The following is a 57,671-nucleotide window of genomic DNA, read 5'->3' as shown; positions in this document are numbered from 1 at the left end:
AGAAGCAATCGAACCCATCCCGCCGAGCAACGCCGCGCGGGTGGGGAGTAATCGATTCACACGAGCAGCCACCGCCCTGACTTGTTCCTCCATCGACTCAATGGGACCACACTTTTGACGGCTACCAGGGCACGGGCACTTGGGCGGGGTATTTACTGGCTATTTGTGTGATCGGCCACCACGACCCATTTTCCATCAATCTGCCGCAGCACCAGCAGAAAATACCCTTGTAAATCTCCCGCCGCCGGCCGGGCCAGGTGCCAGTGCCCCACCACCTGCGCGGCGCCGGGGGCCAGCAGCGTCACCCGCAAGCCGCTGAAGTCCAACCGGCCCATGGCGGCGGCATCCGGATAGTTTTTCTGATAATTGGCCAGGGTGGCTTGCCAGCCGTAGGTGGGCCCCCGGCGGCCGATGAACACCAGCGAATCCGACTGCCAGTAGCCTTGCATAAACCCGGGAATGTCGCCCCGGTTCCAGGCGGCGGTTTGCGTAGTGAGTACGCTCCGAATGGCGGCCGCGGTTTCGTCCGGGCGGCCCGCTGGCCCGGGGCGGCGCAGTGCAACGCACGCGGGCAGGGCCAGGCCAGCCAGTACCATCCACCCCTTAGAATGCCGGTGAGCCATGGCTATTTGCTAATAAGCGTGTTCACGTAGGTTACCCCGCCCAAGCGGCGCATGTTTTGCAGCACCCGCTGCTGCTTGGCCCGCGCTACCGGCCCCGGGTTGGAGGCCCGGAACCGTAGCGGATTGGGCAGCACCCCGGCCAACAGCGCAGCCTCAGCTGAGCTCACCTGGCTGGCCGATTTGCCGAAGTAGCGCTGGCTGGCGGCCTCGACGCCAAAGGTGCAGTCGCCCATTTCGGCCACGCTCAGGTACATTTCCATGATGCGCCGCTTGTTCCACATAAACTCAATCAGTACCGTAAAATACGCTTCGGCCGCCTTGCGTACATAGCTCCGGCCCTGCCACAAAAACACGTTTTTAGCTACTTGCTGCGAGATGGTGCTGCCCCCCACGATGTGGGTGCCGTCGCCGTTCCAGTTGCGCTTGGCCGCTCGGGTCAGGGCGTCGAAGTCGAAGCCGTGGTGGATGAGGAAGCGTTGGTCTTCGGCTGCCACCAGGGCCAGGGGCACGGATGGCGCCACTTCGTCGATCGTGCGGAATTGGTAACGGATGTGGCGCGGGGCGGGCTGAATGCCATAGTAGCCGCGCCCCACGGGGGGGTGGGCGCGGCGGTCCAGCATCAGCCAGGTGGCCGGGGGCGACACCCAACGGTAAATCAGGACCCACGCCACCGACGCTAACACCAGGGCCGCCACCACTTGCAGCAGCAGCCGGGCGCTTTTTTTAAGGAGAACGGAAAGAGTGGGGAAGCGCGCGGAAATAGCCATTGCGGCAAAAATAGCGCGCCCCGTACGTTTTCGCCTTTCCCTCCTACCTTTCCGTCCGGCTCCCACCCGATGCCGCCAAATCCAACGGGGTACTCAACTTGTTGGGCCTTCGGTTACCTTCCCTTTTACTTGTTCTGTTGCCATGTCCCGCTTGTTACCGCTGTTTCCGCTGAATCTGGTCGTTTTCCCCGGCGAAAAGCTTAACCTGCACATCTTTGAGCCCCGCTACCGCCAGCTGGTGCGCGAGTGCATCGAGCAAGACAGCACTTTCGGCATTCCCCCCTACCTCGACAATTCCCTGAGCGAGCTGGGCACCGAAATGCGCTTGCTGAGCGTGGAGCAAACCTATGCGAGCGGCGAGCTGGACATTCGCACCAAGGCCGTGGGCGTGTTCCGCATCAACAAATTCTACCGCCAGGCGCCCGGCAAGCTCTACGCGGGGGGCCAAGTCGAAGACGTAGTGCAGGACAACGAGGCCGACCCCCTGCTGCGCGAAATCATCACCCAGCAGGTTCGCCAACTGTACGAAGCCCTCGGCCTGCGCAAGCTCCTCCTGGAGTTGGACCCGGAATACAGCATCTTCGACGTCGGCCACCACATCGGCTTCAGTACCGAGCAGGAGTACCAGCTGCTGGCCACCACCAGCGAGCAGGAACGCCAGGAAATCGTGCGCGACCACCTCGATACCATTCTGCCCGTGGTGCTCGAAACCGAGCGCCTCAAAGAGCGGGTACGGCTGAATGGTCATTTCAAAAACCTGACCCCACCTAACTTCTGACCACGGATTCGCTCGGATTTTTCGGATTACACGGATTTTGGACCACGGATTCGCCCGGATTTTTCGGATTACACGGATTTTGTAGACAATTCATCAGGGTTTGGCTTTGCACCTAAACCAACACAGAACTCAAAACAAAAGAAAAGCCACCTGATTAAGAGGCCTTTCCTTTTGCGTTGATATTAGCTAATTAGGACGACCGGCTGGATTATTCGCGCCTATCACAAAATCCGTGTAATCCGAAAAATCCGAGCGAATCCGTGGTCCTTATTTCCTCAGCCCGGCGGGTACGCCCTGCGGAAACTGGGCGGCAATTTCTTGCTGCAAATAGCTGATTCGGTTGCCGGGGTCGGGGTGGGTACTCAAAAACTCGGGCGTGGCGCTGCGGCCACCTTGTTGCGCCAGCATTTGCATTACCTGAATCATGGTGCGCGGGTCGTAGCCGGCTTGAGGGGTGAAGTCCACGGCCAGTTTATCGGCCTCCAACTCGTCTTCGCGGCCAAAACGTAGGCCAATAACCTTGGCAATGGCGGCGGCTACCGCCGCTTTGGCGGCCGACCTACCGGGGCTGTCGGGGTCGTACGAGGCAATGGTTGCCGCGCCGGCCAGGCCCTGGGTTAGGTTTGCTTTCGCCACTTGCGCCGCCGAGTGCCGGCCCACCACGTGCCCGACTTCGTGGGCCAGCACCCCGGCCAGTTGGGCCTCGGAAGTCAGCTTTTTCAGCAGGCCCTGGGTGATGAACACCTGCCCGCCCGGTAGCGCGAACGCATTGATGGTCTGGTCGTCGGCCAGCAAATGAAACTGAAATTTGTAGGGAGTCTGGCCCGCCTTGGTGCTGGCAATAATCTTCTGGCCCACCTCCCGCACGGCGGCGGCGGCCCGGGCGTCGGGGCTCTCCCCGCCGTACTGGGCCGCCATTGCCGGCGCGGCTTGCAGGCCCAAGGCTATTTCCTGGTCGGCGCTCATGTTCACGTGCTGGGTTTCGCCAGTCACCTCGTTCTTGGAAGTGTTGAAATAGTAGCCAAAAAGAGATACTGCGGCCACGATAAGGGCAATAATGAAGCGGAGATTAAGACGCATAGACAGGAAAGTAGTTAAGGAGGAAACCAGGGTAGCCACGGCTCGGCACCACGGAACCTCATGGATGAGCATTTAACGCACCCCCCTGGCCCGGGTTATTCTGCCCCCTGACACCCCTAGAGCAGGCCCAGGTAAGTTTCCACTGCCGTGTTCAGGTTGAGCCAGCGCGAGCGGTAGCCTGCTCCGGCCGGGCCGTGCAGGTACAGCACACTGCCTCCTTTAATCGTTTGCACAATGGCCGTCGTCTCGGCCACGGGCAGGGCCGGGCAGCCCTGGCTGCGCCCTAGCCGGCCGTGCGCGCGCACAAAATCCTCACACACGTAGTCGGCCCCGTGCACCACCACGGCCCGGCTTTCGGCGTTGGTGTTAAAGCCAGGGTCGAGGCCCACGAGCTTCAGCGAGAGGCCGTGTTTGCCCGTGTAGGTGGTGGGCGCGGTCCGATAAAACCCCAGGCTGCTCATCTCGGAGCCGCCCTTGTTGGAAAAGGCCAGTGGCACGTCGGCTCCACTGGCCTTGCCATGGGCCACCAACGTGTGAAACAGCACCTTGGCCTTATCCACGTCAATAACCCACAGGCGCTTCTGATGGCTTGGGCGGCTGAAATCAATCAGCGTAAGAATGGGCGGGGCAGCGCCGGGCTTAGCTGCTGAGCGGAGGTTGTAGTACCCAACCAGCCCTTCCCGGAACACAGCGAGCGGCAGGCCCGCCGCGTCCAGAGCCAGCTTGCCATACAACTCGGCGGCTCGTTGCTCAAAAGCCGTTTGGTAGTACGCCCGGCGAGCAGGCATCGGCAGGGCAGCTAGCGCTGCGGGCAGGGTTTGAGCCGCGAGTTGCCTCGTCGGACCTAGCAGCCCGAGCCACATTGCCAGTAAAAGAACCTTGTGAGGCAGCTTTAACATAGAGCCCATGCACTTTGTAAACTATTTAGAGCACCTTATACAAACCACGTACTACGCAATCAGCTCCAATTTAGTGCTTAGTTTCGCCGGTTGCTTGCTTTTAACGTCTTCGTACTTTGTTTTCTCTGCTAAAAAGAGCCCGGTTTCTCACGAGCGCCATCAGCCTGCAGTTGGGGCTGCTGACCACCAGTTGGTTTTTAGGAAGCTGTGGCCATGGGTTGTCCGAGCTTCCCGGATTTGATGCTGCGGCTTGGCGCTCCGACCCCTACGCGTGCCATGACCGCCGCCGGGCCGCGGTGCCTGCCCTGATCAAAAGCAAGGAGCAGTTGTATGAGGCCCGGGCCAACGACGTGACGGCCCTGCTCGGCCCCCCCGATGAAGAAGAGCTGCGCGCGGGCACCGAGAAAGTATACTACTACTACCTCGAGCCCGGCTCCCAGTGCGCGGCCCAGCACGCGCGCTCACAGGCACCGTGCCTGAGCCTGCGCTTTGGCCCCCTGGGTACCGTTACCGAAGTCTTAACCGATCCGCTCACTCCTACCCGAAACGCTGAAAAGGCCCGCTAAAAGATTAGCGGGCCTTTTCAGCGTTTCGGTTCAGCGCTCCTTAGCCCACTCCGGGGCTAGTGGAGGCGATAGTCGGGGTAGGCCGCCCATGGGCCTGCTGAAGCTGGCTCAATTGCGAGGGGGTGAGAATCCGACTGCAATCCAGCTCGTACTGCGCTTCGAGCTCGCTGGTCTTGGCCGCGCGCAGGGCTTCATCGTTTTTATATTCCTGGTTGATGCTGTTCAACTGGGCCAGCTTGGTGCGGTTCAGGGGCAGCAAGTGCAGGAACTGTCCCTCATTGAGGTGCAGACGACTGGTCATTTCCCGGGTTACCGTGAGGGCGTCGTTACCTGGGCTGGGGTTCGTCACCGCTTGCTCCGGTAAGCGGCCGGGCGTTTGAGCATGGGCGCCGAAAGCCCCCAGCGACAGTAAAAAAATCAATGCGGAAGTTGGTAGCTTAATCATATGAATGATAGATTGGTATTAGGGATAGACAACTATTTATTTTTTATAACTAACGACTTAACGTCTCCGGTGGATTTAGTTCTACCTTAAATTCTTTTGTTAAATTTTTATTGGAGCTGTTTGGTCATGAAAAAAGACAGCCTCTTGTGAGGCTGTCTTTTTTGTTTTTTTGTCGGGGGCAATAGCTAATCCAGGCTGGCGATGGGCTGATGATCAGGGCTTTTGAAATACTGCATGGCTACCAGGGTGACGATCACGCCCCACATTGAGCCGAGCAGGATGATGCCCAGGCCACCAATGAGCACGCCCAGGTCGGCCCCAAATAAATCGCGGGCTTGAATGCGTTGGGCGCTGCCTACGTCTCCGCCGCTCAGCCCGCCCAGCAACCAGAAGAAGCCGGCCAGCAGCACCGAGGCCGTCAGCGCCGTAATAATACCGGTGCCAAAACCTTGCAGATAGGACATTCGGTTGCCCTGGCTGCGTTTGAAACGCATAATGGCCATCACTACGCCCACGGTCAGAAACACGAGGTCGAGCGTGCCGGCCTCAATTTTGTCGAGGAAGCCCGCCAGGGCGGCCAAGCCGGTGTAGAGAATTAAAACCACGGCCGTGTAGACGCCCATGCGCAAGCCGTTGCTTTCGGAGGTTAGTTGCGTAGCAGCCATCATCGGTAAATTAGAAATGGAAAAAGACCAGTCGGGTCGGGACTCAGGCTTTTTATACTGTCTCTGCCGGTTAGAAGTTATGCTAACGGGCTTTTTCGTGCGATTACGCGCCATTAGCCGGCTATTCGCGCCGAAACGGGGGCACTAATTCGCTAGCTGGCCGGTTATTTTCATCTCGGTTGCCTCCTACTTTCTCAACGTAGATTCTGGCCCGGGTCTTGTTGCGTAATTTTGCGAACTGCTGCGCTCAGGCGGGCGGTTTTTGTGTGCTACTATTTTCTGACTGAATGATTTCCACCACCAATGTGAGCCTGCGCTACGGCAAGCGCATCCTGTTTGAAGACGTTACCGCTAAGTTCTTGCCCGGCAACTGCTATGGTCTGATCGGGGCCAACGGCGCGGGCAAATCTACCTTTCTAAAAATTCTTTCCGGCGAGCTGGAGCCCAATACCGGCTCGGTGGAAATGCCCGCCGGCCAGCGCCTGGCCGTGCTCAAGCAGAACCAGTTTGCTTACGACGACCAGCTCGTGCTGCAAACCGTGATTCAGGGCCACCAGCGGCTGTACGCGGTGATGCAGGAAAAGGACGCCCTTTACGCCAAACCCGACTTTAGCGACGCCGACGGCGAGCGCGCCGCCGAGCTCGAAGGCGAGTTCGCCGACCTCGAAGGCTGGAACGCCGAGTACGAAGCGGCCGAGCTGCTCTCCGGCCTCGGCATCACCGAAGACAAGCACCACGCCCTGATGGCCGACCTCGGCGCCAGCGAGAAAGTACGCGTGCTGCTGGCTCAGGCCCTGTTCGGCAACCCCGACGTGCTGCTGCTCGACGAGCCGACCAACAACCTCGACGCGGAGAGCGTGCTGTGGCTCGAAAACTTCCTCGACTCTTTCCAGAACACGGTTATCGTGGTGAGCCACGACCGCCACTTCCTCGACGCCGTGTGCAACTACATGGCCGACCTGGACTTTGGCAAGATCACCATGTACCCGGGCAACTATACCTTCTGGTACGAAAGCAGCCAACTGGCCCTGCGCCAACGCCAGGACGCTAACAAGAAAACCGAAGACCGCCGCAAGGAGCTGGAGGAATTCGTGCGCCGCTTCTCGGCCAACGCCAGCAAGAGCAAGCAGGCTACTTCGCGCCAGAAGCTGCTGCAAAAGCTCACCCTCGAAGATATTAAACCCAGCTCGCGCCGCTACCCCTACATCGCTTTCAAGTCGGAGCGGGAACCCGGCAACCAACTGCTGAGCATCGAAAACCTGAGCGCCACGGTCGACGGTCAGACGGTGTTCAAAAACGTCACGTTCACCCTCGACAAGAAGGACAAGGTGGCCATTGTCGGCCGCGACGACCGGGCTGCTTCCCTGCTCTTCGACATCCTGTTTGGGGAAGCGAAGCCGGCCACCGGCGAGTACAAGTGGGGCACTACCATCACCCCCAGCTACTTCCCCAAGGAAAATAATAATTACTTCCAATCCGGCGAGTTGAACCTGGTCGACTGGCTCCGACAGTACTCGGTCGAGAAGGACGAGAGCTTTGTGCGCGGCTGGCTGGGCCGGATGCTGTTTTCGGGCGAGGAATCCCAGAAGAAGTCCAACGTACTGAGCGGCGGGGAGAAAGTGCGCTGCATGCTCTCTAAAATGATGCTCGAAGGCGGCAACGTACTGGTGCTCGACGACCCCACCAACCACCTGGACCTGGAAAGCATCACCGCCCTGAACAACGCCTTGCGCGACTACACCGGCTCGCTGCTCTTCGCCTCGCACGACTTACAGTTCATCGACACCGTAGCTAATCGCATCATCGAGCTGACCCCGGACGGCATTATCGACCGCCGCATGAACTACGAAGAATACCTGGCCGATGAAACCCTGAAGTCTCAGCGCCAGAAGATGTACAAAATGGCCTAACGCCGCGTTTCACGGGGAATCAACAGGGGAGAAATTTTGCTGCTCCCGATTCGTTAGCTCCTCGTTTTTTCTCCCCACCCCTCCTCTTCACATTATGAAACAACGTTTGCTTCCGTTGCTGCTCCTCGCGGGCGTTGCTTGCTGGCCCGCCCACCGTGCCCAGGCGCAGGACAAGCCCGTACTCAACTCCGCGCCTCCCGGACCGCCACCGACTCAGCCGCGCCCGACAACGCCTCAGCCCGCCCCCGCGCCTGCGTCGGCTCCCACCTCCGACCCGGCGCCCACGACGGCCCCGACCCCTCCTGCCGTACCAACGCCCGACGCTCCTTCCGGATTGAATTTCCCGAACCGGACGCTGCCCAAACTCGGTGCTGATGACGACCAGGCTTATAAGAAGAAGTTCATTTACACCAACTTTGGCCTGGGGTTCTCCTCTTACAACGACGTAAGCCAGTTCAACGTGAGCGCGGCTCCGGCCTTGGGTTTTCGGCTAACCAAAAACCTAGCACTTGGTCCTGGTATTTCTTATGCCTACAGTAGCTACTCGGTTCCGAAAGGATACGCCCTGACTGCCAATGGGGACCGTAGCATTTCGACCAGCAGCGTCGGGTTCAAAGCCTTTGCCCAATACATTGTGTACAAAGAATTCTTTGTCCATGCGGAGTACGAAGTAACCAGTGCGCAGCTGCTGAGCGACGACGGCCGTTTCTATTCGAAAGTTACCCGCACCGTTACAACTCCCCTCGCCGGGCTTGGCTACCGCTCCTATATCAGCGAAGATGCCGCGTTCGACATCGTGGGGCTCTACAATTTCGACAACACCATTTATTCGCTCTACCCGGGCTTTGTGCTGCGCTTTAGCTTTCTGTTCAACATCGGTAAGTAATTGCCCCCGGTTTAGAAGGCCTAAAAAAGCCGCGCTGAGCACTCAGTGCGGCTTTTTTAGGCCTTCTGCTTTATCCGAAGACGGAGTTATACCGCGCTCCGGCCGCTAATTACGCGGAGGAGAATGGCAATGATGGCAATTACGAGCAGGGTATGAATAATACCACCCGTGTAAAAGCTACCAAAGTAGCTTACTGCCCAGATAATGATGAGGATGACGGCGATAATATAAAGGAGGTTACCCATGGCTTGAGAATAGAAAAGTGAAAGAAAATGACGAGGTTATGCTGCTTTGTACGCGGGCTATATCAAAAGGATATATTTCACCGAAAAATAATTTTGTCGGGGCGCACAAAAAGGCCGGGTGTTGGTAGCATCGTAGCTTTGCTACACCGCACTACCTTCTCTTTTTCTTAGCAACTCTCCCACCATTTTTTTCGCTGGTTTTATGAACGTCGCCGTTATTGGCTCTGGTACCATGGGCAATGGCATTGCTCACGTTTTTGCACAACACGGCTTTGCCGTGGCTCTCATCGACATCAACCAACCGGCGCTGGACCGGGCACTGGGCACCATCACCAAAAACCTGGACCGCCAAGTGGCCAAAGCGACCCTGAGCGAGGAAGCCAAGGCCGCTACCCTGAGCCGCCTGCGCACCTTCACCTCGCTCGAGGCCGGCGTGGCCGGAGCGGGCCTCGTGGTAGAAGCCGCCACCGAGAACGTGGACCTGAAGCTGCAAATCTTCCGCGACCTGGACCAGTACGCCCCCGCCGAGGCAATTCTGGCGTCGAATACCTCGTCGATTTCCATCACCAAAATCGCGGCCGTCACCAAGCGTCCGCAGCAGGTGATTGGCATGCACTTCATGAACCCCGTGCCGGTCATGAAGCTAGTTGAAGTCATTCGGGGCTATGCCACTTCCGACGCCGTTACCCAGCAGGTGATGGACTTGTCGCGGCAACTGGGCAAAATCCCCACCGAGGTAAACGACTATCCCGGCTTCGTGGCCAACCGTATTCTGATGCCCATGATTAACGAGGCCATCATCACGCTGTTCGAGGGCGTGGCCGGCGTGGAAGAAATCGACACGGTGATGAAGCTGGGCATGGCCCACCCCATGGGCCCCCTGCAGCTGGCCGACTTCATTGGCCTGGACGTGTGCCTGGCTATCCTGCGAGTGTTGCACGAAGGCCTCGGCAACCCCAAATACGCTCCTTGCCCGCTGCTGGTAAACATGGTAATGGCCGGCCGCCTCGGGGCCAAATCAGGTGAGGGCTTCTACCAGTACACCGCTGGCTCGAAGGACCTGGTCGTGGCCGCCCGGTTCCGGCAATAGGGTCTTTGGTGCTGAAACCGCATACGGTATCCGCCAGCACCGTCTACTCGCAAAAGCCCCGGCGCTGTATTGTTCCGGGGCTTTTTGCGCCCGGTGGTTCAGGAGAGTGCCCTTCAGGAGCCTTACTGCTCCGCCGAGGGCAGATTACATTGGCTCGGCTTACGGGGGTGCGGAACGAAATAACCTGCGCCTCCTCTGCGATGTTACGGGTTACTATTGTCGTTTATTTAGAATTTCCCTATCATGGAACAAGCAACATTCGGAGCCGGGTGCTTTTGGTGCGTCGAGGCCGTTTTTCAGAACCTCAAAGGAGTGGAAAAAGTAGTGTCGGGTTACGCCGGCGGCCGCATCAGAAATCCAACCTACAAAGAGGTGTGCAGCGGGCTGACCGGCCACGCCGAAGTCATCACCATCACCTTCGACCCAGCCGTTATCAGCTATAAGGAGCTGCTGGAAATCTTCTGGAAAACCCACGACCCCACCACCCTCAACCGCCAGGGCAACGACACCGGCACCCAGTACCGCTCGGTGATTTATTACCACAGCGACGAGCAAAAGCAGCTCGCCGAAGCCTACAAGCAGCAGCTCAACGATGGCCACGCCTTCCCTAACCCCGTGGTAACGGAAATTACGGCCGCGCCCGAGTTTTTCCCGGCTGAAGACTATCACCAGAACTACTTCAACCTGCACGGCCACGAGCCCTATTGCCAGTTTGTGGCGCGGCCTAAAGTAGATAAGGTCAAAGCCTTATTCGGGGAAAAGCTCAAAGCTTGATCATTGCTCATCAACAAAAAAGAGGCCCGCTGGCATTCAGCGGGCCTCTTTTTTGCCGATGAACAACGTTGGCACGTAACAAGTTAGCTTCATCCCCCGGTTGCTATTCGGGGTCGTTCTGGTTGGGGCCTCACCCCCCAGCCCTACCGGGTACGACCCCGAATCTGCTTGATGCGCAGAGTCCGTTGGAGAAGGGGAGCCAGCCGAGGAAAGCCGCGCCGCAGCGCTGGGGTGAGTCGGCTAAATTGCTACTCCGTGCTCGCGCAGGGCGTCGTTCAGGCTCGTTTTTAAATCCGTGCTGGCCTTGCGCTGGCCGATAATCAGCGCGCAGGGCACCTGGTATTCGCCGGCCGGGAACCGCTTGGGAATGGAGCCGGGAATGACCACCGAGCGCGGCGGCACGTAGCCCCGGTATTCTTTCGGCTCGGGGCCGGTCACGTCGATGATTTTGGTGCTGCCGGTGATGGTAACGCCGGCGCCAATCACGGCTTCCTGGCCCACCCGGCAGCCTTCGACCAGGATGCTGCGCGAGCCGATAAAGGCCCCGTCTTCGATGATGACCGGGGCCGCCTGCACAGGCTCCAGCACCCCACCCAGGCCCACCCCGCCGCTCAGGTGTACTCCTTTGCCTACTTGAGCGCAGGAGCCGACCGTAGCCCACGTGTCCACCATGGTGCCTTCGCCCACGTAGGCGCCAATGTTGACGTAGCTCGGCATGAGAATGACGCCAGGCGCCAGGAAGGCGCCGTAACGGGCCGTGGCGGGCGGCACCACGCGCACCTGCTGGCCGGCGTAGTCGGTTTTCAGGCGCATCTTGTCGTGGTACTCGAAGGGGCCTACCGATTCGGTTTGCATCTGCTGCAGAGGGAAATAGAGGATGACGGCCTTTTTCACCCAGTCGTGTACCTGCCAGTCCTGGCCGGCGGCGGTGGGCTCCGCGACGCGCAGCCGGCCTTTATCCAACTCTTCAATCACGTGGGCAATGGCCGCTTTGGTATCGGCGTTTTGGAGCAGGGCGCGGTCGGCCCAGGCTTGCTCGATCAGAATTTGAAAATCAGGCATACGGGAGGAAATGTTGCTGGAGAAAATGCCGCCGGGAAACTTCCCAGCCGCGGGGAAGCGACAAAACTAGCATCTTTGACTCGTGCTTGGCTCCGGTTCTTCCCAGTTGGTGGTATTGCTGGCTTCCGTTTTGAAACCGGTTGACGATACCCGCATGCGGGGCAAGTTTGCTCACACCCTCATCAGCCGGCCCCATACCCGGGTTCACGTGGCCGGGCGCGGGCGGCCGGGCCCCACTGGTCCAGCTCCAATGGCAGCGCCGGGGGTTTATCAGCACGGCATTTTTCAGGGTACCCGGCTCAGTTGGGGCCGCTTGGCCGCGCAGTGGCGGTACTGGCGGCTGCTCCGGCGAGTAGCGCCCGCGGTGGTGATCGTGCACGCCCCGGAGCTGCTACCCCTCACCTTGTTATGGCGGGCGCTGGGCCGGCGACGAACGTTCCTGTACGACATCCGCGAAAACTATGCGCTCAACGTGGCCACCCAACGCGTGTACTCGGGCCTCACCCGCCGCGGGCTGGCCGCGGGCCTGCGGTGGGTGGAAAGCCTGGCCGCCCGACGCGCGGCCGGTGTGCTCCTGGCCGAGCAGAGCTACGCCGATGAGCTGCCCTTCTTGCAAAAAGTCCCGGCCGGCCGGGTTGTAGTCCTCGAAAACAAGTACCAGCCGGCTCCCGGCGAAGCGCTGCCAGCCCGGCCGCCGGGCCCGCTCCTTCCCGAGGTGCCCCTGCGGCTGCTCTATTCTGGCACCATCTCGGAGCTCAACGGCGTGTGGGAAGCCATCGCCCTGACCGCCGCATTGCGCCGGGCCTGGCCGGGGGGCGCGCAGCTGACCATCATCGGCTTTTGCCAGCAGCCGACGCTCCTGGGGCAGCTGCGGGAAGCGGTCAGCCAGCACCCGGCGTGGCTGACGCTGATTGGCGGTTCCGAGCCCGTGCCCCACGCTCGGATAGTGGCCGAGATCAGGCGCAGCCACCTCGGCTTATTGCCGTACCGGCCCCACCCCAGCACGGAACGCTGCCGGCCCACGAAGCTGTTCGAATACTTAGCGCATGGGCTGCCCATCATTGCCTCCCCCAACGCGCTCTGGCAGTCGCTGCTCGACACCCACGGGGCGGGCCTGTCGCTTGACTTCGCGGCCCCCGTTGATGGGGCCGCGCTCGCGGCCCGGCTGGCGAGGGGTAACTTCTACCCCGCTGGGATGCCAACCGATGTTGTGTGGGCAGAAGAAAGCAAAAAATTGTGGCTTTTGCTGGATTCTCTCTTTTAACGTGCCACCTTTGCCCCCATTTTGCGCGTAACGCTCAGCTTTGGCCCCCTGGGCAGCGTTGCTAGCTCTTACCTCACTCCGCATCCTCACTTTACTTTCCATCGTTCATGGCAACTTTACGTCATTCTTTCATTGCCGGAGTCGGCCACTACGTCCCCAGCCGGGTAGTTAAGAACGTCGAGCTGGAGTCGATGATGAACACGTCCGATGCCTGGATTCAGGAGCGGACCGGCATTCAGGAGCGGCGCTGGTTTGAAGAAGGCAAGGACACCACGGCCAACATGGGGGCCCATGCCGCCCGCAAAGCCCTGGCAATGGCGGGCGTCGGCCCGGACGATGTGCAACTGATTGTCTTCGCCACCCTCTCGCCCGACTATTTCTTTCCCGGCTCGGGCGTGCTGCTGCAACGCGAGTTGGGCATGACCAATAACGCACCGGCGCTGGACGTCCGCAATCAGTGCTCGGGCTTTATCTATGGCCTGTCGGTGGCCGACCAGTTTGTGCGCACCGGCATGTACGACACCGTGCTGGTGGTGGGCTCAGAAATCCATTCCTCCGGCCTCGACAAGTCGCCTGAGGGCCGGGGCGTGTCGGTCATCTTCGGCGACGGCGCCGGGGCCGTGGTGCTGCGGCCCAGCCCCGGCGAGGGTCAGGGCATCCTGAGCACGCACCTGCACGCCCAGGGCGAATTTGCCGAGGAGCTCATCGTGAAAGAGCCCGGCTCGAACCGCGATAACCGCGTGCAGCACATCCTCGAGAGCCGGGCCGACCTCTACCCTTACATGAACGGCCAGAACGTGTTTAAACACGCCGTGGTGCGCTTCCCCCAGGTAATTAAAGAGGCCCTCGACCAGAACGGCTACCAGCCCACCGACATCGACCTGCTCATTCCGCACCAGGCCAACCTGCGCATCACCCAGTACGTGCAGCAGAAAATGGGGCTGTCCGACGATAAGGTCTTCAGCAACATCCAACGCTACGGCAACACCACCGCCGCCTCCGTGCCCATTGCCTTGAGCGAGGCCGTGCAGGAAGGGCGAATCAAGCGGGGCAACCTGGTATGCCTGGCCGCCTTCGGCAGCGGCTTTACCTGGGCCTCGGCGCTGTTGAAATTTTAAGCGCTACTCTTCTACCGCTGGATGGGTATTTTTGCAAGGATGAAGCGGTGGCTCCCTCTGCCTGCCGAATGCACTTTCAGCTGGCTTGGCCGGTCTCCAGGGAGTGAGCCCTTGGCTAATGGAGCAGGCTCCCGTTTGGTTTAAGCAGCGCTGGCGGGCCACGGACTAGTACAACACGGCCTTTCGCACCTCGTTTTGCAAAGCTGAATAGCTCACCAATACCTTGCCGCGCCATTGTAGAACTCCTGCCCTGAGCAAGTTTAGAGCACGTCATCCAGGTGCTTCTGCAGACTCGAAGTTGCCCCAACTTGGTTAGCATGACTCATTCCGCACTCGACATTCAACCGCCCAAACTACCCAGCCATACGGAGGAGAACTACCTCAAGGCCATCTACAAGCTGGCTGAGGCGGAGCCCGAAACCGTGGGGGTAAGCACTAACCGCATTGCCGCGGCCCTGGACACCCGCGCGGCCTCGGTGACCGACATGCTGCGCCGCCTGGCCGAGAAAGGCCTCCTGGCTTACGAGCGGTACCGCGGCGTGCAGCTCACCGTCGAAGGCCAGCGGCTGGCGCTGCTTACCATCCGCAAGCACCGGCTGTGGGAAGTGTTTCTGGTGCAGCAGCTCGGGTTCAACTGGGATGAAGTGCACGAGGTGGCCGAGCAACTGGAACACGTGCAGTCACCCCTGCTCATGCGCCGGCTCGACGCCTTCCTGGGCCACCCCGCCCTCGACCCGCACGGCGACCCGATTCCGGCCGAGGACGGGGCCATGCGCCGGCCCGCTCACCGCCTCCTGGCCGACTTGGGCGTAGGCGAGTGCGGCACCCTGGCCGCGGTGAAAAATACCTCGGCGCCCTTTCTGCAATACCTGGATAAGGTAGGGCTTCAGCTTGGCGCCCTGGTTGAAGTAGTGGATAAGGTTGGGTTCGATAATTCCTTTGAAATCAGAATTAATAGTCAGCGGCTAGCGTTGATATCCGCTGAGGTCAGCTGCAATTTATTCGTGACAGCGTGAGCCCTTACTGGTGCCGGCACGGTTGTCATAAGCAGCAGATTAAATACGAATCCAGGCAAGTCCTAAACCTAAGCCAACCGTGGTCCCAACCCTTTTTTCCGACACCATCGTCGCCTTGTCGACCCCACCGGGGGCCGGGGCTCTGGCGGTTATTCGCCTGTCGGGGCCGGCCGCTATGGGCATTACCGCGGCGGTTTTTTCGAAGCGGGGCCTGCCCGAGGCCGCGGGGCACACCCTGCATTACGGCACCTTGCGCGACCCCCAGGACGGCGCCATCCTGGACGAGGTGGTAGTGGCCCTGTACCGCGCGCCCCGGTCGTTCACCCGGGAAGACGTGGTTGAGATCAACTGCCACGGCTCCGACTACGTGGTGCGCCAGGTGCTGGCCCTGCTCCTGCGCCAGGGTGCCCGCCTGGCCGAAGCCGGGGAGTTCACCAAACGGGCTTTCCTGAACGGGGCCCTGGACCTGGCTCAGGCCGAAGCCGTCGCCGACCTCATCGCCGCCGACTCGGCCCTGAGCCACCGGGTGGCCCTCAACCAGCTGCGCGGGGGCTTTTCCCAGGAGCTGCGGGACCTGCGCGGCCGGCTCGTCAAGTTTGCCGCCCTGCTGGAGCTGGAGCTGGACTTTGGCGAAGAAGACGTGGAATTTGCCGACCGTCCGGGCCTGGCCCGGCTGCTGGCCGAAGTACGCGGCGTGGTTGCCGGCCTGCTGCGCTCGTTCGAGCTGGGCAACGTCATCAAAAACGGCATCACGGCAGTAATTGCCGGGCGGCCCAATGCCGGCAAGTCTACCCTGCTTAATGCCCTGCTGCGCGAGGAGCGCGCCATCGTCTCGGCTATTCCCGGCACCACCCGCGACTTCATCGAGGACGAAGTGAGCATGGAGGGCCTCCGGTTTCGCTTCGTCGACACGGCGGGCCTGCGCGACAACCCGGCCGACGAGGTGGAGGCCATTGGCGTGCGCCGCACCCGCCAACGTGTGCGCCAGGCGGCCCTGCTGCTCTACTTGTTCGACCTGTCCGAAATGAGCCCCGCCACCGTGCACGCCGAAATTCAGGAGTTGACGGCGGGCTTGGCCCTGCCCGTGCTGGCCGTGGGCAATAAAGCCGATTTAACCCCAGCAGCTTCCCAGGAAGCTTTTATTGCTGACTTTCAAGCCCACCAGCCCGGGTCCGCTACCCAGGTGCCGCTGGTGCTGATAGCCGCTGAGCAGCAGCGCGGGTTGGACAGCCTACAAACCGCTTTGCTGAGCCAGGTACGCGGTTCGACCCTGGAAAACACCGCCGCCGCCAGCATTGTCACCAACGTGCGCCACGCCCGGGCTCTGGAGACGGCCGCCGCGCACCTGGCGGCCGTGCAAGCCGGCCTCGACGCGGGAAGCGGCACGGAATTGCTGGCCGCCGACCTGCGCCATGCCCTGGCCGCCCTGGGCGAGATTACCGGGGAGATTTCCTCCGAAGACCTGCTCACGAGCATTTTCACTGAATTCTGCATTGGTAAATAGCTCTTGCAGCATCGGAAAGAAGGCGCCAGGTGGTCTTGGACCAGGCAGTAGAGTTGATCACCAACTGCTTCATGTAGTTCTTGTTGGCCCGGCAGCGCTCGAAATCATCATGTCAGGGCAGGTAGTAGGCAGGTCGCGGAGAACCACTATGCCATCTACCTTAATCGGCACGGTCAGGAGCAAACCGGCAGCGGACTTGGCGGTTTATATCGAACCTCAGCCCTGCTTTCGCGGTAGTAATGCCAGCGCAGGTGCCGAGAAAATTTCCCGGCTCGCGGCTTATGCGTTAGTTTCGCGCTGAACTTTCTCCTTCATCCCTCCCGCCCATGGCAGAATCTGCTGAACTAATCCTCGATGGCAAATCCATTAGCCTGCCCGTCATCGAAGGCACTGAACACGAAAAGGCGTTTGACATCGGCAAGTTGCGCGACCAGACCGGCTACGTAACCCTCGATTCGGGCTACAAGAATACCGGGGCCACGAAAAGCGCCATCACCTTTCTCGACGGCGAAGAAGGTATCCTGCGTTACCGGGGCTACCCTATTGAGCAGCTCGCCGAAAAGTCGAGCTTCCTGGAAGTAGCTTACCTGCTGATCTATGGCGCGCTGCCTACCCAGAGCGAGTTCGATAGTTTCCGCCACCAGATCACGCAGCACACCCTCATTCACGAGGACATTCGGAAGATTCTCGATGGCTTCCCCTCGTCGGCTCACCCCATGGGCATCTTGTCGTCGCTGGTGTGCTCGCTCACGGCATTCTACCCCAAGAGCATCGCGCCGGAAATCAGCAAGGAAGAGCTGAATCTGAACATTGTGCGCCTGATGGCCAAAATTTCGACCATCGCCGCCTGGAGCTACAAGAACTCGGTGGGCCACCCGCTCATCTACCCGCGCAACGACCTCGACTACTGCGCCAACTTCCTCTACATGATGTTCAGCTTCCCCACCGAGAAGTATGAGATCAACCCGGTGGTGGTGAGCGCCCTCAACAAGCTGCTCATTTTGCACGCCGACCACGAGCAAAACTGTTCGACCAGCACCGTGCGCCTCGTGGGCTCGGCCAACGCCAGCCTCTACGGCTCGGTTTCGGCCGGCATCAACGCCCTCTGGGGCCCCCTGCACGGGGGAGCCAACCAGGAAGTGGTGGAAATGCTCGAAGCCATTCAGGCCGACGGCGGCAACACCCAGAAATGGGTTGACAAAGCCAAGGACAAGAACGACTCGTTCCGCCTCATGGGCTTTGGCCACCGCGTGTACAAGAACTTCGACCCACGGGCCAAAATCATCAAAAAAGCCGCCGATGAAGTACTGAATGCGCTTGGCATCAACGACCCGCTGCTGAAAATTGCCGGCGAGCTGGAGCAAGCGGCCCTTACCGACCCCTACTTCGTCGAGCGTAAGCTCTACCCCAACGTGGACTTCTACTCGGGCATTATCTACCGAGCCCTGGGCATTCCGACCGAGATGTTCACGGTGCTCTTCGCCATGGGCCGCCTACCCGGCTGGATTGCCCAATGGAAAGAAATGCGTGAAAACAAGGAGCCCATCGGCCGTCCCCGCCAAATCTACACGGGCGAGCTCCAGCGCGACTACCAGGAAATCAGCGCCCGATAGGCACGTTTGTAAGCTGCTGGCGGCGGTTAAAAGCCCGAATCACCTTGGCGTGGTTCGGGCTTTTGAGCGCTTGCTTTTAGAAATGAGCGCCTAGAGCTGAGAACTTAGAGCACATATAGAGCGGTTCTCAAGTCCGTGTACCGTTTTTATAAGAATTAAGAATTAAGAATTAAAAAATGGACCAGCCGATTTTTAATTCTTCATTTTTAATTTTTAATTCTTTTCCGAAAACTGCTCTAAGGAGCCGGCTGGGGCTAAAATAAGGCAATGTTCTGAGCTCCAAGTTCTGAGCTCTAGCGAAGCAACCGGAGCAGCAACGAAGGCCAACCGCCAAACAAACCGGCTGCGGAGTTGCTCGCAGCCTCTCCCCCACTTCGTTAGGTCGAAATTGGTTCGGGATAGAGGCTGCGGGCAGCTCCGCAGGCTGGACTTTTCCTATTCTTTGCTAACTGCCCACCGACCTTAGTTCAGCCGGTGGGCGGTGAAGTTAGTGCGTAGCTTATTGTACGCCAGCAGTTGCTCGGGCTTAAGGAGGTTTATCAGGGCTATCTCGTAGCGCTCCTGAACGTCAGCCAGCTTATTATCGCGCTCCTCAGCACTGGCTCCGCTAAGCAGAATTTCCAGGTCGCGGCGCTGGGTGAGCATTTGCAGGTTCAGCTTCTTCACGGCCAGGTACTGGGCCTCGTTGAAATTAATGCGTTGCGCCAGGGCCCGGGTGAGCGTGGTGGCGCGGCTCATCATTGCTTTGGAGTAGAGGGCTTCGGTGGGGTCGTTAGCAGCGGTGGCGGGTGTGGACGCGTTAACCCCCGTAGCTAGGCAAATAGTCAGAAACAGATTTTTCATGGTTTGGGCTGATAGTGAAAATGTGAGTTGAGAGGCCAACGCTTAGCCGCTTGACCAATTCAAACCTAGGAAGAATATTCTTTTGAACAAAAAATACTTTTTATGTGACTTTTCTAATCAATAGATTTTTGTCAATTATCATAAATATCTGATCAATAAAAGAATGTGATCAGTACAGAAATAAATTCTTGAAGCAAAAAAAAAGCTCGCCAACGGGCGAGCCATATTTATTTACGTGCCAATCCTATTATATTTTCACTTATCTAAAGCCTCACTTTAAGTGCCAGACTTAGGTTTCGCCTTTGGTGGGCCGGATTGCACTTTGCTAACCGGTCGGTTGCTTCACAGAATATGCAGCTCAATGCGGCGGTTAAGCTGGCGGTGGGCCTCCGTATCATTGGCCGCCAGCGGATGGGATTCCCCGTAGCCTTTGGAGTGCAGGCGAGAGGAAGCAATTCCGTGGCTTGACAAGTACTCCACGACTGCCTGGGCACGGCGTTGCGATAGCTGCAAGTTAGCTTCCGGCTTGCCCACGTTGTCGGTGTAGCCCGAGACCTCGATTTGAACTTCCTGGTATTGCTGTAAAAACTCAACCAGGCGGTTTAGCTCCGTACGCGACTGCGGCTTGAGGTCGTATTTATTGGTATCGAAGAACAGGTTATTCAGCACCACGCTCCGCCCCGAGCGCACGGGCTCCAGGTAAATATCGAGGGTAAGCGGGTTGAAAGTGTGCTGACTGGAGTAGTCAAAGTTGAGGCTTTTGAGCAAGTACTTGTCGGCCGCCGCGTACATGGCGTAATGATGGCCTTCGTTGAGCACCACGGTATAATCGCCCTCCACGGGATCGGAGGTCACAAATTGCGTCATCACGTCCGTATCGACGTCGTAGAGCTTGACTTCCGCCTTCAGGGGTTTCTTGGTAACCGCGTCGAACACCCGGCCCTGGGTGTAGGTGCTGGTCTCGCGGGCCTTGACGACGGCCGGTACGACGAAGCTGAACAGCTCCACGGGCCGCTCCCGAATGATGCGCGAGCCCGCGGGCGGCTCGTCGGTAGCCCGGCTCCGGGAGCAGAAGCCTTTTTGATTATCGGAGGCGATAAACAGCGAAGCTTCGTTTTCAAACGTGTTCAGGGGATAGCCCAGGTTGCGGGGCTCGCTCCACTTACCGGTCGGGTCTTTTTCGCAGCGAAAGACGTCGAGCCCGCCCATGCCCACCAGCCCATCGGTGACGTAGTAGAGCGTGGTGCCGCTGGCGTGAATGAACGGGGCCATGTCCTTGCCCACCGTATTTACGGGAGTGCCCAGATTTTGTGCGGCGCTCCAGGTACCATCGGGCCGCAGGGTGGTGACGTAGATGTCTTCTTGGCCTTGCCCCCCGCGGCGGGTTGAGGTAAAGTACAGCGTCCGCCCATCGGCCGAGAGCGAGGGCTGTGAGTCCCACTCCGGGGAGTTGACGTTGATGCCCAGATTAACGGGGGCACTCCAGTTGTTGCCCGTGCGGCGCGAGATGTACAAGTCGCAGTTACCAATGGCTTTGGGCCGGTCGCAGGACGCAAAAACCAGGGTCTTACCATCGCCGGAGATAGAGCCGGCGCCTTCGTTGTAGCTGGTGTTGATGGCCGGTGAGATCGGCTGCGGCGCGCCCAGCGAGCCGTCTTTGTTCTGCCGGCTCACAAACAAGTCTTCGCCGCTGCTGGCGGCCGGGCGGCCGGTAAACAGCAGGAAGCGGTTGTCGGCCGTGAGGGCGGGGAAATACTGAAATTTAAAGCTGTTCATCGGCGCGGCCAAGGGCACGGGCGCCTCGCCGACGGGTTGCTTAATGGCATTGAGGGCGAACTCGCAGGTTAGCATCTGCCGCTGCGACTTGGCCATGTTGCGCTGCGTTTTGGGGGCCACTTTCATGAGCTGCCGGTAAGCATCAAGGGCGGTCTGGTACTCGCCGTAGCTCAGGGCCAGGTCGCCCAGCAACTGGTAGTCTGAAGCGTGCCCCGCGTCGAGCGGCACTTTGGCCAAGCCGCTGCGGTAGGCTGCCAGCGTGCCCCGGTTGTCGCCAATGGCCTTGAGCAAAGAGCCTTTCAGCAAAAAAGCTTCGCCGAACGAGGGGAACTTCTCGTTGAGCTGGTTCAGGGTTTCGATGGCCTTGATAAAATCCCGCTCCTTAATATGTTGCTGCGCCTTCTGGAGCAGGTTGCGGGCCTTGGTGTTGGTGGGAGTTTGTACTTTAACCGGGAGCTGACACCAGGCCGTTTCCGTGCTGGCCATCCAAAGCAAAAGCATTAGCACGAGGCGAAACGCCCCCAACACTGATATACAACGCATTGTGTAAACTACGGAATGTCAAGATATTTATGAGTCTGCAGCGAAACCTGCCAGCGCGGGTGCCGCTTCACGTATTCCACTAATTCGGGCGTCATGCGGGCGGCCCGGCTCCATTCAGGTTGTAGATATAAACGCGTGTGAGCCGGTACCAAGGCCGCATGGCTCTCGGCCCAGGCAAAATCGTGGCTATTAAACACGACAACTTTCAGCTCGTGGGCGGCCGCCATTACTTCGGGCAGCGGAGCTTTGAATTTTTTGGGCGAAAGACATACCCAGTCCCAGGTGCCGGACAGCGGATGCGCGCCCGAAGTTTCGAGCCAGGTGCGGCAGCCGGCCGCTCGCAGGGCGGCCGTGAGCGGGCCCAGGTCGTGCATGAGCGGCTCGCCACCGGTAATGACCACCTCGCGGCCGGGATGAGCCAGTACGGCCTCAACCAACTGCTCGACGGATTGGCGCGGGTGCGCATCGGCATCCCACGACTCCTTCACATCGCACCAGTGGCAGCCCACGTCGCAGCCGCCCAGCCGAATAAAGTACGCGGCCCGGCCAGTATTATAGCCTTCGCCCTGAATGGTGTAAAACTGCTCCATCACGGGCAGCAGGCCAGTTTCGGAGGGGGCAGCCGCATCAGTTAGCGCAGGAATCTCAGTGGAGGAGTAGCTCACAGGCATCATAACAAAAAGCATCAGGAGACGAAGCTACCCAAACGCGAGCAAGAAGGCGCACCGTTCCCAGGGCCAGACTTTAAAAGTAAGGCCCAGTTGGGCTTTAACCAAATATTCCTAAAAATTCAATTCAACCTACGCGGGTAGATTTCGCCTTTGGCAGCGCGTAAAGTATTCAATAGCAGCATGGCAATGGTCATTGGGCCCACTCCACCGGGCACCGGCGTAATGGCGGACGCCAGCGGAGCTACCTCGGCAAAATTCACGTCGCCCTTCAGAGAGTACCCACTCTTTTTGGTCGCGTCCGCTACCCGGGTGGTGCCCACGTCGATTACCACGGCCCCGGGCCGCACCATATCGGCCGTCACAAACTCGGGCCGGCCAATAGCCGCCACCACAATATCAGCTGTCCGACAAATCTCAGCCAGCTTTTCGGTGCGCGAATGACATAAAGTAACGGTGCAGTTGGCGTTATCTAAGTTCTTAGCCAGTAAAATGCTAACTGGAGTACCAACGATGTTGGAACGGCCAATTACGACGCAGTGCTTGCCGCTGGTTCGGATGCCTTGCCGGCTCAGCAGTTCCACAATGCCGGAGGGCGTGGCGGGCAGTAGCGCAGGCAGTCCGGCCACCATCCGGCCGAGATTCATGGGGTGAAACCCATCCACGTCTTTCTCGGGCCGAATGGCTTCAATAACTTTTTGGGGACTGATGTGGGCCGGCAGTGGCAGCTGCACGATGAAGCCGTCAATCTCCGGGTCGTGGTTCAGCTCGTCCACTTTCGCCAGCAGCTCCGCCTCGCTGATGTCGTCTTCGTAGCGCAGCAGCGTGGACGCGAAGCCGACCCGCTCGCAGGCCAGGACCTTGTTACGCACGTAGGTTTCGGAGCCGCCGTCGTGGCCCACGAGAATGGCGGCCAAGTGCGGCACCTTAGCGCCCGCGGCTTTCAGGGTTACCACTTCGGCGGCGATTTCGGCCTTGATGTCTTCGGCGATTTGCTTGCCATCGATGAGATGGGACGAGGTAGTAAGGGGTATGGCGGAGAGGTTCATGGTTGTGTTATCTTTTTTGGGGGTATTGATATATCCTGAAACATCGCTAGCTTAGCGGCCGTAAGGGTTTTCATTTTTTCATCTCTCTCAGTCATCCCATGCATTATTTTCTCAACGCTCTTAAAACCAAGTACGCTGACTTCAACGGCCGGGCCCGTAGGGCCGAGTTTTGGTATTTTATGCTGTTCAACGCCATTATTAGTTCAGTACTAGGGTATATCGGTGCCTTGATCTTTAATACGGCGTGGCTATCTAACCTTTACTCCTTGGTTGTATTCATTCCTGGCACTGCCGTAAGTATTCGCCGGATGCACGATGTGGGCAAAAGTGGCTGGTTCATACTCATTCCGATATACAACCTCATTCTGGCCGCCACGGAGGGCACCCGTGGTCCTAATGAGTACGGCCCCGACCCCAAAAATGTCAGCGTTGGCAACGACCTGATCAATCCCACGATTTAACTCACAAATTATTGCCCAGGCCCTTTTAGCCTGTGGCGGATCGGAATAAGAAAAAGGCGACTTTCCGAAAGGAAGTCGCCTTTTTCTCTTAATCAATTTTGAGCACGGCCAGGAAAGCTTCCTGCGGGATTTCGACCGAGCCCACGGAGCGCATTCGTTTCTTGCCTTCTTTCTGCTTTTCGAGCAGCTTGCGCTTACGGCTGATGTCGCCGCCGTAGCACTTGGCAATTACGTTTTTGCGGAGGGCCTTTACGGTTTCGCGGGCGATAATCTTCTGACCGATCGACGCTTGAATGGCAATGTCGAACATCTGGCGCGGCAGCAGCTCGCGGAGCTTTTCGCACAGGCGGCGGCCCCAGTCGTAGCTCTTGGAGCGGTGCACGATGGCCGACAGGGCGTCGACCTTCTCGCCGTTCAGCATCACGTCCAGCTTCACCATGTCGGATTCCCGGAAGCCAATCAGCTCGTAGTCGAGCGAGGCGTAGCCCCGGCTGATGGACTTGAGCTTGTCGAAAAAGTCGAATACGATTTCCGACAGCGGCAGCTCAAAGCTCATCTCGACCCGCTCCGAGGTAAGGTACGACTGGCCCTTGATGAGGCCGCGCTTGTCCATGCACAGCGTGATGATGGGGCCCACGTACTCCGAGGCCGTAATAATCTGGGCCTTGATGTAGGGTTCCTCGATGCTTTTAATCAGGTTGGGCTCCGGCATCTCGGAGGGCGCGTTGATGGTCAGCAGTTGGTCTTTGGTGCCAATGGCGTGGAACTGCACGCTGGGCACCGTGGTGATGACCGTCATGTTGAACTCGCGCTCGAGGCGCTCCTGCACGATTTCCATGTGGAGCATGCCCAGGAAGCCGCAGCGGAAGCCAAAGCCCAGCGCCACCGAGGTTTCGGGCTCCCACACCAAGGAGGCATCGTTGAGCTGCAGCTTCTCCATGCTGGAGCGCAGCTCTTCGTATTCGGTGGTGTCGACCGGGTAAATGCCGGCAAATACCATGGGCTTCACGTCGGCAAAGCCTTGAATGGCTTCCGGGGTCGGCCGGTTTACGTGGGTGATGGTGTCGCCCACCTTCACCTCGCGGGCTTCCTTAATGCCCGAGATGAGGTAGCCTACGTTTCCGGCGCGCATCTCGGGGCGCGGCTCCTGGTTGAGGCCCAGGATGCCGATTTCGTCGGCGCCATACTCTTTGCCCGTCGCCATGAAGCGAAGCTTGTCGCCCTTGCGCATGGTGCCGTTCTTGATGCGGAACAGCACCTCAATGCCGCGGTAGGAGTTGAACACCGAGTCGAAAATCAGCGCCTGCAGCGGGCCATCGGGGTCGCCCTTGGGAGCGGGCACCCGCTCGCAGATGGCGTTGAGGATGGCTTCGATGCCGATGCCGGCCTTGCCCGAGGCGTGGATGATGTCTTCGGGCTTGCAGCCGATGAGGTCCACAATTTCGTCGGTCACTTCCTCCGGCATGGCGTGCGGAAGGTCAATTTTGTTGAGCACCGGAATAATCTCCAGGTCGGCCCCAATGGCCAGGTACAGGTTGGAGATGGTCTGGGCTTCGATGCCTTGCGAGGCGTCCACAATTAGCAGGGCGCCTTCGCAGGCGGCAATGCTCCGGCTTACTTCGTAGCTGAAGTCGACGTGGCCGGGGGTATCAATCAAGTTGAGCGTATACACCTCCCCCTGGTACGGGTACTGCATCTGGATGGCGTGGCTCTTGATGGTGATGCCCCGCTCGCGCTCCAGGTCCATATTATCGAGCAGCTGGGCCTGCATGTCGCGCTTAGCCACGGTGCTGGTAAACTCCAGTAGCCGGTCGGCCAAGGTGCTTTTGCCGTGGTCGATGTGGGCAATGATGCAAAAATTGCGGATATTCTTCACAGAGGACGGTTTTTCAGTCTGCGAAGGTACGAACCACGCGGCGCAAAAGCCAGCCCCACCGGTTTAACCGCCCCTAACCGAACCCCTACTATTGCGCCCAAGTGCTTAGTTTTGTCGACGGCCCCTTCGCCCGGCCTGCCCAGTTCCCCCATGCAATCAGAAATTACCCCCCAGCTCGATACTTCTTTACAAACTGATAAGCAGAAGTTTCTGATTTCGATGCTCAACGGGACGGCCGTGTACGTTTTGGCCTACTACTTCGTGTGGGGGGTGCACCAGATTATGCAGGCGCAGTTGTCACGGTTTTTCCATCTGCGGGGCACTTGGGACCCGAGCCGGATCGCGTACACCCTGGCGGCCGTGGAGTGGTGGCCCCTGGGCCTTATTACCATCAACAGCATTGGGCCCCTGGTGTGCCTGCTGGTGGGGATAGCGGCCTTTTTATGGTACTGGCGACGTGGGCGAGCCCAGCGGGGTCAGTTCAAGCTACTGCTCTTGTGGGTGGCCTTTCACAGCTGCAACGTGGTATTCGGCGCGCTGCTGACCGACACGTTCCTGAAAACCGGATTTTGGCACGTGTCGGAGTGGGTTCTCCAAATGGGAAACACCGCGAACGTGCTCGTGGCGCTGCTGGCCGGCCTCCTGCAGGCGGGACTGGGCTACATAGGCTCGGTGGCATTTTTACAGGCCCACGACTCCATAACGGTGATGCGCCTGGAAAACCGGCGGCTGATGGTGATGTTTACTCTCATCATCCCCTGGCTGGCGGGCAGCATTTTTATTGCCCTGTCGAAGCTTTTCTACTTCTCGCTTTATGAGGGCCTACACCTAATGGCCATGGGCGTGCTGGTGATACCCACGGCGCTGGGCTCGCTCAACGAAGAATTCTCGTCGACGGTGAACCGGCCTCGGCCTACCTACGTGGTCTGGGGCCTGGTGGGCTTAGCCGTGATAGTGGCAGTAGCGTGGCGGCTGGCTTTAACTCCGCCAGTGGTGTTCAAATAATGGGTGGTAAGATCAGCCTAAACGAGCGTCGGGTTGCTGTACAGAGTGGTTATGGGGTGGGTCGAGGCAGCCGAAAGGACGTCATGGGACCCGGTGGGACTGTACTTCGGTAAAGCAGGCCCTGGTTCGCTCATAGCGGCGAAGCCAAAAGAGAGCCAGACCCTAGGTAAACGGACCGAATAAGGTGCTAAGCGGCCCTATGCTGCGCTGAACGTTGGCTTCATTGATGCGAGAAGTGCCGCCGGTCCGGATTCCAACCCCGGCAGCCGACAGTTCATCGACTGCTAAAATTTTCCCGGATCTGACGTCCCAAATTCGGCCGCCGGCCGACAACTTTCTTCTTGTGGTCAGCCCCAGACCAAGAGGTCTTGCGCCTCAACGTTTGCCTTTCCTGGTAGTTGACTCCGACCAGCGCCCTCCACTCCTCTCTGGGCAGTCTCGTCGCACTGGCATTTTTCCCCTACATTACTAGTAAAATTTTCAGAAGTTGATAGTCTAATTTATTTGGCTACTTTGCGCTCAAATGCCAGCTTAGCTTAGTGATTCTGCTGTATGATTTCTTATTCTGAAGATCAGGCACGCGCCTTCGTGACCGATGCGGGCACTTTACAACGCGGGCAGCAGTTGGCTCAACCCGCGAAATGGGGCAACCTGGGCCGGACCGAGTCCAGCGCCTGGGGAGAATGTGCTGGCAGTGGTTCCAAGCCGTACCTCACGGGCATCGACTTAAGCGAGCCGGCGTTCAAGTGCTCCTGCCCCAGCCGGGTTTTTCCGTGCAAACACGGGGCCGGCTTGCTTTTGCTGCTGGCCCGTCAGCCCCCGCTTTTTGCGGCTAACACTCCGCCGGCCTGGCTGGAGGAATGGTTAAGCAAACGCCAGCAAGCCCAGGGCAAGAAAGTTGACAAGGTGGTAATGGCGGTAGCCAAAGCCGCCGAATCGGCTTCCGCTACGCCGCAGCCTGATTCTGCTACTGATTCTTCGGCCTCCCCAGCTGCCGCGGCGGGGCCGGGCGGCGAGGTTTCGGCGGCCCGTCTGGTGCGCATGACTCAGGGCGTGGACGACCTCGAAGTATGGCTGCTCGACCTGGTACGCAACGGCCTGGCGACCCTGGACCAGCAACCGGGGAAATTTTGGGAAGACCAGGCGGCCCGGCTAGTCGACAACCAGCTACCCGGCCTGGCGGGCATGGTGCGCGAGCTGGCCACCCTGCGCCACGCTCATGCCGACTGGCCGGCCCGCCTGCTGGCCCGCCTGGGCGAGCTGTACTGGCTGGTGCGGGCCTTTCAAAACCGCGAGCAGCTCCCGCCGGCTACGGGCCAGGAAGTGCTGCAGCAAGTAGGCGTTACCATCAAGAAAGAAGAGCTACCGGGCTACACGGCACCAGTAACTGATGAATGGTGGGTGCTGGGCCAGTTCACCTGGGACGAGGACCGGCTCACGGCTCGTCGCAGCTGGCTGCGGGGCCAGGCCACCGGTCGCTATGCGCTGGTGCTAGAGTTTGCTTTTGGCAGCCAAACCTTTGCCACACCCTTGGTGCCGCAAGGGCGTTACACCGGGGCCTTGCTGTTTTATCCCGGCCCGCTGCCTATGCGGGCCACGCCCGTGGCCCTGACCTATACCAATGCTGCTCCGGCTCAAGCGGCGCCGCCCGCCCGCCGGCCCAGCCAGCTCCTGAACGACTACGCCGACGCGCTGGCCCGGCAGCCCTGGCTGCGCGAATGGCCCGCCACCGTGGCCCAGGTCGTCCCCACCCGCCAGCCCGACGGCCGCTGGGTGCTGCACCACCCCGAAGATGGCGCGCTGCCCCTGCGCTTCGCCGACGATACGGCCGCCTGGCAATTGCTGGCCGAAAGCGGGGGCCAGCCGCTCACCCTATTTGGCGAGTGGGACGGCCGGGCCTTCCGCCCCCTGAGTAGCTGGCCCACGGCGGCCGAAGCGGCATTAAGCAGCCACGAGCCAGCGGGCACTTTTTCGTCGGCAAACGAGACTTCGGCCGCCGAATCGGCGGACGTTCCGCTCCCTTCCGCGGCCCAGCTCCTGCGCGTAGCCCTGCTGGGTACCCGGCAGAGCGGAGAAAACATCACGGATATTCCCTCCATTTCGATTCCATCCGACGGGCCCGAACAACGGCTCCTGCTGGCGGCCGGCACCCTGGCCCTGGTGCAGAAAGCCGGCTTCCTGGCTCCGCCGGCTACTACCCTGCCCCCGGCTCCGGCCCCACCCGAAACGGCGGAACCGCTGGGCCCCCTCGGCGCGGAGTGTTTTCGGACGCTGCTGACCAGCAACCGCTACTCGGCTTTCCGCACGGATTACTGGACCAAGCTGAGGCAGCACCGCCGCCTGGTGCCCCCGGCGCTGTTGGTGGCGGCGCTCAACCACGCGGAACTGCGGTCGCAGCTGCCGGACCCTCCATCGGCAATTTTGGGGGAGCGGGGCCACTGGCTGGCGCAGCAAAACCCGGAGTGGCAGCCGGTGCTGGCCAAGGCGCAGCCCTCGCAAGACCCGGCTACCTGGGAAACGGGGACGCTGGCCGAACGCCGCGCCTTCCTTCAGCAACTGCACCAGTCCGACCCGGAACAGGCCCGCCAACTGCTAACGGCCGCGCTGCCCGCCGAGCGGGCAGCCACCCAGGCGGCCCTACTCGGCGAGTTGGAGCCCAACCTGACGGCGGCCGATGAGCCGCTGCTGGAAACCTACCTCGGGGCCAAAAGCAAGGAGGTGCGGCAAGCGGTAGTGCACTTGCTGGTACGGCTGCCCAACTCGGCCCTCGTGGAGCGGCTGTGGCAACGTGCGACGCCGTTGCTCACGCTGAAGCGCCCTCTAATAGGCCGCAACAAGCTGGAAATAACCTTGCCCGAAGGATGGACCAAAGCCTGGCTGACTGATGGCATTGAGCAGAAAGACGACCGGTTCGAGGGCGGCGAGCGGGCCGGCTGGCTGGGGCAGTTGCTCTCGCTGCTGCCGCCCAGCCGCTGGGCAACCCACCTGCAGGTGTCGGCCGAGGAGCTGCTGACCCTGGCCCAAGCCACCGACTGGTCGCGCCTGCTCCTGAGGGCCTGGGCGCGGGCCGCGTACCTGCACCAGGATAAGGCCTTTGCCGCACCGCTGCTGCTGCGCCATTTCGCGCAGGTCAACCTGCTTTATCAACCGAAAGCTGCTCACTTGACCGAGGTGCTTAGCCCAGAAGAGAAAATAGCGCTACTAACAACTGATATGGTGCACAAACCACTGTTTCATGCCCTTAGCGAAGAAGAGAAAATAGCGCTGTTGCGGCGTATGCTACCCCTCAAGGAGTCACCTTTCGTCTTGCTCGACATGCTAAACTTCATCTACGCACCCTGGCCCGCAGATATTGTCAGCGCGGCCCTCCACTGCATTGCCGACGGGGTGGCACCCATTGTGACTAATTCCTACGGCGAGCCGCACCAGCGCCTCAGCTCGCTGCTGTCCCGGCTGGCCATCCAGGTACCGGAAGCCCTGGCTGCCCAGTGCACGACGGCGCTCCGCCCCGTCGGCGATACGCACACGCTCGTCGCTCCGCTAATCGAGCAGTTTATTGATTCGCTCCGCTTCCGCCAGCAACTCACCGCTAGTTTAACTGAACCCTCCACCGCTTCGCTCGTCTAACTCATGGCTTCTCCCCTTCCCACCGAATTACTCCGCCCGCACGCCGAAGACCTTTACGCTGAAGAACTAGCGGCCCTGAAAGCCGTTGACGACCGGCCCAAGCCGCCCAAGTGGCAGCTCTCGCCCTGGGCCGTAGTTACTTACCTGTTGGGCGGCAAGCTGGACAATGGCTTTGCCATTGAGCCCAAGTACATCGGCCAGCGGCGGCTGATGGAGATTGCCGTGGCCACCCTGGCCACCGACCGCGCCCTGCTCCTGCTGGGCGTGCCGGGCACGGCCAAAAGCTGGGTATCGGAGCACCTCACCGCCGCTATTAGCGGGCATACCAACCTGCTGGTGCAGGGCACGGCCGGCACCGCCGAAGATAGCATGCGCTACTCCTGGAACTACGCCCGGCTGCTGGCGGAGGGCCCGTCGATGGGGGCCCTCGTGCCCAGCCCGCTTTATAAAGGCATGGAATCGGGCCAGCTGGTGCGCATCGAAGAGCTCACCCGCATTCCCTCCGACGTGCAGGATACCCTGCTGACCATGCTCTCGGAAAAGGTGCTGCCCATCCCCGAGCTGAGCACTGAAATTCAGGCCACGCAGGGCTTCAACGTCATTGCCACGGCCAACGACCGCGACCGCGGCGTGAACGAGCTGAGCAGCGCCCTGCGCCGCCGCTTCAACGCCGTGGTGCTGCCCCTGCCGGCTTCCTTGGCCGAGGAAGTGCACATCGTGCAGACGCGAGTGGCCAAGCAAGGCAAAGCCCTGCAGCTACCCGTGGAGGCCCCGGCGCTGGAGCAAATCAGCCGGTTGGTCACCATCTTCCGCGAGCTGCGCGCCGGCGTAACCGAGAACGGCAAAACCAAGCTGAAGTCGCCCACCGGCACGCTGAGCACCGGCGAGGCCATTTCCGTGATGAACTCCGGCCTGGCCCTGGCCGCTTACTTCGGCGACGGCAGCCTGCGCGCCCACGACCTGGCGGCGGGTCTTACTGGCGCCGTCATCAAAGACCCCGGGCCAGACCGGGTGGTATGGCTGGAGTACCTGGAAACCGTGGTAAAGGAGCGGGACGGGTGGAAGGATTTGTACCGGGCGTGCCGGGAGGTGGTGGAGTAATGGACAACACCGCAATTATAGCCCGCCTTCGTGAATTGGGTCCGTTACCTGATGATGGCACTTCCGGAATTGATACTTTTCCACTCAACGAATTTGATAGTCTTCTTCAAGAGCTCACGGAGCCTTTGGAAGTGCGGCATGCACTCGACCTTATTAATTTAGGTCCACCCGCTGATACCTCTAGTTACGAAGTTGAATGGGCTCTAGTTCATGCCGCAGAATCTATTTCTGCAGAAGCGCTGGGCGATATATTGCCGCTGGCTAATGACACAGAAGTCAAAAGAATAATAGAAATTCGTTTGGCCAACTACTACAAGAAACGAACATGAAAAGTCTTGAGACTGAGTTTACTTTAATTCGCCTCATCCCTAATCTTAATTAGATACTCTCCCGAGTAACTTGACATTCGACTTATATTAAAGCGAGATGACTTCATCAAATACCTGGAAGTAATAATTCCACTTGGCAAATCCGGAGCCGCGTGCCGATAGCCACTGGAATAATATCAAAGCTCGCCGTGGGCAGCTTAACTATCAACGGCATTCAAATCGGCAAAACCGGTTTAAATCGAGTTGTCCGTATTTCCTTTTTTCCTGCGACATCCTATTATGCTCTCCCATGGCTCCTTCAAGTACTCCAGCCCCCGACGCTGACCTTGAGTCATACTGGACTGCGGTCGCCAATATCATCCGAGAGCGGCCTTACGGGTCTGGCGGGGCCGACATTCGTCGGGGCACGAAGCATTTTGCGCCCGGAGCTAAGGTGTATATCATCGACTGGTACGCCGGGATGTGCGAACGTATTATCGTCGTTGGCTTGCATCGCAAATCCAAGAAATATATCCGACTGGTGATTGATGTAAAACTGGTTGAAAATGTTAGACCAAAACTTTGCTATACCCCAGCAGTCATCAAAAAAATAAAAGAGTATTATACACCCTCCCGACGAGAGTGGCTTACCCAGGAATTTGCCGAAAGAATCTGCAAGACCATCCCATATTGGCAACAGGAATTGAAAAAAGGAGCCGGTGCTTTTAAAGACCCTCCTGCTGCTTACGCCGACCCCAAATTTAGCAAAAAACATTCTTTTTTATCGCGACTTTGGATAGATATTAACTTTTTGTTGAAAAGCTAATTCAAGCCCATGCCCACCGACCTACGCCTCTTCGGCATTCGCCACCACGGCCCCGGCAGCGCCGCCAGTCTCCTGGCCGCCCTCGATGCTTTCCAGCCCGACATCGTGCTGCTGGAATGCCCGGCCGACGCCGAAGCGGCCCTGGCCACCGCCACCCACCCGGAGCTGCTGCCGCCGGTGGCCCTGCTGGTGTACAACCCCAAGCAGCAGGGTCAGGCCTCGTTCCTGCCCTTCGCCACATTTTCGCCGGAGTGGCAGGCCGTGCAGTGGTGCGCCCGCCACAACGCCCACGTACGCTGCATGGACCTGCCAATGGCCCTGCGGTTTGGCCTGCGTGAGGCAACTGAATTACTACCACCCGAAACCTCACCCCCCAGTCCGCTCTCCACAGAAGAGGGGGAGCCCGGGCTAGAGTCTGAGGCAGCTACATCAACAGAACAATCGTTAGGCTCCCCCTCTCCCCCGGAGAGGGGACCGGCCCCGCAGGGGTCCCGTGAGGCCCCCCTAGAAACCGACCCCGTCGCCTACATTGCCCAGCTGGCCGGCTACACCGACTCCGAGCAGTGGTGGGAAACCCACCTGGAACACGCCCCCGGCAACGCCGACACCTTCGCCGTGGTGCTGGACCTGATGACGGCACTACGCGAAGAGCTGGGCCGCCCCGAAACCGAAGAAACCCTGCTGCGCGAGGCCTTCATGCGCGAAACCCTGCGCGCCACCCTGGCCCAAGGCTACCAGCGGGTGGCGGTTGTGTGCGGGGCCTGGCACGCGCCGGTGCTGCGGGCCGAGTTGTTGAAAAAGGAAGATAAGGCCCGCCTGAAAGGGCTGAAAAAAGTACCGACTGAAACCACCTGGATTCCGTGGACCTACGAGCGGCTTTCCTTTAGCTCGGGCTACGGGGCGGGCGTGCTCTCGCCGGCCTGGTACGAGCTGCTGTTTGCCCAGCCCCGGGCGGAGGTGCTCACCCACTGGATGGTACAGGCCACGCGACTGCTGCGCGGGCAAGATGTGGATGCCTCCTCGGCCCACGCTATTGAAGGCGTGCGTTTGGCCGGGACCCTGGCCACCGTGCGCGGGCTGGCCCTGCCGGGCATCGACGAGCTGCGGGAAGCGGCCGTGGCCATCCTGGGCGGCGGGTATGCCGAGCCGCTGGCGCTGGTGCACAAAGAGCTGGTGATTGGCGAAAAGCTGGGTGAAGTGCCCGCGGGGCTGCCGGCCACGCCCTTACAGCAGGACCTGGCCCAGCAGCAAAAAGCGCTCCGCCTAAAGCCGGAAGCCTTGCCTAAGCCGCTGGACCTGGACTTGCGCCAACCGGCCCAGCTTGATCGTAGCCACCTGCTGCACCGCCTGCGCCTGCTCGACATCAACTGGGGCGAGCCGGAGGAGGTGTCGGGCAAAAGCGGCACCTTCCACGAAATCTGGCGCCTGCGTTGGGAACCCGAGTTCGCCCTGGCCATCATCGAAGCCGGCCGCTGGGGCAATACCGTACTGAGCGCCGCCGCCGCGCGCGCAACGGCCCGCGCCGCCGAAGCCACGACCCTGGAAGCCGTCAGCCAGGTGCTGGAACAGGCCCTGCGCGCCGACCTGGGCCCGGCCATTCCGGCGCTGGTGGCCCGGCTCGAAACCATCGGGGCCGACACCCGCGACGTGACCCACCTGCTGGCCGCCCTGCCCCCGCTGGTGCAGGTGCTGCGCTACGGCAACGTCCGCCGCACCGATACCGCCCAGGTGGCCCAGGTGGTGCAGCAGTTGGTGCCGCGCCTCTGCATCGGCTTGCCCGCCGCCTGCGTGGGCCTCGACTACGACGCGGCCCGCCCGCTACTGGCCCGCATCGAGGGTACCCACCAGGCCATTCGGCTCCTGCAGAACCCCGACCACGAAGCCGACTGGTACGCCGCCCTGGCGGCCGTGCAGCGGAACGCGGCCAGCAACGGCCTGCTGGCCGGGGCCGCCGCCCGCCTGCTCTTCGACGCCCAGCAGGCCGATGCCGACACCACGGCCACGGTGCTGGGGCTGGCCCTGGCTCCCGCCCAACCCACCGACTACGCCACCGCTTGGATCGAGGGCTTCCTGCGGGGCAGCGGCCTGCTGCTCATCCATCACCGCGAGCTTTTTGGCTTGCTCGACACCTGGCTCGGCAGCTTGGCTGAGGATACCTTCCGCGAAACCGTGCCGCTGCTGCGCCGGGCCTTTACCGACTTTTCAGTGCCCGAGCGGCAGCAACTGCTGGCGCTGGCGGGGCAGGATGCGGCCCGCCCAACGGCCCCTGATGCAATAGCGATTGACTGGGAACGGGGAAGACGAGTGCTGCCCGGGCTGCGGCAGTTGCTGGGGGCTCATTAGGCGCCCAAGTATTGTTTTTACACTTATCCGCCCCGACCTCGGGCACTTCTCGTACGCAACCTATGACCCAGGCTCCCACTGCCACCCGCTGGAAACTCGTACTAGGCAGCGCCGCCGATGCGGCCAATGCCGTGCCCCTGCCGCCCGACTACGGCCGGATGGACGACGTACTCACAGCCCTCTACGACGCCGACAAGAGCGAGCGCAAGGCCGGGCTGGGCGGCTCGGCCCCGCGGGTGAGTCGCTGGCTGGGCGATATCCGGGAGTACTTCCCCACCGAAGTAGTGGCCGTGATGCAGCAGGATGCCATGACTCGCCTGGGGCTGAACCAGTTACTGCTGGAGCCGGAAATACTACGCACGGTGCAGGCCGATGTGCACCTGGTGGGCACGCTCCTGTCGCTTAGCCGCGTGATGCCCCAGAAGGCCAAGGCCACTGCCCGCGATGTGGTAGCCAAGGTGGTGCGCGAGCTGGAAAAGAAGCTGGCGAATCCCTTGCGGCAGGCCGTGCAGGGCGCTCTGAGCCGGGCCGTGCGCAACCCTCGCCCCCGCTACCACGAAATTGACTGGGGCGCCACCATCAAAGCCAACCTGCGCCATTACCAGGCGGCCCATAAAACCGTGATTCCGGAGCGTCTGGTGGGTTTTGGCCGGCGCGGGCAGGCCCTGAAGGAGATTGTGCTGTGCGTCGACCAAAGCGGCTCAATGGCTTCGTCGGTGGTGTATGCGGGCGTGTTTGGCGCGGTGCTGGCCTCCCTTAAAGCGGTGAAAACCCACATGGTGGTGTTTGATACCGCCGTCGTGAACCTCAGCGAAAACCTCGCCGACCCCGTGGACCTGCTGTTTGGTGTGCAGTTGGGCGGGGGCACCGACATCAACTTGGCACTCACCTACTGCCAGCAGCTGATCACCCGGCCCACCGATACCATCCTGGTCCTCGTCACCGACCTTTACGAAGGGGGCAACGAGCGGGAAATGATTAAGCGCGCGGCGGCCCTGAAGGCCTCCGGGGTGAACCTCGTGGTACTCCTGGCGCTCAGTGATGACGGAGCCCCGAGCTTTGACCGCCGGGTCGCGGAGCAATTGGCGGCCCTGAGCATCCCCAGCTTCGCCTGCACGCCGGCCCGGTTTCCGGAGTTGATGGCCGCCGCCATTCAAGGGCAGAAACTGGAAGCCTAGTTTTGCGGGAGCCAGCTGTTGCACTACGGTGATCTTCGGCTCCACAGACGCCAGATAAGCAGGGTTGCCTAGTTGACACCGGTACTTTGGGATGATTACTTAAAAGCTTCGTAGTTCGAAATGAGTCGCTTAGCCTCATCTTACTGGGCCCGTGGCGGCGCTTTGCCAGCCTGCGCAAGTCATACTTCTAAGTCAAGGCTACTGCCTAGAGTACCCGATTTTGTTGTATCAGAGCCGGCTTTGGTGACCAAAGTGCCTGAGATGACGGGGTACTAATTGTCAAGCTATCTTTCTTTAGGCAACAGCTTATTTCTCGTAAATTTCTACTATCTATCTTGCCACCTTCGGCAAGCAGGACAAACAGATGCGAGCTTCAGCATAGAGTTACCACAAAAGCAACAAGCTTTTCGTTCTTTGTTCAGGTACTCTTCTGGGTGCATCTCCACAAAGGCATCGCGAGTCGTGTCCTCGCCGCAGGTAGGACATAATTTAACATTCTCATCAACTGAGCTTAGACAATAGGGACAAAGAATAGCTGGGTAAAACCGCCCGATATCATACCCAAGGCGGGCAGACATCTCATAATAAGACTGACTCTCATCCTCGCCCAGAAGATGGTATATCTTACTTCTATACGCTGTAAAGCGTAGATCGGAATCCTTCAAACTTCGCAATTCAATGTCTCGAAGCCTGGGGTTGTTGATTTCCTCTGCTCTGCCTAAATAGTAAAGACATATCTCTCCTAAGATGCCTGATGGCTTTTTGGTGCTATATACACCCAGACGCTCAAGCTCTTCCGTTTGTAACTCAATATCTAGAGCTATTTCTCCTTTGACAAATTGAGCGCCACCTCCACGAGCAGCCAATGACTCTGGAAATGCTACCTCTCTTGGATCGACTTCTTCATGGCCCGTGATGCTCCATTGGCCTGACTCCAAGAAAGTCGAACCTACGAAAACACCTGGAATGAGTAGCTCCGAACGATTAGCGGCAGGTTCAGAAAAAGTGGATTTGTAGATTTCTACTAAGAGGGAACCATCGAAAAAATTCAATGGTGAATTAGGCTTGAGTAATCCCGGGCGTATGCATTGCTGATTAACATCCAACATGATACGACCGCACATGAACTCCTTTGTGGGTAGTTGGAAAGTAAAAATATCGCCAGCTTTAAACTTTATCATTCTGAATTTCACATACCGGGTTTATGACCTTGGCTATATAACACAAATTTTTCGGGTGTTATTGCTTGTTCATCAGTTTATCACCCTTAGGGTCACCGTGCTTGTCAATATCTAACGGCTACGCCCAAGCCGAGTTAGGCACCTTATTTCCGCGACTGCCCGACTGCTCGCCGCTAGTGTGCTGGGCCCCTTGCGGCTTTTTGCTGCCGCTGGCTTGGTCGGTGCCAGTTAGCTCGGCAAACCCGACGGCAATCCAGGCGCACCCTTGGTTCCGAAATGTCCCGGCCACCCTGCTGGGGCTTTTTCGTACCTTCGCGCACCCCCATAAGCCTTCCCTATGCACCCCGCTCCCACCGCGCCCTATAAGCCTCAGAACCACATCCGCATCGTAACGGCTGCCGCCCTGTTCGACGGCCACGACGCGGCCATCAACATCATGCGCCGCATTATCCAGAGCAGCGGCGCCGAAGTTATTCACCTCGGTCATAACCGCTCGGTGCAGGAAATCGTGGATTGTGCCATTCAGGAAGATGCCCAGGCCATCGCCATCACCAGCTACCAGGGCGGGCACAACGAGTACTTCAAATACATGTACGACCTGCTGAAAGAGCGCGGCGCGGGCCACATCAAAATCTTCGGCGGCGGCGGCGGCGTGATTCTGCCCAGCGAAATTGCTGAGCTCCAAGGCTACGGCATTGCCCGCATCTACTCGCCCGACGATGGCCGCGCCATGGGCCTGCAGGGCATGATCAACGACTTATTGGCGCAGGCCGACTTCCCCACGGGCCAGAACCTGAACGGCGAGGCCGGCCACGTGAAAGAGAAGGACGCCCGCAGCATCGGCCGCCTGATCTCGGCGGCCGAAAACTTCCCCGCAGAGTTTGAGCGGGTGAAGTCGCAGTTGGTTTCTGACTTCCAAATCAGCGAGCAGAGCCAAAACCAAGCACTAAGCACCAAGCACCAAGCACCAATTTTAGGGATTACCGGCACAGGCGGCGCGGGCAAATCGAGCCTGGTAGATGAGCTGGTGCGCCGCTTCCTGCTGGACTTCCCCGACAAAACCATTGCCATTATCTCCGTCGACCCCAGCAAGCGCAAGACCGGCGGGGCCCTGCTCGGCGACCGGATTCGGATGAACGCCATCAACTCGCCGCGGGTGTACATGCGCAGCCTGGCTACCCGCCAAAGCAACCTGGCCCTGTCGCGCTACGTGCAGGACGCCGTGGACGTAGTGCGCGCCGCCAACTACGACCTCATCATCCTCGAAACTTCGGGCATCGGCCAGTCCGACACCGAAATTATCGAGCACTCCGACGCCAGCCTCTACGTGATGACGCCCGAGTACGGCGCGGCCACCCAGCTGGAGAAAATCGACATGCTCGATTTCGCCGATATCATCGCCCTCAACAAGTTCGACAAGCGCGGCGCCCTCGACGCGCTGCGCGACGTGCGCAAGCAGTACCAGCGCAACCACGGCCTCTGGGACACGCCCACCGACCAGATGCCCGTGTTCGGCACCATTGCCTCGCAGTTCAACGACCCCGGCATGAACCGCCTCTACCGGGCCGTGCTGAAGATGCTGGAAACGAAAACCGGCGCCACCTTCGCCTCCCAGCTCGAAACCACGGCCGAGGATTCGGAGAAGATCTACATCATCCCGCCGCACCGCACCCGCTACCTGTCCGAGATTGCCGAAACCAACCGCGCCTACGACCAGCGCGTGCGCGAGCAGGCCCAGATTGCCGAAGTAGCCGGCGCCTTCGCCAAGCTGGAGGAGTACTACCGCGACGAGAAAAAGAGCCCGGACAGCATGGTGGAGGAGTTCAGCCGGAACAAGCAAACCCAGCTCCGCCGCCTCGACGCCGACAGCCAGGCCATTCTCGAAAACTGGGAAAACACCCTGCAGAACTACCGCAACCCGGAGTACGTGTACTCGGTACGCGGCAAGGAAATCCGGGTGCAGACGCACACCAAGTCGCTGTCGGGCAACCAGATTCCAAAGGTGGCGGTGCCGCGCTATGCCGGCTGGGGCGACCGCCTGCGCTGGGCCATGCAGGAGAACTTTCCCGGCGAATTCCCCTACACGGCCGGCGTGTTTCCGTTCAAGCGCGAGGGCGAGGACCCCACCCGCATGTTTGCCGGGGAGGGCGGCCCCGAGCGCACCAACCGCCGCTTCCACTACGTGAGCATGGGCCTGCCCGCCAAGCGCCTAAGCACGGCTTTCGACTCGGTAACGCTCTACGGTGAGGACCCGGACCACCGGCCCGATATCTACGGCAAGATCGGCAACGCCGGCGTGAGCATCGCCTGCCTCGACGACGCCAAGAAGCTGTACTCCGGCTTCAACCTGGCCAACCCCACCACGTCGGTGTCGATGACCATCAACGGCCCCGCCGCGCAGCTGGCCGCGTTTTTCATGAATGCCGCCATCGACCAGCAGTGCGAGCTCTACATCAAGGAGAATGGGCTGGAAGCAGAAGTCAAAGAAAAGATAGCCCTGATTTTTGCCAGACAAGCCATTGGCGCCAAAGTCTGGTTTAAAGAGCGTCCCAAGGATCTAGTTGAGACCGCAGGAGAGATTGTCGATGTTTTTTGGCACGCACCATCTGAAAAAGAAGGTCATTTGGTATATCATATCGGCTACGAAACAGAAATGGCCGAAAAGGAAGGTGAATTCTTCGCTGAAGAAACCACCTTGACAGCCAACGAATTCAGATTTGAAGACCCGCGCTTCGAAGATGCGATAAGGCAGCCCGTATATCAGGGTGAGCTGCCCGACGGCAACGACGGCCTGGGCCTGATGCTGCTCGGCGTGACCGGCGACCAGGTGCTGCCGGCCGACGTGTACGCCGCTATCAAAGCCCGGACCCTGACGCAGGTGCGCGGCACCGTGCAGGCCGACATCCTCAAGGAAGACCAGGCCCAGAACACCTGCATCTTCAGCACCGAATTCGCGCTGCGCCTCATGGGCGACGTGCAGGAGTACTTCATCCAGCACAAGGTTAGAAACTTCTATTCGGTGTCCATCTCCGGCTACCATATTGCCGAAGCCGGGGCCAACCCCATTACCCAGCTCGCGCTGACGCTCTCTAACGGCTTCACGTTTGTGGAATACTACGTGAGCCGCGGCATGAGCGTGAACGACTTCGCGCCCAACCTGAGCTTTTTCTTCTCCAACGGCATCGACCCCGAATATGCCGTGATTGGGCGGGTGGCGCGCCGCATCTGGGCCAAGGCCATGAAGCTGAAGTACGGCGCCGACGCCCGCAGCCAGATGCTGAAGTACCACATTCAGACCTCGGGCCGCAGCCTGCACGCCCAGGAGATCGACTTCAACGACATCCGCACCACGCTGCAGGCCCTGTACGCCATCTACGACAACTGCAACTCCCTGCATACCAATGCCTACGACGAGGCCATCACCACGCCCACCGAGGAATCGGTGCGCCGGGCCATGGCCATTCAGCTCATCATCAACCGGGAGCTGGGGCTGGCGAAAAACGAAAACCCGCTGCAGGGCTCCTTCATCATCGAGGAGCTCACCGACCTGGTAGAAGAGGCCGTGCTGCTCGAGTTCGACCGCATCACGGAGCGCGGCGGCGTGCTCGGGGCCATGGAAACCATGTACCAGCGCGGTAAAATCCAGGAGGAAAGCATGCACTACGAGATGCTGAAGCACACCGGCGAGTACCCCATCATCGGCGTCAATACCTTCCTCTCGTCCAAGGGCTCGCCCACGGTGGTGCCGGCCGAAGTCATCCGGGCCACGGAGCAGGAAAAGCAGTACCAAATCGAGATGCTCCAACTGTTGCACCAGCGCAATACCGACCAGGCTCCGGCCCGACTCAAGCAGCTCCAGCAGGTGGCCGTGGCCAACGGGAACCTGTTTGCCGAGCTGATGGAAACGGTCAAATATTGCTCGCTGGGGCAGATTACCAACGCGCTGTTTGAGGTGGGCGGGCAGTACCGGCGCAATATGTAAGGAGATACGCAATTAAGCCCTGCTAGATAAACTCAAATAGTTTTTTCTTATCATGGAAAGTTTTGGTGACAAGCTTTATAGAAAAGTAGATAATCAACGCTCTCAGCTTTTTATTCAAGGAGAATTAGCTGAACTCACGTATCAATCATATCAGCTTTCTATTAGCACTGTTGATAATGGTAAGAGTGATAATTTTGAAGTTACTTTTCCTATAGGATATAAAGCAGATAATACTTCAATTAATGGTACGCGAACATACACAAAAGATGACCTAATTTCTCGTTACGAATATATATGTTACTCTCAACTTCCAATTAATGGAATATACCAGCTTGTAACAATTACTGAGGTATTATTAATTGATATTTTACGAGATATTTTACTTGAGTTTCCAAACAAGATTCCAAGCAAACGAAAAATTGATGCCGAATTAGTTCTTGAAGCAGGCTCCCTTGATGAGGTCAAGAATTCCATTGTTAATTCATTGATTAATGAATTAAACTACAAATCTCCACGAGAATTTGCGGAAGAGTTTGAAAAATACACTGGTATCAAATTACTTGAGCAGCCAGCATTTCACAAATACATTGAATTGAAGGCAACCCGCGATATCTACATACACAATTCTGGCGTTGCGAATAGTATCTATTTAAATAAGGCTGGGACGTTATCAAGAGTTAGAATTGATGAGTTTTTGCCAGTGACAATTCAATATTTCCTCGAATCGTATGAATGCTGCTTACAACTAACGGAGGTTTTGGAGCTACTACTAAATAAAATATGGCCAAGTTTAGTCTACCAAGAAAGTAGACAGAAACATAAAATTGGCATAGAGGAGCAGCAGAAAGCGGCTATTGAAAAGATTATTGAAAACAAGGAAGATACAACTTCTGCTGAGGAAATAAAGGAAAAGCCAAAAAGGAGAAAGGCAATAGCCGCACCTAAATCTCCTACTAAAGCCATAAAAGGCTAACACTTAAGTTTCATTAAACTGACCTTGAAAGATGAGTAACTCGTGATAAACTTCTTCCGTCTCCCTGACGCGAGTTTAGCGCAGCGTACTCATGACCAGCCTTGATGCCGCAAAGCAGCAAGGCGGGACTACATAAGTTAGGATGTCTGGAAAAGTCGTTCTGTTGCGAGACGCAGCCTCCACTGCCGCAACGCGACTAGCTTGCTTTAGGCTGGGTTACGGACCTTAGTATGAGTCGTTCTGATGCGAGGCTCAGCCTCGCCCGATGGCCAGTCACCACTTACGGCTGCGCCTAAACTCACTCGCGCCAGGGTACTGCTGCGGGTCGCTTCCAGCTTCAGCAGTGGCTTAGGAGGCGCGGCTTGCAACTTTTCGCCGGCTGCTTATCTTTGGATACCATGCAAACTACCCAGCCCCTGCCCAAAGCCACCTTGCAGGAAACCCGCCGCCAGAATGCGCAGGCCCAGCTGCGCCGCCGCTACGATGAATTGGACAAGCTCACGGGCAAGAACGCGGCCGAGCGGGTGGAAGAGGTGCGCCAGCGCCGCCGCGCCAGCTAAATGCTGGAGGCGGCCCGCACTCGTTTCTGCGATTGGAGCAAAGCCGGCGGCAGCCTGGAATACGACATCAGCTACTTGCACCCCGATTGGGACATAGTGATTCAGGCTTATGAGGTGCGGAGCGTAACGCACGACGGGAAGCTGGTTTACGCCAGTGATTTCACGCTGTATCTGGCCGGTTCTGCCGTGCCGGTTGATTTCAGCCAGTACCCGAAAGCAGATAAACAGCGGCTATGGAGCGTCATTTTCGATATCAAGCGAAAATTCTTTGTGGAGGTGCAGCCCGATGTGGTCGAGCATTTCATCAAGGCGCCCTATCAGGTGGAGACCCGCTTGGCGCTGTATCGCCTCCACCTAGACTTGCAGGATTATGACGTGGAGCAGACGAATACGACGTTCACGTTTTTGCGCCGGGGTGAGTAGTTGGGTAGAGCATCGTATCAGTTTCAGCTTGAATCGTATCAAATCGTATCACCGCCCACGCGGGAGCCGCGGCACGACGCGGCCCGCTCCGGCAGTGGCGGTGGGACGCGGAAAATCATTCGCAGTACCTTCCATAGGGCCCTTTTATTCCGCTGACTTCCGATTATGGCTTTGAGGCCACGTTTGGCAACGAGGGCAACACCTTGCTTCTGCGCACGGCCTTGCAGGCGCTTATTGAGTCGGCGGTGCCAATTCGGGAGGTGCAGTTAGAAAAGAATGCTTTCGAGGTGTTGACGCTGAACAGCCGCAGTGGCATCTTCGAGTTGGCCTGGACCGATGGGGCCAGTCACCACTTCATCGTGGAAATGCAGCTAGGCCACGCGTTTTGCTTATACATGGAAACAGTGAAAATGCTGCTTGCTCGCATAAAAGCCTATCCATCACATTACAGTCTAAAAAACAATGGTAAAACTCAGAAAAATCACCGTTAATAACCACTCTTATCTCTGGAAAAGAGCCCATATTCACCTAGCAGAATATGAATACTCCCCTTGTGTGGAAGTAATCACCATTTATCTTAATGGAAATAAGAAGTCACCCCTTCGATTGTTTTTTAAAGAAGATCACAATAAAACAAGAAAGGAAGGAGGCGAGCCAGCAAAATGGTTTTAGGTGGTGCTGGCCAAGGCATAGCTTGGCTACAAGGCCAATTTCAGCGAAACAATGCAATTATTAATTTTAACCGGCCCGCGGCAATAAAAGATATAATCATTTATTTCTTAAATCATGGGTGGGACCCTGAAAATAATCTGCGACCTTTAGAAGTAAAGGATGCTTTAAAATACCTTGACCTTATTGATATAAAGAAAGGAGAATAAAATGGAGAAATTAAGCTATAGCCGTGTGGAAGATTCAAAATTGGCAAAACACAGCCAGAAACCTGAGAAGCAGTTTATGCTCCCGCAATCAAGGCGGCAGAGTGCGCCCCAACTTAGCCCACTGGGCCTCCAACCTGGCTCACCTGGCGCGAGTTTAGGCGCAGCCGTAACTCGTGACCAACCTTGCAGTGGAGGTTGCGCCTCCACTGCCGCAAAGCGGCAAGTCGGGACTGTGTAGTTGGGATGTTAGGGCAAGTCGTTCTGCTGCGAGGCGCAACCTCGCTCAAATGATAGGCATAAGTTACGGCTGCGCCTAAACTCCCGCCAGTGCATGCCAGTCTATACTTTAACCAATAAACAGGACCTTAAGTAGGCCGCGGCGGCCGGCGTAGTTGCGGGCGCTGCTATAGAGAAAGTCCTCCGGTGCGTCCACAAAACCGGCGGCCACCGGGTTTTGGTGTAGACACCGCAGTCGCTGCTGGCGAAGCTCGTTGGTATTGAGTTCAATTGGATGGTTTTCCTGCTGCCCAAACTGATACTTCGTATTGTGGGCATTGCGGCGGCCGGCCCGCTCAAACATCCAGAGCATCCATTCGCGGCGGCTTTCCTGCCTGTTCCGCTCAATAGCGAGAGGCAAGGTTTTGGCGGGGCGTCGCTTCATATCGCGCAGGATATGGGAGAAGTTGTCGGTATCGCTGCTGGTGATGAGGTGCGCGTGGTTGGTCATCAGGCACCACGCGTGGATTTTTAATCCCTTGGGCTGCTGGCGGTAGCGAAGGCTATCAACGAGAGTATAATTGTAGAGCCGACGGGTGAATACGTCTATCAAATTAAGCGTCGCAAAGCTGATGAAGTACAGTTGTTGTGAATCACGGCCTTTGTATCTCTCGCTCATGCTTCAAAATAGGTGCGGCTAGCATAACTGGCGCGAGCTTAGCGTAACGTTTTGAAGCATACCTCGTAATGAGCTTTTGGGCTTGGCAATGGAATGCCCGGACACAACGATGACTTAACGGCTCGTTTCCGGCTTGCCGCTACGCGGCAGTGGAGGCAGAGCTTCCCCATCAAGATTAGTCACGAGTTATGGCTTCGCCAAAACTCGCACCAGCTAAGGGGCCATACTACGCTATTACATCCATATCTATCATGTTAGCAGCAAGGAAGTATCCAGCCTGGTTCCCAGTTGTCTGAAGAATCTGAAGAAGCGACAATGACATGAGCAACATCCCGAATCGTTTCGAATCATATCATACTGAGGCGTAAGACGCTCATCTTCGCGGTATGGTAGAATGCGTGCCTACCATAGAAGTTAAGCTGGATTTGACCTTAGTGGTGACTCTAAGCAAGCTGGACCTTATGCCAATCGGTGGGTATCCCCGGGCTCCCACAGCTTGAAAAGTACAATTACCGCCAATTATGTCTTGGTTTATATGATTTTTTTTGTAGCTTGCACGGGCCCTCCCATATAATCACGATACCCTACTATTCCACCAGAGCGCATTTAAAGGGTTAGAATAGCTGACAGCTTATTGATGTTTTAGAATATGGTAATGAAATTTATAAACATTTATCTGCTAGCATAGTTTGATTGTTCGAGTTAGCTAACTTCTGGTTAAAATATAGACTCATCTTAATAGTGTATTAACCCTAAAAATAAATGATTATGAAAAGATTAATTTCTCTCGCCCTACTATTTGGCTGTTCTAATCCGCTACTGGCGGCAGTTTTCACCATTCCTAATGGGAACGTCGCGGCCCTGGTGGCGGCTATTAACACCGCCAACACGAATGGCCAGGCCGATGTTATCAACTTGGCCTCGAATGGCGAATACGTCTTCACCACCATCAACAACACCGTGACAGGGTATCCGCCCGGCTACATCGAAACTGAAGGGCCCGTGGCGTTGCCCGTCATTCTCAATGATGGGCCTGGTCTAGATCTGACAATCAACCTGAATGGGTCGTTGTTGCGCCGCAGTAGCACCGCACCTCAAATGCGCCTGTTCCAGAGCGGCAGCGATGTATCCTGGCAGCTGAACGGCGGGACTATCAAGGATTTCGAGAGTCCGCTCGATAACCCGGTCGCGGCCCACGGCGGTGGCGGTGGGGCGGTGGTGTCGGGCCAACGAAATGTGTTCAGCAGCGAAGCCATGACGTTTGACAATTGTACGTCCCATAGCCGGGAAGAACGTAGCGGGGGCGCCCTTTCCGTCGGCGGAGGCTCGCAAATTACCCTAAAGAACTCCACGTACAAGAACAATACGGGAACCACTTATGGCGGCGCCGTCACCGTTTTACTTTCCGACGTGCGGATTGAAAACTGCCGGTTTGAGAACAACCGCTGCACGGTGGGGGGCGGCGCCGCCGTGTACGTGGACGGGTGCAAGGGGGTGCTTTCGACCAATGAGCCCGGTGGGCTGGGCGAGCTTATTGGCTGCACGTTCATCGCTAACACCTCCCCCGCTTTCGGGGCGGTCTTTCTGCAAGGCTACAATGAAGATCAGTGGTTCGTGAAAAACTGCCAGTTCACCAACAACAAGGCTACCGGAGCGACAAATGGGGCCATGGCCGGCGCTCTGTGGCACAGTGGCGTTAATAATGGCCGGTTTGACGTGTCGAACTCCACCTTCGAGAATAACGAGGCGAAAACCCACGGCGGCGCTGTTACCTGCACCCGCGGCGATAACCGGTTCACGAACTGCACCTTTTATGGCAACGTCACCAAAGATGCCGGGGGCCTGGGTGGGGCCCTCTACAACATCGGGGATAATGGAAGTACCTGGTTTTCGACCATCACCAACTGCACCTTTGCCAACAACATCGCCGGGGGCTACGGGGGCGCCTGGGTCATCACCGGCAACCAGGGCAGTGTTCAGAACACGATTGTGGCTAATAACCGCGCTTACCAGCAGTGCGGCTATCCGCCCGCAGCCGGTTGCGTAGGGTACAACAACGCTCACAACTGCGGCGGCACGCTAACGAATAACGGCAACAACATTGAGTTCCCGGAACGACCCAATAGAATCACGAATCCGGGCTACGATGATCCGAACGACCGCCCGTGCTTTGCCCGGCCGGTCTTGGTGAACAGTAATACGATGCCCGTCATCGACCCGCGGCTGTCCCCCCCCGCCAATAACGGGGGCTCCACCCGCACCATGGCCCTGCAAGCGGGCAGCCCGGCCATCGACGCTGGCAACGGTTGCCCCGCCACCGACCAGCGCGGCACCCCCCGCCTCGGCACCTGCGATATCGGGGCCTTCGAATACCGCCCCGTGCTGGCCACTACCCCTACCTCGGCCCCGGATGCGCTGGGCCTCTATCCCAACCCCTCCCCGGGCGAGGTCTTCCTGACCCTGCCCACGCCCCGGCCGGCCGGCCCCATTCACGTGTGCCTCTACGCCCTGGATGGCCGGCTGGTGTTCGAGCAGACGCTGGAATCCGCCCAGCCTGCCCGCCTGCTCGTGCCCGTCAAGGGCCTGTTCCTGGTCAAGGCCACCGTCGGCCAGCAACTCTTCGTCCAAAAACTCGCCACTTACTAATAAACGGTGAACTGAGGAAGAGCGGGCCGAAGCAGTAGGGAGGCGGGGAGTACCATTTGCATGGGCAGTAGCCCCTTCAATATTACGTTGTTCGCTAATTTATAACCCCATGAAAAAACTTATTTCATTGGCCTTATTAGTAGGCTGCTCTCGCTCGTTGTCGGCCGCGGTATTCACCATTCCTAATGGGAACGTCGCGGCCTTGGTGGCGGCCATCAACACCGCCAACACGAATGGCCAGGCCGACGTCATTAACCTGGCGACCAATGGCCTCTATGTGCTGAATACGGTGAATTACACCTCCCAAAATCCGGGCAACACCGGGTATGAAGGGCCCCGCGGACTGCCCAATATTTTAAACGACGTAACGGGCCTGGATTTGACGATCAACGGGAACGGGGCCACGATCCAAAGAAGTACTACGGCGCCGAGCTTCGGCCTGTTTTCCTGTGCGGGCCAGACCATTTTTAATAACCTCACCTTCAGGAATGGGGATGTAGTTGCCCAGGGAGCAGCAATATTTTCTCAGTTCAAAGGCAACGTTGAAGTCAATAACTGCTCGTTCTACAATAACACGTCACGATTAGCTGCTGAAGGCGGAGGTGGAGCAATCTACACCAAGAGCCTAAGTGTTTTAACGGTTAGGAATTCTACCTTTGAGAATAACAGTGCCGTCAATCAGGGTGGCGCCATCAGCAATCTGCTTTCTAACCTGACGGTTTTAAACAGCACGTTTAAAAACAATAGAACCACCAGTCCGCTAGGCGCCGGCCCCGCGGGTGGTGCTATTTATGATGATGGGGCCAGGGGCGACAACGGCACCCTGATTATCCGAAATAACCTTTTCGAAGGCAACGCATCGAATGGCCTTGGGGGAGCCCTGTTCCTTTTTCCCTACCGAACCCAGTCGGCGGAAGTGACCGGCTGTACCTTCAAAGCAAACTCGGCCGATCAGGGCGGGGCGTTCTGGCACAAAGGAGGTGGTAGCCAAGGCATCCCAGATCCGGAATATCCCCTCACCAGTGGGCCGGAAAATACCAGACTGCTGTTTAACAACTGTGTTTTTGATGGTAATACGGCGGCGTATATCGGCGGCGGGATATGGTTATCGAACTGTATTATCAACGAGATTCACAGCTGTACTTTTAAAAATAATACCGCTCAGGCTGGTGGGGGGGCTGTCTTGTCAACAGACCGGGAATTTACTTTCCGCAACTCTACTTTTAACAACAACACCGCCAATATTGCCGGAGCGATGAACGTCGGAGTAAATGCGAAACTCACTATCCAAAACTGCACGTTCGCTGCTAACGTAGCCAATCAATACGGCGGGGCGCTGTCGGTCCCGCAAAATAGTACTCCCGTTGATATCATCAACTGTACTTTTGCCAACAACCAGGCGAACAACCCGGGTAATGGCCAGAGCGGAGCCATTCATTCTGGCAACAACAACGGTAACAATACGGTAACTATCAAGAACAATCTGTTCTATAATCAAACCGTTACCAACACTTATAACCTGTGGAAAAATTGTAATTCGGTGCTGAACGATGGAGGCAACAATCTGTTCTTCCCCGAAAACAACAACGGTCGCTGCGTAGCAACTCCGGGAAATTCATTATTCGTAGATCCGCTGTTGAGCCCCTTAGCTGACAACGGGGGGCCGACCCAAACCATGGCTCTACGAGCCGGTAGCCCGGCCATCAATGCCGGCAGCGGCGGCCCCGCTACCGACCAGCGCGGCCGCCCCCGGGTCGGCGCCAGCGACATCGGCGCCTTTGAGTACAACCCCGCACTGGCCACCACCCCGGCCCCGGCTCCCGAGGCACTGGGCCTCTACCCCAACCCTTCCCCAGGCGAGGTTTTCCTGACCCTGCCCACCCCCCGCCCGGCCGGCCCCCTGCACGTGCGCCTCTACGCCCTCGACGGCCGGCTGGTGCTTGAGCAGACGCTGGACTCCGCCCAGCCCGCCCGCCTACTCGTGCCCGTCAAGGGCCTGTTCCTGGTCAAGGTCGCCGTCGGTCAGCGACTCTTCGTCCAGAAGCTCGCTACCTATTGACAAATACCGCCCTGAGTAAGACCAGAATAACATAAGTCTAGCCTGCTTTGTTCAAATCCAATCCTGACATAGTCTAATCCTAGCACTAAGCTTATGAAGAAACTTTTTTCCCTGGCCCTGCTGGTTGCGAGTTCGCACTCGTTATGGGCCACGGTGTTCCCCATTGCCAACGGGAACGTCGCGGCTCTAGCAGCAGCCATCACCACGGCCAACACCAATCGCCAGGCCGATATCATCAACCTGGCCCCCAACGGGACGTATGTCTTCACCACCATTAATAACACCGTCGCGGGGTATCCGCCGGGCTACATCGAAACCGAGGGGCCGGTAGCTTTGCCGGTTATTCTCCATGAACCGGGTAACGGGGTCGACCTGATTATCAACCTGAATGGGGCGGTGCTGCGTCTGAGTAGTACTGCCCCGAAAATGCGCTTGTTGCAGAGCGGCAGCGACGTGTCCTGGCAGCTCAACGGCGGCACGATCAAGGACTTCGAAAGCCCGATGAATAACCCGGTCGCCGGCCACGGCGGCGGCGGCGGGGCGGTGGTGTCGGGCCAACGCAACGTGTTCAGCAGCGAATTCATGACGTTTGACAATTGCACCTCCCGTAGCCGGGAAGAACGTAGCGGCGGGGCTATCTCCTTCGGCGGCGGCCGGTTTATCTTGAAGAACTCCACGTACAAAAACAACACCGGCTCCACATATGGCGGAGCCGTCACCGCCTTATTCTCCGATGTGCGGATTGAAAACTGCCGGTTTGAGAACAACCGCTGCACAATTGGGGGCGGAGCCGCCGTTTACGTCGACGGCTGTACCGGGTCGAGAACCACACCGGGTGGTCTGGGAGAGATTATCGGCTGCACTTTCGTCAACAACAACTCCCCTAGTTTTGGGGCGGTCTTTCTGCAAGGCTACAATGAAGACCAGTGGGTGGTGAGAAACTGCCAGTTCACCAACAACAAAGCCACGGGAACGGCCGATGGCAGTCAGGGCGGGGCGCTGTTTCACAACACGCTGAACAACGGCACGCTTGAGGTTTCCAACTCCACCTTCGAAAACAACGAAGCCAAAAACTACGGCGGCGCGGTGGTGTGTGGCCGGGGCACCAACCGGTTTACGAATTGCACTTTTTACGCCAACAAGACTACCGTGCCCACCTATGCCTTGGGCGGGGCCCTCTATGGTTTCACCAACCCCGCCGGAGGAGAGACGGGGTTTGTGGCTATCACCAATTGCACGTTTGCCGACAACATTGCTGGCGGCTACGGGGGCGCCTGGTCCATCCTTGGCAATCAGGGCAGTGTCAAAAATACCATCATCGCCAATAACAGAGCCTATCAGCAGTGTGGCTATCCGCCCCCGGCTGGTTGCGTGGGCTCCAACAACGCGAACAACTGCGGTGTTACTTTAATCGACAACGGCAATAACATCGAGTACCCGGAACGCCCAAAATACGTGGCGGGCATTGCTGATCCCAATGATAGACCCTGCTTCCCGCGGCCGGTGGTGGTGAACAGTAATATGATGCCGGTCATCAATCCGCGACTCTCCCCACCGGCCAACAACGGGGGGCCGACTCGGACCATGGCCCTGCAAGCCGGCAGCCCGGCCATCGACGCTGGCAACGGTTGCCCCGCCACCGACCAGCGCGGCACCCCCCGTGTGGGGGCCTGCGACATCGGCGCCTTCGAGTACGGGGCCGTGCTGGCCACCACCCCAGCCCCGGCTCCCGAGGCACTGGGCCTCTACCCCAACCCCTCCCCCGGTGAGGTCTTCCTGACTCTGCCTGCCAACCGCCCGGCCGGCCCCCTGCACGTGCGCCTCTACGCCCTGGATGGCCGGCTGGTGTTTGAGCAGACGCTGGAATCCGCCCAGCCCGCCCGCCTGCTCGTGCCCGTCAAAGGCCTGTTCCTGGTCAAGGCCACCATCGGCCAGCAGGTCTTTGTTCAAAAACTCGCCACTTATTAGCCCCCTTACTCACGTTTGGGGGGATGGTCAACGTATTTCGCCCCGCGTGGCCCCGGCGTGAAGCTATCATTACTAGGGGTGTCATGAGCCGGCAAGGCTGAACCCACTTGCCATTTAACGCAAACTGCCAGCGAGCTTCGATCAATGCTCGCTGGCAGTTCGCGTTTAGCGCACCAAGCCTCAGCTTCAGTGCGCATTAGGCGGGAGCGCCAACCCACCCCCAGGCCAGCGAAAGCGTAGCGAAGTTAAAGTTCGGGCTAGGACAAGCGAATTTTAAAACCGCCGTAATTTCGCGGTATGAAACGCAGTTTTTGGTACGGTATGGGCGCTCTGCTGCTAGCGGCGCCCGCACAGGCCCAATCCCTGACGGGCGTCTGGCAGGGCGTAGAAACCGATACGGGTGGGCCAGAAACATACTATCCGGCAGTGCTTCGAGTACAGAAGGGCAAGGGTACGGACCTGTTCGGAGTGCTCTACCAGGAAGTAGGTGAGCGCCCGGCCATGTCCGTGACGTTCGAGATGCAGGGCACGCGCACTGCCACCGGAATGCAGCTCGACCACAAGCGCAAGCTCAACGAAACCGGCCGCACACTCAATGGCTACTGGTGCGATGGCGCCATCACGTTCACCTACGACGCCAAGCTGGAAAAGCTGACTGGCCACGCCACCTACCGCCCGGTGGGCAATTGCGACGTGGGCGCGTTTACCTTTTACCGCATCAAGCTTAAATCGCCCGCCACGGTGGGGGCCGGGGTCGAGAATACGCTGCGCGTATCGGGCCGCAACGTGCGCTGGTTTGCCGACGCCGACCTGAAGCAGCCCCTGGCTACCGGCAATACCTACCGCACCAGCCTCAACGCCACTACTACTTTCTACCTCACCCAGGGATACTACCCCACCAGCCAGAGCCCGGTGGTGCCCATCACCATTCAGGTAACGGGCAAGGCCGCCGGCAAGGCTCCCAAGGCCACGCCTCCCCCATCCATGCCCCCGAAACCACTACCCGATACGGTGCGCCCGGCCCCGGTGAAACCCACTCCCGTGGTGCTACCCACTGTGCTCTTCCGGGTTGGCACCCCGGAACTACTGCCCGAAGCCAGCTCGGCGCTGGACCAGCTAGCGGCCCAGCTAAGAGCCCGGCCCACGCTGCGCCTGCGCGTGTCGGGCCACACCGACCGGGTAGGTGAGCCCGACAAAAACCAGCTACTATCCGAGCAGCGGGCCGCCGCCGTGAAGGACTACCTGGTAAAAGCGGGCATTGCGGCCGAGCGCATCAGCACCCGTGGCTTCGGCGACACGCGCCCCCTCTACCCTTCGCCCGATGCCCGCAACCGGCGCGTGGAGGTAGAAGAAATAGAATAAGACGGTGCTCCAGCACACCAGTAAGCCACCGCCCCGGGCTGGGTGCGGTGGCTTACTGGTTTGACGGGTACGGGGCTGCTTACTTCCGGCCTGCCACAATCTCTTCCACCACCAGCGGGTCGAGCAGGGTGGTTACGTCGCCGAGGTTGCTGGTTTCGCCTTCGGCAACTTTGCGCAGGATGCGCCGCATGATTTTGCCGGACCGGGTCTTGGGCAGGCCCGAAACGAGCTGAATTTTGTCGGGCTTGGCAATTTTGCCGATTTCGGCCACTACGGCTTCGATAATGCTGGCTTCGGCCCGCTGGATTTCCAGGTCGGAGGTGGGCAGGCCGTTCTGGCAGATGACGTAGGCGTAGATGCCCTGGCCTTTCACGTCGTGCGGGTAGCCCACCACGGCGCTTTCGACCACGTAGTCGCTCTGGTTGATGGCGTTTTCGATTTCGGCCGTGCCGAAGCGGTGGCCCGAAACATTAATGACGTCGTCGACGCGGCCGATAATACGATAGAGGCCGTTTTCGTCGCGGCGGGCGCCGTCGCCGGTGAAGTAGTAACCGGGGTAGGGCTGGAAATAGGTTTGGCGGGCGCGCTCGTGGTCGCCCCAGGTGGTGCGAATGACGCCGGGCCAACTGGCTTTGATGGCCAGGTAGCCCTCCTGGTCGTTGCCTTCGATTTCGGTACCATCCTGGTTCAGGAGTACGGGCTGGACGCCGGGCAGCGGCAGGCCGGCGCGGGCGGGCACGCTGGGCGTGATGCCGGCCAGAGCCGAAATCATGATGCCGCCGGTTTCGGTCTGCCACCAGGTGTCGACGATGGGGCAGCGGCCTTTGCCCACGTGCTGGTGGTACCAGTGCCAGGCTTCCTCGTTGATGGGCTCGCCCACCGAGCCGAGAACGCGCAGGCTGGTGAGCGAGTAGCTCAGCACGTTATCAATCGGCGTGGCCATCAGACTCCGAATGGCCGTGGGGGCGGTGTAGAAAATGGTGACGTGGTGCTTGTCGATGACCTCCCAGAAGCGGCCCGGGCTGGGGAAAGTAGGCACTCCCTCGAACTGCAGCGAAGTTGCGCCGGCCAACAGCGGACCGTACAGCAAGTAGCTGTGGCCGGTAACCCAGCCGATATCGGCCGTGCACCAGTACACGTCGTTCTCCTCGACCTGAAACACGTTGCGGAAGGTATAATCGGCCCAGACCATGTAGCCGGCCTGGCTGTGCACCACGCCCTTGGGCTTGCCGGTACTGCCGCTGGTGTAGAGGATAAACAGCGGGTCTTCGGCCGCCATCTCTTCGGCGGGGCAGGTGAGGGCCACGTCTTTGACCTCGTCGTGGTACCACACGTCGCGGCCTTCGCGCATGGTGACCGGCCAACCCAGGTGCTCGACTACAATGACGCGCCGCACGCCGGGGCAGGACTCCAGGGCTTCGTCGACCACACTTTTCACCGGGATTTGCTTGGCCCCGCGGTTGAGGCCGTCGGCGGTGAGCACGAAGCGGGCGTCGGCATCGTTGGTGCGGTCGGCAATGGCGGTGGCGGAGAAGCCAGCGAATACTACCGAATGCACGGCCCCGACGCGGGCGCAGGCCAGCACGGCCACGGCCAACTGCGGAATCATAGGTAGGTAGATAATGACCCGGTCGCCCTTCTGCACGCCGTTGTTGCGCAGCACGTTGGCGAATTGGCAGACCTGCTGGTGCAGTTCCCGGTAGGTTAGCCGCAGGTGGCGGACTTTGGGGTCGTTGGGCTCGAAGATGAGGGCCAGCTTGTTGCCCCGCTGGGCTAGGTGGCGGTCGAGGCAGTTTTCGGTGATGTTGAGCCGGGCGCCGTCGAACCACTTGCTGTTGCCAGCCGGCGAAAACTCGCCGCTGCGCACCGTATCCCACTTACGGCGCCAGGTGAAGGGCTCGGCCACGGCGGCCCAAAAGCCATCGGGGTCTTCAACGGACTGCTGGTAAGCGGCGTGGTATTCTTCAATAGTACGAATCCGGGGATGCATAAGGTGAGGGAATGAGGTGGTGAAACGATGGATTTGCAGCGTATTGCCTTGAGCCAAAAAGCAACCCGATAAGGAATTAAGAATTAAAAATGAAAAATGAATAATTAAAAATCTACTGGTCAATTTTTTAATTCCTCATTTTTAATTTTTAATTCCTAAAAAACGGTACACGGACTGGAGAACCGCTCTAGGTAGGTTGGTCCGGCGCAAAAGCCCTTCCGATGCCGCGCCGTTGCAGGTCGCCGCGGATTTCGTCTATAATCAAGGGGTCATCAATGGTCGAGGGCAAGGTAAAAGCTTCCCCGTCGGCCAACTGGCGCAGGGTTTTGCGCAGAATTTTACCCGAGCGGGTTTTGGGCAGGCGCTGGGCCACCAGCACCCGGCGGAAGCAGGCCAACGCTCCAATGCGGTGGCGGACGCTGGCCACCAAGTCCTTTTCCAGGGCCTCCTCTCCTATCGTTTGGCCATCCTTCAGCACCACTACGCCCACGGGCACCTGGCCGCGCAACTCATCGGCAATGCCCAGGACGGCGCACTCAGCCACAGCGGGGTGGGCCGCCAGGATTTCTTCGATTTCGCCGGTGCTGAGGCGGTGGCCGGCCACGTTGATAACGTCGTCGACCCGGCCCATGATGTAGGTGTAGCCTTCGGCATCGCGGTAGCCGCCATCGCCACTAAGGTAATAGCCCGGGTACGGGGCCAGGTAGGCCTCGCGGAAGCGGGCATCGTCGTTCCAGAGCGTGGGGAAGCAGCCGGGCGGCAGCGGCAGGCGGACGGCTACCAAGCCGGTGGTGCCGGCGGGTACGGGCTGGCCCGCTTCGTCGAGAATCTGGAGGTCGTAGCCCGGCACCGGGTGGCCGGCACTGCCGGCCCGGGGAGCGGGCATGTCGTCGAGCCCCACCAAGGTGGCCAGCATGGGCCAGCCCGATTCGGTTTGCCACCAGTGGTCGACCACCGGCACGCCGAGCAGCTCCCGGGCCCAGTCGTAGGTAGCGGGGTCGCAGCGCTCGCCGGCCAGAAAAAGGTGGCGCAAGCCGCGCAGATCGTACTGCCGGGCCAGCACGCCCTCGGGGTCTTCTTTTTTAATGGCCCGGATGGCCGTGGGCGCCGTAAACATCACCCGGACGTTGTGCTGGGCCACCAGGCGCCAGAACGTGCCGGCATCCGGCGTGCGCACGGGCTTGCCTTCGAACAGCACGGTGGTGCAGCCGCGCAGCAGCGGGCCGTACACGATGTAGCTGCTGCCCACGGCCCAGCCAATGTCGGAGCCAGTGAAAATGACCTCACCGGGTTCGAGATTGTAGATGGCCGCCATGCTAAAGCGTAGCGCCACGGCGTGGCCGCCGTGGTCGCGCACCACGCCCTTGGGGCGGCCGGTGGTGCCGCTGGTGTAGAGGATGTAAAGCGGGTGCGTGGCCGGCACCGGCACGGCCGGCACGGGGGCGGCCTGCAACAAGTCCTGGTAGTCGAGGTCGCGGCCGGGCTGCAGGGCCGCCGGCACGAAATCGCGCTGGAGCACAACCACGTGGGCGGGCTTGAAGATGGCCTTGCTAATTGCTTCGTCTACCAGAGGCTTGTAGGGGATGACGCGGTCGAACTCCATGCCGCCCGAGGCGCAGATGATGGCGCGGGGCTGGGCGTCATCAATCCGCACGGCCAGCTCGGGCGGGGCAAAACCACCAAACACCACCGAATGGATAGCCCCCAGCCGGGCGCAGGCCAGCATGGCAATGAGGGCTTCGGGCACGTTGGGCAGATATAGGATAACTCGGTCGCCGAACCCCACCCCGATTGCGCGCAGGCCCCCGGCGAAGCGGGCCGTGCGGTCGAGCAGTTCGGCGTAGGTGTAGGTGCGCCGCGTGTTGGTAACGGGGGAGTCGTAAATCAGGGCCGGTTGGTCGGCGCGGCCGTGCTGCACGTGGTAGTCCAGGCAGAGGTAGCAGGTGTTCAGTTCGCCGTCGCGAAACCAGCGGTAAAAGCCATTCGCATCCCGGGACAGGGCCTCGGTCGGCGGGGTATGCCAGGGCAACAGGTGGGCCTGAGCCAGCCAGAACGCCGCTGGGTCGGCCAGGCTGGCCGCGTGCGTGGCGGCGTAAGAGCAAGCAGGTTTCATGGTAGCTAGATTTGATATAGGTTACTGGCCAGCACTTATGAGGCGGCTCCCCTCTCGCCGTTGGTTCCGTTGCGGCGCGAAGCCGAAAAGAGCAGCCGAGGCGGCACTGGCGCAGAATTGAAGATATTGAAGGTTAAGAATAGTGTCTAAGAACGTATCAACTTTTACCTTTTCATTTGTTTAGCTGAATCGCCAGGCTCCCCCTCTCCCCCGGAGAGGGGGCCGGGGGGTGAGGCCCCCCTTAACACGATTAGCTCCCGCACTTTTTCCATGAGCTGGCGGGTGCTGAACGGCTTGGAAATATACAAGTCGGCTCCGACCTCGTAGCCTTTCTGCACGTCGGCCTCGCGGCTTTTGGCGGAAAGGAAAATAACCTTGGCGGCTGCTTGGCTGGGTAGCTGGCGCAACTGCCGGCACACCTGGTAGCCGTCCACGTCGGGCATCATCACGTCGAGCAGCACTAGGTTGTAGGGCGTTTGGGCAACGGCGGCCAGGGCCTCGGCGCCGTTGCGGGCAATGCTGACCTGGTAGCCGTTTTTGCGCATCAGAAACTCCAACGACATAACGATGTTTGGCTCGTCGTCAACAATTAAAATGTGGGGCATCTTCATAAACAGCGAGGCGGGAAAGAGGAAGCGGAACGGTTGGTGCTTGGTGCTTGGTGCTTGGTGCTTGGTGCTTGGTGCTTGGTGCTTGGTGCTTGGTGCTTGGTGCTTGGTGCTTGGTGCTTGG

Annotated in this window: 46 protein-coding genes; 28 read left to right on the top strand and 18 right to left on the bottom strand. The window is 59.0% G+C overall.

Annotated elements, in window-relative coordinates; all coding sequences use genetic code 11:
• Nucleotides 1-152: 152 nt before the first annotated feature.
• Both IC235_RS13920 and mtgA read right to left on the bottom strand, forming a co-directional pair.
• On the bottom strand, nucleotides 153-623 hold the full coding sequence (locus IC235_RS13920; RefSeq protein ID WP_223847301.1) for a YybH family protein: 471 nt from the start codon (nucleotides 621-623) through the stop codon (nucleotides 153-155).
• A gap of 2 nt (nucleotides 624-625) precedes the next feature.
• Nucleotides 626-1,390, bottom strand: coding sequence for a monofunctional biosynthetic peptidoglycan transglycosylase (gene mtgA / locus IC235_RS13915; protein ID WP_191005793.1), 765 nt, complete (start codon nucleotides 1,388-1,390; stop codon nucleotides 626-628).
• 142 nt (nucleotides 1,391-1,532) lie between these two features.
• On the opposite strand from mtgA, the gene IC235_RS13910 reads away from it, so the two are divergent.
• On the top strand, nucleotides 1,533-2,168 hold the full coding sequence (locus IC235_RS13910; RefSeq protein ID WP_191005792.1) for an LON peptidase substrate-binding domain-containing protein: 636 nt from the start codon (nucleotides 1,533-1,535) through the stop codon (nucleotides 2,166-2,168).
• A 267-nt stretch (nucleotides 2,169-2,435) separates the two neighbouring features.
• On the opposite strand, the gene IC235_RS13905 is transcribed toward IC235_RS13910, so the two are convergent.
• On the bottom strand, nucleotides 2,436-3,248 hold the full coding sequence (locus IC235_RS13905) for a M48 family metalloprotease (RefSeq protein WP_191005791.1): 813 nt from the start codon (nucleotides 3,246-3,248) through the stop codon (nucleotides 2,436-2,438).
• 116 nt (nucleotides 3,249-3,364) lie between these two features.
• Nucleotides 3,365-4,147 (bottom strand): murein L,D-transpeptidase catalytic domain family protein, encoded by a 783-nt coding sequence (locus tag IC235_RS13900; RefSeq protein WP_223847300.1) that lies wholly within the window; start codon nucleotides 4,145-4,147, stop codon nucleotides 3,365-3,367.
• 116 nt (nucleotides 4,148-4,263) lie between these two features.
• On the opposite strand from IC235_RS13900, the gene IC235_RS13895 reads away from it, so the two are divergent.
• A complete protein-coding gene (locus IC235_RS13895) occupies nucleotides 4,264-4,713 on the top strand; it encodes a hypothetical protein (RefSeq protein WP_191005789.1) in 450 nt (149 codons plus the stop codon).
• Nucleotides 4,714-4,753: 40 nt separating this feature from the next.
• On the opposite strand, the gene IC235_RS13890 is transcribed toward IC235_RS13895, so the two are convergent.
• Together IC235_RS13890 and IC235_RS13885 are read right to left on the bottom strand one after the other, a co-directional pair.
• Entirely contained in the window at nucleotides 4,754-5,158 is a 405-nt protein-coding gene (locus IC235_RS13890) for a hypothetical protein (protein WP_191005788.1), read from the bottom strand.
• A 185-nt stretch (nucleotides 5,159-5,343) separates the two neighbouring features.
• A complete protein-coding gene (locus IC235_RS13885; protein ID WP_191005787.1) occupies nucleotides 5,344-5,826 on the bottom strand; it encodes a DUF4199 domain-containing protein in 483 nt (160 codons plus the stop codon).
• A 284-nt stretch (nucleotides 5,827-6,110) separates the two neighbouring features.
• Here IC235_RS13885 and IC235_RS13880 point away from each other — a divergent pair, with 284 nt between their 5' ends.
• Together IC235_RS13880 and IC235_RS13875 are read left to right on the top strand one after the other, a co-directional pair.
• A complete protein-coding gene (locus IC235_RS13880; protein WP_191005786.1) occupies nucleotides 6,111-7,733 on the top strand; it encodes an ABC-F family ATP-binding cassette domain-containing protein in 1,623 nt (540 codons plus the stop codon).
• A gap of 94 nt (nucleotides 7,734-7,827) precedes the next feature.
• Nucleotides 7,828-8,619, top strand: a complete 792-nt coding sequence (locus tag IC235_RS13875; RefSeq protein WP_191005785.1) for a hypothetical protein — start codon at nucleotides 7,828-7,830, stop codon at nucleotides 8,617-8,619.
• An 86-nt stretch (nucleotides 8,620-8,705) separates the two neighbouring features.
• Here IC235_RS13875 and IC235_RS13870 read toward each other — a convergent pair whose 3' ends face one another.
• Nucleotides 8,706-8,864, bottom strand: coding sequence for a lmo0937 family membrane protein (locus tag IC235_RS13870; RefSeq protein WP_191005784.1), 159 nt, complete (start codon nucleotides 8,862-8,864; stop codon nucleotides 8,706-8,708).
• Between the two features lie 202 nt (nucleotides 8,865-9,066).
• On the opposite strand from IC235_RS13870, the gene IC235_RS13865 reads away from it, so the two are divergent.
• Both IC235_RS13865 and msrA read left to right on the top strand, forming a co-directional pair.
• Nucleotides 9,067-9,954, top strand: coding sequence for a 3-hydroxybutyryl-CoA dehydrogenase (locus tag IC235_RS13865; RefSeq protein WP_191005783.1), 888 nt, complete (start codon nucleotides 9,067-9,069; stop codon nucleotides 9,952-9,954).
• A gap of 243 nt (nucleotides 9,955-10,197) precedes the next feature.
• Complete coding sequence (msrA, locus tag IC235_RS13860) at nucleotides 10,198-10,728, top strand: peptide-methionine (S)-S-oxide reductase MsrA (protein WP_191005782.1); 531 nt, start codon at nucleotides 10,198-10,200, stop codon at nucleotides 10,726-10,728.
• A 240-nt stretch (nucleotides 10,729-10,968) separates the two neighbouring features.
• On the opposite strand, the gene IC235_RS13855 is transcribed toward msrA, so the two are convergent.
• The gene (locus IC235_RS13855; protein ID WP_191005781.1) at nucleotides 10,969-11,790 is read right to left on the bottom strand and encodes a 2,3,4,5-tetrahydropyridine-2,6-dicarboxylate N-succinyltransferase; all 822 of its coding nucleotides are present in this window, start codon (nucleotides 11,788-11,790) and stop codon (nucleotides 10,969-10,971) included.
• An 82-nt stretch (nucleotides 11,791-11,872) separates the two neighbouring features.
• Between IC235_RS13855 and IC235_RS13850 the strand changes: the two genes are divergently transcribed.
• The 5 genes from IC235_RS13850 to IC235_RS13830 all read left to right on the top strand — a co-directional run bounded on the left by IC235_RS13850 (nucleotide 11,873) and on the right by IC235_RS13830 (nucleotide 18,305).
• Nucleotides 11,873-13,054, top strand: coding sequence for a glycosyltransferase (locus IC235_RS13850; RefSeq protein WP_191005780.1), 1,182 nt, complete (start codon nucleotides 11,873-11,875; stop codon nucleotides 13,052-13,054).
• A 107-nt stretch (nucleotides 13,055-13,161) separates the two neighbouring features.
• Complete coding sequence (locus IC235_RS13845) at nucleotides 13,162-14,172, top strand: 3-oxoacyl-ACP synthase III family protein (protein WP_191005779.1); 1,011 nt, start codon at nucleotides 13,162-13,164, stop codon at nucleotides 14,170-14,172.
• A 317-nt stretch (nucleotides 14,173-14,489) separates the two neighbouring features.
• Nucleotides 14,490-15,188, top strand: a complete 699-nt coding sequence (locus IC235_RS13840) for a metal-dependent transcriptional regulator (protein ID WP_191005778.1) — start codon at nucleotides 14,490-14,492, stop codon at nucleotides 15,186-15,188.
• A gap of 79 nt (nucleotides 15,189-15,267) precedes the next feature.
• Entirely contained in the window at nucleotides 15,268-16,692 is a 1,425-nt protein-coding gene (gene mnmE, locus IC235_RS13835) for a tRNA uridine-5-carboxymethylaminomethyl(34) synthesis GTPase MnmE (RefSeq protein WP_317173582.1), read from the top strand.
• 326 nt (nucleotides 16,693-17,018) lie between these two features.
• The gene (locus IC235_RS13830) at nucleotides 17,019-18,305 is read left to right on the top strand and encodes a citrate synthase (RefSeq protein WP_191005777.1); all 1,287 of its coding nucleotides are present in this window, start codon (nucleotides 17,019-17,021) and stop codon (nucleotides 18,303-18,305) included.
• 462 nt (nucleotides 18,306-18,767) lie between these two features.
• On the opposite strand, the gene IC235_RS13825 is transcribed toward IC235_RS13830, so the two are convergent.
• The 4 genes from IC235_RS13825 to IC235_RS13810 form a co-directional block, all read right to left on the bottom strand.
• Nucleotides 18,768-19,148 (bottom strand): hypothetical protein, encoded by a 381-nt coding sequence (locus IC235_RS13825; RefSeq protein WP_191005776.1) that lies wholly within the window; start codon nucleotides 19,146-19,148, stop codon nucleotides 18,768-18,770.
• A gap of 342 nt (nucleotides 19,149-19,490) precedes the next feature.
• Nucleotides 19,491-21,467: an OmpA family protein gene (locus tag IC235_RS13820; protein WP_223847299.1), complete on the bottom strand. Its 1,977-nt coding sequence runs from the start codon at nucleotides 21,465-21,467 to the stop codon at nucleotides 19,491-19,493.
• A gap of 8 nt (nucleotides 21,468-21,475) precedes the next feature.
• Entirely contained in the window at nucleotides 21,476-22,057 is a 582-nt protein-coding gene (locus IC235_RS13815) for a 7-carboxy-7-deazaguanine synthase QueE (protein ID WP_223847308.1), read from the bottom strand.
• Nucleotides 22,058-22,257: 200 nt separating this feature from the next.
• The gene (locus IC235_RS13810; RefSeq protein WP_191005775.1) at nucleotides 22,258-23,184 is read right to left on the bottom strand and encodes a bifunctional 5,10-methylenetetrahydrofolate dehydrogenase/5,10-methenyltetrahydrofolate cyclohydrolase; all 927 of its coding nucleotides are present in this window, start codon (nucleotides 23,182-23,184) and stop codon (nucleotides 22,258-22,260) included.
• Between the two features lie 98 nt (nucleotides 23,185-23,282).
• On the opposite strand from IC235_RS13810, the gene IC235_RS13805 reads away from it, so the two are divergent.
• On the top strand, nucleotides 23,283-23,645 hold the full coding sequence (locus IC235_RS13805) for a DUF805 domain-containing protein (RefSeq protein ID WP_191005774.1): 363 nt from the start codon (nucleotides 23,283-23,285) through the stop codon (nucleotides 23,643-23,645).
• 88 nt (nucleotides 23,646-23,733) lie between these two features.
• Here IC235_RS13805 and lepA read toward each other — a convergent pair whose 3' ends face one another.
• A complete protein-coding gene (gene lepA / locus IC235_RS13800; protein WP_191005773.1) occupies nucleotides 23,734-25,521 on the bottom strand; it encodes a translation elongation factor 4 in 1,788 nt (595 codons plus the stop codon).
• A 150-nt stretch (nucleotides 25,522-25,671) separates the two neighbouring features.
• On the opposite strand from lepA, the gene IC235_RS13795 reads away from it, so the two are divergent.
• The 7 genes from IC235_RS13795 (at nucleotide 25,672) to IC235_RS13765 (ending at nucleotide 35,909) form a co-directional block, all read left to right on the top strand.
• Complete coding sequence (locus IC235_RS13795) at nucleotides 25,672-26,526, top strand: hypothetical protein (protein ID WP_191005772.1); 855 nt, start codon at nucleotides 25,672-25,674, stop codon at nucleotides 26,524-26,526.
• 552 nt (nucleotides 26,527-27,078) lie between these two features.
• Nucleotides 27,079-30,153: an SWIM zinc finger family protein gene (locus tag IC235_RS13790; RefSeq protein ID WP_191005771.1), complete on the top strand. Its 3,075-nt coding sequence runs from the start codon at nucleotides 27,079-27,081 to the stop codon at nucleotides 30,151-30,153.
• A gap of 3 nt (nucleotides 30,154-30,156) precedes the next feature.
• The gene (locus IC235_RS13785) at nucleotides 30,157-31,254 is read left to right on the top strand and encodes an ATP-binding protein (RefSeq protein ID WP_191005770.1); all 1,098 of its coding nucleotides are present in this window, start codon (nucleotides 30,157-30,159) and stop codon (nucleotides 31,252-31,254) included.
• Nucleotides 31,254-31,583: a hypothetical protein gene (locus IC235_RS13780; RefSeq protein ID WP_191005769.1), complete on the top strand. Its 330-nt coding sequence runs from the start codon at nucleotides 31,254-31,256 to the stop codon at nucleotides 31,581-31,583. Before IC235_RS13785 ends, IC235_RS13780 begins: the two co-directional genes overlap by 1 nt.
• A 289-nt stretch (nucleotides 31,584-31,872) precedes the next feature.
• Nucleotides 31,873-32,388 (top strand): hypothetical protein, encoded by a 516-nt coding sequence (locus tag IC235_RS13775; protein ID WP_191005768.1) that lies wholly within the window; start codon nucleotides 31,873-31,875, stop codon nucleotides 32,386-32,388.
• A 9-nt stretch (nucleotides 32,389-32,397) separates the two neighbouring features.
• The gene (locus IC235_RS13770; protein ID WP_191005767.1) at nucleotides 32,398-34,731 is read left to right on the top strand and encodes a DUF5682 family protein; all 2,334 of its coding nucleotides are present in this window, start codon (nucleotides 32,398-32,400) and stop codon (nucleotides 34,729-34,731) included.
• A gap of 62 nt (nucleotides 34,732-34,793) precedes the next feature.
• The gene (locus IC235_RS13765; RefSeq protein WP_191005766.1) at nucleotides 34,794-35,909 is read left to right on the top strand and encodes a VWA domain-containing protein; all 1,116 of its coding nucleotides are present in this window, start codon (nucleotides 34,794-34,796) and stop codon (nucleotides 35,907-35,909) included.
• 326 nt (nucleotides 35,910-36,235) lie between these two features.
• Here the strand turns inward: IC235_RS13765 and IC235_RS13760 are convergent, their stop codons facing one another.
• A complete protein-coding gene (locus tag IC235_RS13760) occupies nucleotides 36,236-37,090 on the bottom strand; it encodes an Imm26 family immunity protein (RefSeq protein WP_191005765.1) in 855 nt (284 codons plus the stop codon).
• Between the two features lie 337 nt (nucleotides 37,091-37,427).
• Here IC235_RS13760 and IC235_RS22150 point away from each other — a divergent pair, with 337 nt between their 5' ends.
• The 5 genes from IC235_RS22150 to IC235_RS13730 all read left to right on the top strand — a co-directional run bounded on the left by IC235_RS22150 (nucleotide 37,428) and on the right by IC235_RS13730 (nucleotide 43,519).
• Nucleotides 37,428-41,072 carry a methylmalonyl-CoA mutase family protein gene (locus IC235_RS22150; RefSeq protein ID WP_223847298.1) on the top strand — a complete coding sequence of 1,215 codons (3,645 nt, stop codon included), beginning with the start codon at nucleotides 37,428-37,430 and terminating at the stop codon, nucleotides 41,070-41,072.
• Nucleotides 41,073-41,124: 52 nt separating this feature from the next.
• Nucleotides 41,125-42,045, top strand: coding sequence for a hypothetical protein (locus tag IC235_RS13745; protein ID WP_191005764.1), 921 nt, complete (start codon nucleotides 41,125-41,127; stop codon nucleotides 42,043-42,045).
• 398 nt (nucleotides 42,046-42,443) lie between these two features.
• A complete protein-coding gene (locus tag IC235_RS13740) occupies nucleotides 42,444-42,605 on the top strand; it encodes a hypothetical protein (protein ID WP_191005763.1) in 162 nt (53 codons plus the stop codon).
• Nucleotides 42,606-43,028, top strand: a complete 423-nt coding sequence (locus tag IC235_RS13735) for a hypothetical protein (protein ID WP_191005762.1) — start codon at nucleotides 42,606-42,608, stop codon at nucleotides 43,026-43,028. It begins immediately after the preceding gene.
• Between the two features lie 146 nt (nucleotides 43,029-43,174).
• Nucleotides 43,175-43,519 carry a PD-(D/E)XK nuclease family transposase gene (locus tag IC235_RS13730; RefSeq protein WP_317173583.1) on the top strand — a complete coding sequence of 115 codons (345 nt, stop codon included), beginning with the start codon at nucleotides 43,175-43,177 and terminating at the stop codon, nucleotides 43,517-43,519.
• Nucleotides 43,520-44,252: 733 nt separating this feature from the next.
• Here IC235_RS13730 and IC235_RS13725 read toward each other — a convergent pair.
• Nucleotides 44,253-44,801, bottom strand: coding sequence for a transposase (locus tag IC235_RS13725; protein ID WP_191005761.1), 549 nt, complete (start codon nucleotides 44,799-44,801; stop codon nucleotides 44,253-44,255).
• 768 nt (nucleotides 44,802-45,569) lie between these two features.
• Between IC235_RS13725 and IC235_RS13720 the strand changes: the two genes are divergently transcribed.
• From IC235_RS13720 to IC235_RS13705, 4 genes are all read left to right on the top strand, one after another.
• A complete protein-coding gene (locus IC235_RS13720) occupies nucleotides 45,570-47,447 on the top strand; it encodes a choice-of-anchor Q domain-containing protein (RefSeq protein WP_191005760.1) in 1,878 nt (625 codons plus the stop codon).
• Nucleotides 47,448-47,556: 109 nt separating this feature from the next.
• Nucleotides 47,557-49,506 carry a T9SS type A sorting domain-containing protein gene (locus IC235_RS13715; protein ID WP_191005759.1) on the top strand — a complete coding sequence of 650 codons (1,950 nt, stop codon included), beginning with the start codon at nucleotides 47,557-47,559 and terminating at the stop codon, nucleotides 49,504-49,506.
• 93 nt (nucleotides 49,507-49,599) lie between these two features.
• Complete coding sequence (locus IC235_RS13710) at nucleotides 49,600-51,474, top strand: T9SS type A sorting domain-containing protein (protein ID WP_191005758.1); 1,875 nt, start codon at nucleotides 49,600-49,602, stop codon at nucleotides 51,472-51,474.
• A gap of 297 nt (nucleotides 51,475-51,771) precedes the next feature.
• Nucleotides 51,772-52,836, top strand: coding sequence for an OmpA family protein (locus IC235_RS13705; protein WP_191005757.1), 1,065 nt, complete (start codon nucleotides 51,772-51,774; stop codon nucleotides 52,834-52,836).
• 79 nt (nucleotides 52,837-52,915) lie between these two features.
• On the opposite strand, the gene acs is transcribed toward IC235_RS13705, so the two are convergent.
• The 3 genes from acs to IC235_RS22650 all read right to left on the bottom strand — a co-directional run.
• Complete coding sequence (gene acs / locus IC235_RS13700; protein WP_191005756.1) at nucleotides 52,916-54,826, bottom strand: acetate--CoA ligase; 1,911 nt, start codon at nucleotides 54,824-54,826, stop codon at nucleotides 52,916-52,918.
• Nucleotides 54,827-55,013: 187 nt separating this feature from the next.
• Nucleotides 55,014-56,939 carry an AMP-binding protein gene (locus IC235_RS13695; protein WP_191005755.1) on the bottom strand — a complete coding sequence of 642 codons (1,926 nt, stop codon included), beginning with the start codon at nucleotides 56,937-56,939 and terminating at the stop codon, nucleotides 55,014-55,016.
• A 164-nt stretch (nucleotides 56,940-57,103) separates the two neighbouring features.
• Nucleotides 57,104-57,671 (bottom strand): response regulator transcription factor (locus IC235_RS22650; protein WP_317173581.1); only part of this gene is annotated, 568 nt, incomplete at its 5' end.

Origin of the sequence: Hymenobacter montanus, from assembly GCF_014699115.1 — a bacterium.
Classification (GTDB): domain Bacteria; phylum Bacteroidota; class Bacteroidia; order Cytophagales; family Hymenobacteraceae; genus Hymenobacter; species Hymenobacter montanus.
Note: the sequence above shows the minus strand (reverse complement) of the source record. Positions and strands in the feature narration are given on the sequence as shown.

Excerpts from the sequence above, each read along its gene's own strand:
- IC235_RS13900 (WP_223847300.1), bottom strand. The coding sequence starts at position 4,147 with ATGTTAAAGCTGCCTCACAAGGTTCTTTTACTGGCAATGTGGCTCGGG.
- IC235_RS13885 (WP_191005787.1), bottom strand. The coding sequence starts at position 5,826 with ATGATGGCTGCTACGCAACTAACCTCCGAAAGCAACGGCTTGCGCATG.
- IC235_RS13745 (WP_191005764.1), top strand. The coding sequence starts at position 41,125 with ATGGAAAGTTTTGGTGACAAGCTTTATAGAAAAGTAGATAATCAACGC.
- IC235_RS13705 (WP_191005757.1), top strand. The coding sequence starts at position 51,772 with ATGAAACGCAGTTTTTGGTACGGTATGGGCGCTCTGCTGCTAGCGGCG.
- IC235_RS13920 (WP_223847301.1), bottom strand. The coding sequence starts at position 623 with ATGGCTCACCGGCATTCTAAGGGGTGGATGGTACTGGCTGGCCTGGCC.
- IC235_RS22150 (WP_223847298.1), top strand. The coding sequence starts at position 37,428 with ATGCACCCCGCTCCCACCGCGCCCTATAAGCCTCAGAACCACATCCGC.
- IC235_RS13865 (WP_191005783.1), top strand. The coding sequence starts at position 9,067 with ATGAACGTCGCCGTTATTGGCTCTGGTACCATGGGCAATGGCATTGCT.
- IC235_RS13845 (WP_191005779.1), top strand. The coding sequence starts at position 13,162 with ATGGCAACTTTACGTCATTCTTTCATTGCCGGAGTCGGCCACTACGTC.
- IC235_RS13735 (WP_191005762.1), top strand. The coding sequence starts at position 42,606 with ATGCTGGAGGCGGCCCGCACTCGTTTCTGCGATTGGAGCAAAGCCGGC.
- mtgA (WP_191005793.1), bottom strand. The coding sequence starts at position 1,390 with ATGGCTATTTCCGCGCGCTTCCCCACTCTTTCCGTTCTCCTTAAAAAA.
- IC235_RS13770 (WP_191005767.1), top strand. The coding sequence starts at position 32,398 with ATGCCCACCGACCTACGCCTCTTCGGCATTCGCCACCACGGCCCCGGC.
- IC235_RS13810 (WP_191005775.1), bottom strand. The coding sequence starts at position 23,184 with ATGAACCTCTCCGCCATACCCCTTACTACCTCGTCCCATCTCATCGAT.
- IC235_RS13825 (WP_191005776.1), bottom strand. The coding sequence starts at position 19,148 with ATGAAAAATCTGTTTCTGACTATTTGCCTAGCTACGGGGGTTAACGCG.
- IC235_RS13815 (WP_223847308.1), bottom strand. The coding sequence starts at position 22,057 with ATGGAGCAGTTTTACACCATTCAGGGCGAAGGCTATAATACTGGCCGG.
- IC235_RS13780 (WP_191005769.1), top strand. The coding sequence starts at position 31,254 with ATGGACAACACCGCAATTATAGCCCGCCTTCGTGAATTGGGTCCGTTA.
- IC235_RS13790 (WP_191005771.1), top strand. The coding sequence starts at position 27,079 with ATGATTTCTTATTCTGAAGATCAGGCACGCGCCTTCGTGACCGATGCG.
- IC235_RS13775 (WP_191005768.1), top strand. The coding sequence starts at position 31,873 with ATGGCTCCTTCAAGTACTCCAGCCCCCGACGCTGACCTTGAGTCATAC.
- IC235_RS13765 (WP_191005766.1), top strand. The coding sequence starts at position 34,794 with ATGACCCAGGCTCCCACTGCCACCCGCTGGAAACTCGTACTAGGCAGC.
- IC235_RS13740 (WP_191005763.1), top strand. The coding sequence starts at position 42,444 with ATGCAAACTACCCAGCCCCTGCCCAAAGCCACCTTGCAGGAAACCCGC.
- IC235_RS13725 (WP_191005761.1), bottom strand. The coding sequence starts at position 44,801 with ATGAGCGAGAGATACAAAGGCCGTGATTCACAACAACTGTACTTCATC.
- IC235_RS13715 (WP_191005759.1), top strand. The coding sequence starts at position 47,557 with ATGAAAAAACTTATTTCATTGGCCTTATTAGTAGGCTGCTCTCGCTCG.
- IC235_RS13910 (WP_191005792.1), top strand. The coding sequence starts at position 1,533 with ATGTCCCGCTTGTTACCGCTGTTTCCGCTGAATCTGGTCGTTTTCCCC.
- IC235_RS13785 (WP_191005770.1), top strand. The coding sequence starts at position 30,157 with ATGGCTTCTCCCCTTCCCACCGAATTACTCCGCCCGCACGCCGAAGAC.
- IC235_RS13855 (WP_191005781.1), bottom strand. The coding sequence starts at position 11,790 with ATGCCTGATTTTCAAATTCTGATCGAGCAAGCCTGGGCCGACCGCGCC.
- IC235_RS13795 (WP_191005772.1), top strand. The coding sequence starts at position 25,672 with ATGCAATCAGAAATTACCCCCCAGCTCGATACTTCTTTACAAACTGAT.
- IC235_RS13720 (WP_191005760.1), top strand. The coding sequence starts at position 45,570 with ATGAAAAGATTAATTTCTCTCGCCCTACTATTTGGCTGTTCTAATCCG.
- IC235_RS13695 (WP_191005755.1), bottom strand. The coding sequence starts at position 56,939 with ATGAAACCTGCTTGCTCTTACGCCGCCACGCACGCGGCCAGCCTGGCC.
- IC235_RS13890 (WP_191005788.1), bottom strand. The coding sequence starts at position 5,158 with ATGATTAAGCTACCAACTTCCGCATTGATTTTTTTACTGTCGCTGGGG.
- IC235_RS13880 (WP_191005786.1), top strand. The coding sequence starts at position 6,111 with ATGATTTCCACCACCAATGTGAGCCTGCGCTACGGCAAGCGCATCCTG.
- IC235_RS13905 (WP_191005791.1), bottom strand. The coding sequence starts at position 3,248 with ATGCGTCTTAATCTCCGCTTCATTATTGCCCTTATCGTGGCCGCAGTA.
- IC235_RS13710 (WP_191005758.1), top strand. The coding sequence starts at position 49,600 with ATGAAGAAACTTTTTTCCCTGGCCCTGCTGGTTGCGAGTTCGCACTCG.
- acs (WP_191005756.1), bottom strand. The coding sequence starts at position 54,826 with ATGCATCCCCGGATTCGTACTATTGAAGAATACCACGCCGCTTACCAG.
- IC235_RS13805 (WP_191005774.1), top strand. The coding sequence starts at position 23,283 with ATGCATTATTTTCTCAACGCTCTTAAAACCAAGTACGCTGACTTCAAC.
- IC235_RS13760 (WP_191005765.1), bottom strand. The coding sequence starts at position 37,090 with ATGATAAAGTTTAAAGCTGGCGATATTTTTACTTTCCAACTACCCACA.
- msrA (WP_191005782.1), top strand. The coding sequence starts at position 10,198 with ATGGAACAAGCAACATTCGGAGCCGGGTGCTTTTGGTGCGTCGAGGCC.
- IC235_RS13875 (WP_191005785.1), top strand. The coding sequence starts at position 7,828 with ATGAAACAACGTTTGCTTCCGTTGCTGCTCCTCGCGGGCGTTGCTTGC.
- IC235_RS13840 (WP_191005778.1), top strand. The coding sequence starts at position 14,490 with ATGACTCATTCCGCACTCGACATTCAACCGCCCAAACTACCCAGCCAT.
- IC235_RS13830 (WP_191005777.1), top strand. The coding sequence starts at position 17,019 with ATGGCAGAATCTGCTGAACTAATCCTCGATGGCAAATCCATTAGCCTG.
- IC235_RS13870 (WP_191005784.1), bottom strand. The coding sequence starts at position 8,864 with ATGGGTAACCTCCTTTATATTATCGCCGTCATCCTCATCATTATCTGG.
- IC235_RS13820 (WP_223847299.1), bottom strand. The coding sequence starts at position 21,467 with ATGCGTTGTATATCAGTGTTGGGGGCGTTTCGCCTCGTGCTAATGCTT.